The 57,671-nt window shown below is 58.9% G+C and carries 38 protein-coding genes, 1 tRNA gene and 23 pseudogenes (1 of these 62 cut by a window edge); 34 read left to right on the top strand and 28 right to left on the bottom strand.

Annotated elements, in window-relative coordinates; genetic code table 11:
- Positions 1-475: 475 nt before the first annotated feature.
- The 3 pseudogenes from CBM2586_RS31155 to CBM2586_RS31165 form a co-directional block, all read right to left on the bottom strand.
- Positions 476-905: pseudogene (locus CBM2586_RS31155) on the bottom strand (transposase); the annotation flags it as partial.
- A 34-nt stretch (positions 906-939) separates the two neighbouring features.
- Positions 940-1,307 (bottom strand): annotated as a pseudogene (locus tag CBM2586_RS31160) (helix-turn-helix domain-containing protein); the annotation flags it as partial.
- 265 nt (positions 1,308-1,572) lie between these two features.
- Positions 1,573-2,941, bottom strand: a pseudogene (locus CBM2586_RS31165) (ISNCY family transposase).
- Positions 2,942-3,034: 93 nt separating this feature from the next.
- Between CBM2586_RS31165 and CBM2586_RS31170 the strand changes: the two are divergent.
- From CBM2586_RS31170 to CBM2586_RS31205, 8 genes and pseudogenes are all read left to right on the top strand, one after another.
- Positions 3,035-3,802, top strand: a pseudogene (locus CBM2586_RS31170) (IS5 family transposase).
- A gap of 332 nt (positions 3,803-4,134) precedes the next feature.
- Positions 4,135-5,637, top strand: a pseudogene (locus CBM2586_RS31175) (toluene monooxygenase).
- A 24-nt stretch (positions 5,638-5,661) separates the two neighbouring features.
- On the top strand, positions 5,662-5,922 hold the full coding sequence (locus CBM2586_RS31180; protein WP_012354739.1) for a toluene-4-monooxygenase system B family protein: 261 nt from the start codon (positions 5,662-5,664) through the stop codon (positions 5,920-5,922).
- Entirely contained in the window at positions 5,915-6,265 is a 351-nt protein-coding gene (locus tag CBM2586_RS31185) for a Rieske 2Fe-2S domain-containing protein (protein WP_018003718.1), read from the top strand. The genes CBM2586_RS31180 and CBM2586_RS31185 overlap by 8 nt, the downstream gene beginning before the upstream one ends.
- Before the next feature lie 19 nt (positions 6,266-6,284).
- Entirely contained in the window at positions 6,285-6,602 is a 318-nt protein-coding gene (locus tag CBM2586_RS31190; RefSeq protein WP_012354741.1) for an MmoB/DmpM family protein, read from the top strand.
- Positions 6,603-6,614: 12 nt separating this feature from the next.
- Complete coding sequence (locus CBM2586_RS31195; protein WP_115691569.1) at positions 6,615-7,613, top strand: aromatic/alkene monooxygenase hydroxylase subunit beta; 999 nt, start codon at positions 6,615-6,617, stop codon at positions 7,611-7,613.
- Positions 7,614-8,168: 555 nt separating this feature from the next.
- Positions 8,169-9,719 carry an IS4 family transposase gene (locus CBM2586_RS31200; protein WP_240991493.1) on the top strand — a complete coding sequence of 517 codons (1,551 nt, stop codon included), beginning with the start codon at positions 8,169-8,171 and terminating at the stop codon, positions 9,717-9,719.
- 1,124 nt (positions 9,720-10,843) lie between these two features.
- Positions 10,844-11,267, top strand: a pseudogene (locus CBM2586_RS31205) (IS481 family transposase); the annotation flags it as partial.
- Positions 11,268-11,340: 73 nt separating this feature from the next.
- Here CBM2586_RS31205 and CBM2586_RS31210 read toward each other — a convergent pair.
- On the bottom strand, positions 11,341-12,168 hold the full coding sequence (locus tag CBM2586_RS31210; protein WP_012354745.1) for a sterol desaturase family protein: 828 nt from the start codon (positions 12,166-12,168) through the stop codon (positions 11,341-11,343).
- A gap of 887 nt (positions 12,169-13,055) precedes the next feature.
- Between CBM2586_RS31210 and CBM2586_RS31215 the strand changes: the two genes are divergently transcribed.
- On the top strand, positions 13,056-14,156 hold the full coding sequence (locus tag CBM2586_RS31215) for an IS5 family transposase (RefSeq protein WP_012354747.1): 1,101 nt from the start codon (positions 13,056-13,058) through the stop codon (positions 14,154-14,156).
- 370 nt (positions 14,157-14,526) lie between these two features.
- On the opposite strand, the pseudogene CBM2586_RS31220 reads toward CBM2586_RS31215, so the two are convergent.
- A pseudogene (locus CBM2586_RS31220) lies at positions 14,527-15,474 on the bottom strand (IS5 family transposase); the annotation flags it as partial.
- A 251-nt stretch (positions 15,475-15,725) separates the two neighbouring features.
- Between CBM2586_RS31220 and CBM2586_RS31225 the strand changes: the two are divergent.
- A complete protein-coding gene (locus CBM2586_RS31225; protein WP_256461668.1) occupies positions 15,726-16,211 on the top strand; it encodes an adenylyl-sulfate kinase in 486 nt (161 codons plus the stop codon).
- A 253-nt stretch (positions 16,212-16,464) separates the two neighbouring features.
- Here CBM2586_RS31225 and CBM2586_RS31230 read toward each other — a convergent pair whose 3' ends face one another.
- On the bottom strand, positions 16,465-17,418 hold the full coding sequence (locus CBM2586_RS31230; protein WP_240074695.1) for an aminotransferase class III-fold pyridoxal phosphate-dependent enzyme: 954 nt from the start codon (positions 17,416-17,418) through the stop codon (positions 16,465-16,467).
- A 98-nt stretch (positions 17,419-17,516) separates the two neighbouring features.
- Between CBM2586_RS31230 and CBM2586_RS31235 the strand changes: the two genes are divergently transcribed.
- The 8 genes and pseudogenes from CBM2586_RS31235 to CBM2586_RS31270 all read left to right on the top strand — a co-directional run.
- A complete protein-coding gene (locus CBM2586_RS31235) occupies positions 17,517-18,617 on the top strand; it encodes an IS5 family transposase (protein WP_012354651.1) in 1,101 nt (366 codons plus the stop codon).
- 186 nt (positions 18,618-18,803) lie between these two features.
- Positions 18,804-19,766: an IS5 family transposase gene (locus CBM2586_RS31240; RefSeq protein WP_012354594.1), complete on the top strand. Its 963-nt coding sequence runs from the start codon at positions 18,804-18,806 to the stop codon at positions 19,764-19,766.
- A gap of 232 nt (positions 19,767-19,998) precedes the next feature.
- Positions 19,999-20,959, top strand: a pseudogene (locus CBM2586_RS31245) (IS5 family transposase).
- Positions 20,960-21,815: 856 nt separating this feature from the next.
- Positions 21,816-22,574 carry a type II toxin-antitoxin system MqsA family antitoxin gene (locus CBM2586_RS31250; RefSeq protein ID WP_012354751.1) on the top strand — a complete coding sequence of 253 codons (759 nt, stop codon included), beginning with the start codon at positions 21,816-21,818 and terminating at the stop codon, positions 22,572-22,574.
- 48 nt (positions 22,575-22,622) lie between these two features.
- Positions 22,623-23,102 (top strand): protein-export chaperone SecB, encoded by a 480-nt coding sequence (locus CBM2586_RS31255; RefSeq protein ID WP_157625308.1) that lies wholly within the window; start codon positions 22,623-22,625, stop codon positions 23,100-23,102.
- Between the two features lie 219 nt (positions 23,103-23,321).
- Positions 23,322-23,732, top strand: coding sequence for an IS66-like element accessory protein TnpA (gene tnpA, locus CBM2586_RS31260; RefSeq protein WP_081479552.1), 411 nt, complete (start codon positions 23,322-23,324; stop codon positions 23,730-23,732).
- A complete protein-coding gene (tnpB, locus tag CBM2586_RS31265) occupies positions 23,729-24,076 on the top strand; it encodes an IS66 family insertion sequence element accessory protein TnpB (RefSeq protein WP_012354753.1) in 348 nt (115 codons plus the stop codon). Before tnpA (CBM2586_RS31260) ends, tnpB (CBM2586_RS31265) begins: the two co-directional genes overlap by 4 nt.
- A gap of 30 nt (positions 24,077-24,106) precedes the next feature.
- Positions 24,107-24,702: pseudogene (locus CBM2586_RS31270) on the top strand (IS66 family transposase zinc-finger binding domain-containing protein); the annotation flags it as partial.
- A gap of 75 nt (positions 24,703-24,777) precedes the next feature.
- Here CBM2586_RS31270 and istB (CBM2586_RS31275) read toward each other — a convergent pair.
- Both istB (CBM2586_RS31275) and istA (CBM2586_RS31280) read right to left on the bottom strand, forming a co-directional pair.
- On the bottom strand, positions 24,778-25,614 hold the full coding sequence (gene istB, locus CBM2586_RS31275) for an IS21-like element helper ATPase IstB (protein ID WP_012354406.1): 837 nt from the start codon (positions 25,612-25,614) through the stop codon (positions 24,778-24,780).
- Entirely contained in the window at positions 25,611-27,110 is a 1,500-nt protein-coding gene (gene istA / locus CBM2586_RS31280) for an IS21 family transposase (protein ID WP_012354405.1), read from the bottom strand. Before istA (CBM2586_RS31280) ends, istB (CBM2586_RS31275) begins: the two co-directional genes overlap by 4 nt.
- Positions 27,111-27,267: 157 nt before the next feature.
- On the opposite strand from istA (CBM2586_RS31280), the pseudogene CBM2586_RS31285 reads away from it, so the two are divergent.
- Positions 27,268-27,789, top strand: a pseudogene (locus CBM2586_RS31285) (IS66 family transposase); the annotation flags it as partial.
- A gap of 44 nt (positions 27,790-27,833) precedes the next feature.
- A pseudogene (locus tag CBM2586_RS31290) lies at positions 27,834-28,364 on the top strand (transposase); the annotation flags it as partial.
- 324 nt (positions 28,365-28,688) lie between these two features.
- On the opposite strand, the pseudogene CBM2586_RS31295 reads toward CBM2586_RS31290, so the two are convergent.
- The 3 genes and pseudogenes from CBM2586_RS31295 to CBM2586_RS31305 all read right to left on the bottom strand — a co-directional run.
- Positions 28,689-29,084: pseudogene (locus CBM2586_RS31295) on the bottom strand (transposase); the annotation flags it as partial.
- A gap of 604 nt (positions 29,085-29,688) precedes the next feature.
- Positions 29,689-30,957, bottom strand: coding sequence for a right-handed parallel beta-helix repeat-containing protein (locus CBM2586_RS31300; protein ID WP_157625309.1), 1,269 nt, complete (start codon positions 30,955-30,957; stop codon positions 29,689-29,691).
- 84 nt (positions 30,958-31,041) lie between these two features.
- Positions 31,042-31,381: pseudogene (locus CBM2586_RS31305) on the bottom strand (IS3 family transposase); the annotation flags it as partial.
- A gap of 86 nt (positions 31,382-31,467) precedes the next feature.
- On the opposite strand from CBM2586_RS31305, the gene CBM2586_RS31310 reads away from it, so the two are divergent.
- A tRNA-Ile gene (locus CBM2586_RS31310) sits at positions 31,468-31,555 on the top strand.
- A 91-nt stretch (positions 31,556-31,646) separates the two neighbouring features.
- On the opposite strand, the pseudogene CBM2586_RS32350 reads toward CBM2586_RS31310, so the two are convergent.
- The 3 genes and pseudogenes from CBM2586_RS32350 to CBM2586_RS31320 all read right to left on the bottom strand — a co-directional run.
- A pseudogene (locus tag CBM2586_RS32350) lies at positions 31,647-31,888 on the bottom strand (IS5/IS1182 family transposase); the annotation flags it as partial.
- 452 nt (positions 31,889-32,340) lie between these two features.
- Positions 32,341-32,778 carry a hypothetical protein gene (locus CBM2586_RS31315; RefSeq protein ID WP_012354759.1) on the bottom strand — a complete coding sequence of 146 codons (438 nt, stop codon included), beginning with the start codon at positions 32,776-32,778 and terminating at the stop codon, positions 32,341-32,343.
- A gap of 748 nt (positions 32,779-33,526) precedes the next feature.
- Positions 33,527-34,046 (bottom strand): annotated as a pseudogene (locus CBM2586_RS31320) (IS30 family transposase); the annotation flags it as partial.
- A gap of 261 nt (positions 34,047-34,307) precedes the next feature.
- Between CBM2586_RS31320 and CBM2586_RS31325 the strand changes: the two are divergent.
- The 4 genes and pseudogenes from CBM2586_RS31325 to CBM2586_RS31340 all read left to right on the top strand — a co-directional run.
- Complete coding sequence (locus CBM2586_RS31325; protein ID WP_157877314.1) at positions 34,308-34,469, top strand: hypothetical protein; 162 nt, start codon at positions 34,308-34,310, stop codon at positions 34,467-34,469.
- Between the two features lie 57 nt (positions 34,470-34,526).
- On the top strand, positions 34,527-34,985 hold the full coding sequence (gene tnpA / locus CBM2586_RS31330) for an IS66-like element accessory protein TnpA (protein WP_081479541.1): 459 nt from the start codon (positions 34,527-34,529) through the stop codon (positions 34,983-34,985).
- Positions 34,985-35,335: an IS66 family insertion sequence element accessory protein TnpB gene (tnpB, locus tag CBM2586_RS31335; protein ID WP_012354445.1), complete on the top strand. Its 351-nt coding sequence runs from the start codon at positions 34,985-34,987 to the stop codon at positions 35,333-35,335. Before tnpA (CBM2586_RS31330) ends, tnpB (CBM2586_RS31335) begins: the two co-directional genes overlap by 1 nt.
- Positions 35,336-35,366: 31 nt before the next feature.
- Positions 35,367-35,771 (top strand): annotated as a pseudogene (locus tag CBM2586_RS31340) (transposase domain-containing protein); the annotation flags it as partial.
- Here CBM2586_RS31340 and CBM2586_RS31345 read toward each other — a convergent pair.
- Together CBM2586_RS31345 and CBM2586_RS31350 are read right to left on the bottom strand one after the other, a co-directional pair.
- Positions 35,744-36,844, bottom strand: a complete 1,101-nt coding sequence (locus tag CBM2586_RS31345) for an IS5 family transposase (protein WP_012354760.1) — start codon at positions 36,842-36,844, stop codon at positions 35,744-35,746. The pseudogene CBM2586_RS31340 and the gene CBM2586_RS31345 sit on opposite strands and share 28 nt — an antisense overlap.
- A gap of 23 nt (positions 36,845-36,867) precedes the next feature.
- Positions 36,868-37,086, bottom strand: coding sequence for a hypothetical protein (locus tag CBM2586_RS31350; RefSeq protein WP_041232868.1), 219 nt, complete (start codon positions 37,084-37,086; stop codon positions 36,868-36,870).
- A 154-nt stretch (positions 37,087-37,240) separates the two neighbouring features.
- Here CBM2586_RS31350 and CBM2586_RS31355 point away from each other — a divergent pair.
- Positions 37,241-38,305 (top strand): annotated as a pseudogene (locus tag CBM2586_RS31355) (IS256 family transposase); the annotation flags it as partial.
- Between the two features lie 25 nt (positions 38,306-38,330).
- Here CBM2586_RS31355 and CBM2586_RS31360 read toward each other — a convergent pair.
- The gene (locus CBM2586_RS31360; RefSeq protein ID WP_012354672.1) at positions 38,331-39,569 is read right to left on the bottom strand and encodes an IS110 family transposase; all 1,239 of its coding nucleotides are present in this window, start codon (positions 39,567-39,569) and stop codon (positions 38,331-38,333) included.
- A 236-nt stretch (positions 39,570-39,805) separates the two neighbouring features.
- Here CBM2586_RS31360 and CBM2586_RS31365 point away from each other — a divergent pair.
- Positions 39,806-40,027: pseudogene (locus tag CBM2586_RS31365) on the top strand (transposase); the annotation flags it as partial.
- A gap of 37 nt (positions 40,028-40,064) precedes the next feature.
- Here the strand turns inward: CBM2586_RS31365 and tnpB (CBM2586_RS31370) are convergent.
- Positions 40,065-40,364, bottom strand: a complete 300-nt coding sequence (tnpB, locus tag CBM2586_RS31370; RefSeq protein ID WP_050976572.1) for an IS66 family insertion sequence element accessory protein TnpB — start codon at positions 40,362-40,364, stop codon at positions 40,065-40,067.
- The gene (gene tnpA / locus CBM2586_RS31375) at positions 40,364-40,822 is read right to left on the bottom strand and encodes an IS66-like element accessory protein TnpA (RefSeq protein WP_081479555.1); all 459 of its coding nucleotides are present in this window, start codon (positions 40,820-40,822) and stop codon (positions 40,364-40,366) included. The genes tnpB (CBM2586_RS31370) and tnpA (CBM2586_RS31375) overlap by 1 nt, the downstream gene beginning before the upstream one ends.
- Positions 40,823-41,310: 488 nt before the next feature.
- Here tnpA (CBM2586_RS31375) and CBM2586_RS31380 point away from each other — a divergent pair, with 488 nt between their 5' ends.
- Positions 41,311-43,431, top strand: coding sequence for a hypothetical protein (locus CBM2586_RS31380; protein ID WP_145987300.1), 2,121 nt, complete (start codon positions 41,311-41,313; stop codon positions 43,429-43,431).
- A gap of 242 nt (positions 43,432-43,673) precedes the next feature.
- Here the strand turns inward: CBM2586_RS31380 and CBM2586_RS31385 are convergent.
- Positions 43,674-43,790 (bottom strand): annotated as a pseudogene (locus CBM2586_RS31385) (IS5/IS1182 family transposase); the annotation flags it as partial.
- Between CBM2586_RS31385 and CBM2586_RS31390 the strand changes: the two are divergent.
- The 3 genes and pseudogenes from CBM2586_RS31390 to CBM2586_RS31400 form a co-directional block, all read left to right on the top strand.
- Positions 43,788-44,183: pseudogene (locus CBM2586_RS31390) on the top strand (ATP-binding protein); the annotation flags it as partial. The pseudogenes CBM2586_RS31385 and CBM2586_RS31390 overlap by 3 nt on opposite strands.
- Before the next feature lie 594 nt (positions 44,184-44,777).
- The gene (locus tag CBM2586_RS31395) at positions 44,778-46,106 is read left to right on the top strand and encodes an IS4 family transposase (RefSeq protein WP_012354713.1); all 1,329 of its coding nucleotides are present in this window, start codon (positions 44,778-44,780) and stop codon (positions 46,104-46,106) included.
- A 163-nt stretch (positions 46,107-46,269) separates the two neighbouring features.
- Complete coding sequence (locus CBM2586_RS31400; protein WP_012354764.1) at positions 46,270-46,584, top strand: H-NS family nucleoid-associated regulatory protein; 315 nt, start codon at positions 46,270-46,272, stop codon at positions 46,582-46,584.
- A gap of 151 nt (positions 46,585-46,735) precedes the next feature.
- Here CBM2586_RS31400 and istB (CBM2586_RS31405) read toward each other — a convergent pair whose 3' ends face one another.
- The 3 genes from istB (CBM2586_RS31405) to CBM2586_RS31415 form a co-directional block, all read right to left on the bottom strand.
- The gene (gene istB / locus CBM2586_RS31405; RefSeq protein ID WP_012354406.1) at positions 46,736-47,572 is read right to left on the bottom strand and encodes an IS21-like element helper ATPase IstB; all 837 of its coding nucleotides are present in this window, start codon (positions 47,570-47,572) and stop codon (positions 46,736-46,738) included.
- Entirely contained in the window at positions 47,569-49,068 is a 1,500-nt protein-coding gene (istA, locus tag CBM2586_RS31410) for an IS21 family transposase (RefSeq protein WP_012354405.1), read from the bottom strand. The genes istB (CBM2586_RS31405) and istA (CBM2586_RS31410) overlap by 4 nt, the downstream gene beginning before the upstream one ends.
- Positions 49,069-49,364: 296 nt before the next feature.
- Positions 49,365-50,693 (bottom strand): IS4 family transposase, encoded by a 1,329-nt coding sequence (locus CBM2586_RS31415; protein WP_012354713.1) that lies wholly within the window; start codon positions 50,691-50,693, stop codon positions 49,365-49,367.
- A gap of 475 nt (positions 50,694-51,168) precedes the next feature.
- Between CBM2586_RS31415 and CBM2586_RS31420 the strand changes: the two genes are divergently transcribed.
- Positions 51,169-52,581, top strand: coding sequence for an extracellular catalytic domain type 1 short-chain-length polyhydroxyalkanoate depolymerase (locus CBM2586_RS31420; RefSeq protein WP_306414580.1), 1,413 nt, complete (start codon positions 51,169-51,171; stop codon positions 52,579-52,581).
- Positions 52,582-53,313: 732 nt separating this feature from the next.
- A pseudogene (locus CBM2586_RS31425) lies at positions 53,314-53,551 on the top strand (IS110 family transposase); the annotation flags it as partial.
- A 40-nt stretch (positions 53,552-53,591) separates the two neighbouring features.
- Here the strand turns inward: CBM2586_RS31425 and tnpC are convergent.
- From tnpC to tnpA (CBM2586_RS31440), 3 genes are read right to left on the bottom strand one after another with little or no spacing between them, the layout of a single operon-like run.
- Positions 53,592-55,163 carry an IS66 family transposase gene (tnpC, locus tag CBM2586_RS31430; RefSeq protein ID WP_012354710.1) on the bottom strand — a complete coding sequence of 524 codons (1,572 nt, stop codon included), beginning with the start codon at positions 55,161-55,163 and terminating at the stop codon, positions 53,592-53,594.
- 29 nt (positions 55,164-55,192) lie between these two features.
- A complete protein-coding gene (tnpB, locus tag CBM2586_RS31435; protein WP_012354502.1) occupies positions 55,193-55,540 on the bottom strand; it encodes an IS66 family insertion sequence element accessory protein TnpB in 348 nt (115 codons plus the stop codon).
- A complete protein-coding gene (gene tnpA, locus CBM2586_RS31440; RefSeq protein ID WP_012354501.1) occupies positions 55,540-55,902 on the bottom strand; it encodes an IS66-like element accessory protein TnpA in 363 nt (120 codons plus the stop codon). Before tnpA (CBM2586_RS31440) ends, tnpB (CBM2586_RS31435) begins: the two co-directional genes overlap by 1 nt.
- Before the next feature lie 87 nt (positions 55,903-55,989).
- On the opposite strand from tnpA (CBM2586_RS31440), the pseudogene CBM2586_RS32355 reads away from it, so the two are divergent.
- A pseudogene (locus CBM2586_RS32355) lies at positions 55,990-56,409 on the top strand (transposase); the annotation flags it as partial.
- A 97-nt stretch (positions 56,410-56,506) separates the two neighbouring features.
- On the opposite strand, the pseudogene CBM2586_RS31450 reads toward CBM2586_RS32355, so the two are convergent.
- Both CBM2586_RS31450 and CBM2586_RS31455 read right to left on the bottom strand, forming a co-directional pair.
- Positions 56,507-56,776: pseudogene (locus CBM2586_RS31450) on the bottom strand (IS66 family transposase); the annotation flags it as partial.
- A 157-nt stretch (positions 56,777-56,933) separates the two neighbouring features.
- A protein-coding gene (locus tag CBM2586_RS31455; protein ID WP_012354594.1) for an IS5 family transposase crosses the window boundary here: on the bottom strand, positions 56,934-57,671 show its 3' portion. It continues 225 nt past the right edge of the window; only the last 738 of its 963 coding nucleotides appear in the window; its start codon lies off the right edge, out of view — the gene reads right to left on this strand; it ends in the stop codon at positions 56,934-56,936.

Here is a 57,671-nt window from a genome sequence, read left to right on the forward strand (position 1 = left end):
GTGTACGTTGAGGCTCGCCAAGTCTTTGCTTTTCCTTTGCTGTGCCGTCTTCGCTTGCTGCGCCGCCCAGCGACCTCGCCGAATACCTGTCGGGGTTTCGAAGCGCTGTGGCTGATATTGCCGGAACTGTCACGGTCGTCCGGGTCCGCCCAGTCACGATTGCGGAGAGCGGCGGCATGATGTCCGCGAAAGGCCAACACCATTTGTCAAAGCTAAATTGAAATCTATGGTCAGCCCGATCTTTGCAAGGTTGAGGTCGATGATCTGTGGCTTGCCTAAATCTATCCAGAGTCTGCTTGGAGATTGCTCTCCCGCTCCACGATGAAAGTCGCGCCCGGTAGTATTAAAAATGTCCGCACTTTGTGGTAGCTATACAATTTGTCAGGGTGTCCACCGGGCCACTGGGCCGTTGGGTCATCAATGTCAACGTCGCAAAGCCTGAATTAACAAATAATCCTGCGCGGTCAGCCCACCTTCAGCTCGCCGCGGCCACGGGGATTTGGTAATCACTGCGGCGGTACAGCAACGCCCACGCTATGCTTGCAAGCTTATTGGCCAAGGCACACGCGACGACGTTTGGATGGCGCCGTACGAGCATCTTCCGAAGCCAATCCCAAGCCATCCGTTCGTCGATGAAGACGTGTCATTACAGAGCATGCGCATTGAATCAGCAGGCAACGTATGCTTTTGTCGCCTCGCTTACTGATACCGAGCAGAGCCGGGCGACCGCCAGTACTGTATTGCCGCGGCACTAGCCTTATCGATGCGGCAATGTCACGCCCGGAGCGAGAATTCTTTGCATCCCCCAGTTCAGCGGCCAACAAGCTGTCGGTAATGGCTCCAATGCCCGGGATGGCAAGCAGGCGCAGAGCGTTGTCGTCTTCCTTAAGCTGCTGCGACAGTTCCGCTTGACCTGGTCGTCAAGGCACTTGAGCGGGACCAGAAACCAGCGTCGATCATGATCCGGCGCACCGTCTCGGTGGCCAGGTCGATGCCATGGCGCTCGCGCAGCTTCTCGGCGGCGAGCGTCGGGCCGAAGTCGGCGTAGCTGCCGCGAATCAGGCCGCGCACGCGGGACTCCAGCCCCGACGGCAGCTGGCGGTTGCTGTCACGGCCGCGCTTACGCGAGCCCAGGCCACTCGGACCATCCTCGCGGTAGCGCAGCACCAGCCGTTCCACCTGGCGCCGCGACAAGCCGAGCTTCTCGCGGCGCGCCAGACCGCCAGGCCATGGTCGACCACGGCCTGAATCACCTTGAGCCGATCGAGTTCGCGCATCGTCGTCGTGATGGTCTCGGGCTTGCGCATCGCGGCCTCCAGTCTCGGACAGACGGAAAGCCGCCAGCATGCCAGCCTGGGCAAGGGGTACGTCATTTCTATTTGGCTCAAATGCGACATTACTATTTGGGCCAACACGTGCTGTCAAAGCTAAATTGAAATGTCCGGTCTCTGGCTAAGTTGAAATGTCCGGTTGATCGGCTATTGGGTGAGCGTAGGGCGGTAGTGCTGTCCTGACGTGACTGAGTCCAAGCCGTGCTGCCTGAGCCCTGTTGAACTGCCAGCGCAAGCTGAATCAGTTTTCCGTTCCGTTAAGCGGCCACGGCTGCTCCTGCAGCCTTTGCAACGCTTCCAACATATCGTTCTGGCCGAGCGACCGCTGCGATTTCTTGCCGGGCGGCCGTCCACGCTTGCGCGGAACCCCTCCGTGCCAGGCACAGAGAGCGAACGCGTGTTATCGCGCTTCTCCTGCACGTATTGCGCCAACTGCAGCACATGTCCCAGGCGCTTGTTGTCCACGATCGCGCCCTGGTCCACTTCCGACAGCCGGTCATAGGTGGTGTAGGGCAGGGCGGCGCCATTAGCCCGCGGCTCGATCCTGCCATCTGGGTAGTGATAGACGTCGATGTAGCAGCCAGCCAGCTTGCGATGCTCCGGCGGGTCCGCCAGCAGGTAGAGCATCTTGTCGTACTGGATCGTCAGGCTCTTGGACACGCAGCGTGGCTCGCGCCACGCGAAGATCAGATCCCGATTCTCGTCCGGTCGCAGCGGTCGATGGGCGTTGTGGTTGTTGCGCGGCACCTTGGCAAAGCGCGCGTTGTAGTCGGCGATGAACTCCGCCATGAAGCCATTGGCCGCCTCCATGGTGCTGATGCCACGCAGGCGCAGCTCCTTGACCAGCCGGTCCTGCAAGGTCAGGTGTGTCCGTTCCACGCGGCCTTTTGCCTGGCTGCTGTTGGCGCAGATGCCTTCGATGTTCAGTTCGAACAAGGCCCGCGCAAACTGCGTATGGCCGTCGCCGCTAGTTGCTCCTTGCTTGTTGACCCGGAAAACGCTGGCCTTGTCACTGTAAAACGCCACCGGCTTGCCGTGGCGCTCCAGGTAGGCGCGGGTCGCCGCGAAGTACGTGAACGTGGCCTCCGAATGGGTAAAGCGCAGCTCCATGATCCGGCTGGTGGCGTCGTCGACATAAACGAGCAGCGTGCAGGCAGGCGCGCGTTCCTCAAACCAGCGGTGATCGCAGCCATCAATCTGAATCAGTTCGCCATAGCAGGCGCGCCGATTACGAGGCTGATAGACCTTGAGCGGGCGCTGTTTGCGCGGTACCCACAGGCCGGCAACCATCATCAGCCGCCGGACCGTTTCCTTCGCCAGAGTGAGCCCGTGTGCTTCGCGCAGCTTCTCGGCCGCCAGGGTCGGGCCGAAGTCGCATAGTGTTCCCGGATCAGGCCGAGCGCTGCGGCTTCGCGCTCGCCAGACAGACGGTTGTTGCTGGGTCGGCCGCGCTTGCGCGAGACCAGCCCGGCTGGGCCTTCCAGCCGGTAGCGCTCCAGTAACCGCCGCAGCTGCCGGTCAGTGATCTCCAATCGTTCGGCGGCCACGCCAGGCCGCAACTGACCATCCATGACCGCCTGGACGGTCTTGAGCCTGTCAATCTCGCGCATGCTTAGAGACCGTTTCAAAAAGACCCCGAGGGGGCTGTTAACCTTTTCGGCAAGCTGTTAACCTTGGCCATCTGAACGATGGGAACCGAGGGGATGAGCGCGCCGATCATCGATGACGAGCTGTGGGCACTGATCGAACCTTTGCTGCCGCCGCCGAAGCCGCGACGCAAGAAATATCCAGGCCGCCTTCCGGTTTCGGATCGAGCTGCGCTGAACGGCATCTTGTTCGTGTTCAAGACCAGCATACGCTGGTGCGACCTGTCGACCAAGTTGGGATTCGGTTCGGGTCCGACCTGCTGGAGGCGCTTGCGCGACTGGCAGAAGGCTGGCGTGTGGAAGCGATTGCACGAACTATTGCTGGCGAAGCTTCGCGAGGCCACGAACTCGATTTCTCACGAGTAGCCGTCGATTCATCGTCGGTGCGAGCCGTTGGGCGGGCGAAAAACTGGCCCGAACCCCACGGATCGCTCGCGACCAGGTTCCAAGCACCACATCCTCGTCGATGCAAATGGCGTCCCAATCAGCGCAATCCTGACCGGGGCGAATCGCAACGACGTCACCCAATTGCTGCCGCTCGTCGACGCGATCCCGCCCATTCGCGGCGTGCGCGGCCGACCGCTTCAGAAGCCAAAAGTCATCTACGCAGACCGAGGCTATGACTCCGAGCCACATCGTCAGCGGCTTCGCGAGCGCGGCATCAAGCCGGTGCTTGCCAAACGCCGGACTGAGCACGGTAGTGGTCTGGGCAAGTTCCGCTGGGTTGTCGAACGTACCCAAGCGTGGCTTCACAACTTTCGTCGTCTTCGCATTCGCTTCGAACGTCGAGCTGACATTCATGAAGCGCTCCTCAAGTTCGGCTGAATTCGATGCACCTGGTATTTCCAGTAGGCGTCCATGGTTGGGCCGAATGAGTCTTTCCCCTTGTCCCAGTGGTGGATTTTGATGCCTTCGTAGGTGTCGTAGGGAAATCCACAAGGAACTGGCACCTTGTTGCGACGCCCAGATCCGGGCCTCGAAATCCAATGGAGTACCCGCCATTCCTTACGCTCCCACTGCTTTGCAGTGCAGCATGACTATATCGCCATGCCCGCTGGCATTACATTTGCACAAGGGAATGCGCTCCGGATCTGCGGCCTTTCGCAACCGGGACTGCAAAGCAAGAAGGACATGACATCCACCAAGGAGAATATCCCATGGCGCTTTTGGAACGCGCAGCGTGGTACGACATTGCCCGCACAACGAACTGGACGCCGACGTACGTCGCCGAGTCCGACCTTTTCCCGGAGGTCATGGCAGGGGCACAGGGCGTGCCCATGGAAGTCTGGGAAACCTATGACGAGCCCTACAAGACATCGTATCCAGAATATGTCCGCATTCAGCGCGACAAGGACGCTGGCGCCTACTCCGTGAAGGCCGCGCTGGAGCGCAGCCGCATGTTCGAGAACGCCGATCCCGGCTGGCTGTCTATCCTGAAGGCACATTACGGCGCCATCGCGCTCGGCGAATACGCAGCGATGAGCGCCGAGGCACGAATGGCCCGCTTCGGCCGCGCGCCAGGGATGCGCAACATGGCGACGTTTGGCATGCTTGACGAGAACCGTCACGGGCAATTGCAACTCTACTTTCCGCACGACTACTGCCAAAGGATCGTCAGTTTGACTGGGCGCACAAGGCCTATCACACCAACGAATGGGCCGCGATCGCTGCCCGCAGTACCTTCGACGACCTATTCATGTCGCGCAGCGCGATCGAGATCGCCGTGATGCTTACGTTTGCCTTCGAAACCGGTTTCACCAACATGCAGTTCCTCGGGCTGGCGGCCGATGCGGCGGAAGCCGGCGACTTTACGTTCGCCAGCCTCATTTCAAGCATCCAGACGGACGAGTCACGGCACGCGCAGATCGGCGGCCCGGCACTGCAGATCCTGCTGGCCAACGGGCGCAAGGAGCAGGCGCAGCAGCTCGTGGACGTGGCCATTGCACGCGCATGGCGCCTGTTCTCCCTGCTGACCGGCACGTCGATGGACTACGCTACGCCGCTGCAGCATCGCAAGGAGTCATTCAAGGCGTTCGTGACGGAATGGATCGTCGGCCAGTTCGAGCGCACCCTGATAGACCTCGGTCTCGACCTGCCCTGGTACTGGGACCAGATGATCAATGAGTTCGACTACCAGCACCATGCTTACCAGCTGAGCATCTGGTTCTGGAGGCCAACCATCTGGTGGAATCCGGCCGCCGGCATGACGCCGGACTGCCGTGATTGGCTCGAAGAAAAGTATTCCGGCTGGAATGACACGTTTGGCAAGGCCTGGGACGTCATCATCGACAACCTGCTCGCGGGCAGGAAGGAGCTCACCGTCCCGAGACGTTGCCCATTGTGTGCAACATGAGCCAGTTGCCAATCTGCGCGGTGCCGGGCAGTGGCTGGAACGTCAGGGATTATCCGCTCGAGTACAACGGCCGCACGTACCACTTCAATTCCGAGATCGACCGTTGGGTTTTCCAACAGGACCCCGTGCGTTACCGCGACCACCTGACCCTGGTCGACCGTTTCCTCGCCGGGCACATCCAGCCGCCCGACCTGGGGGGGCACTCCTGTACATGAACCTCGCCCCCGGCGAGATTGGCGACGACGCACACCATTGCGCATGGGTGGCGGCATACCGCCGCCAGCGCGAACAGAACAAGACCGCCTGATGCGGCCATCAGATGGATAATGACATGGCACTGTTTCCAGTGATTTCGAATTTTCAATACGACTTCGTGCTGCAGCTCGTCGCCGTCGATACGGAGAACTCGATGGACGAGGTAGCGGCGGCCGCCGCGCACCATTCAGTCGGCCGTCGCGTAGCGCCTCAGCCCGGCAAGGTCTTGCGGGTGCGGCGCCAGGGGAGCGACCATTTCTATCCCCGCGACGCCCGGCTCGGCGACACCGATATCAAGCCGATGGAGTCACTCGAATTCATTTTTTGCGATGCATAAGGACACCAAAAATTTCCAGACAGTCTCCACACTCGACGAGCTGTGGGAAGGCGACATGGCCGAGGTCGTGGTGGACAGCCACGTCATCGTACTTGTCCGCCCACGAAGCGGCACGCCACGCGCATTCCAAGGCATCTGCCCGCACCAGGACATTCCGCTCGTAGAGGGAAATTTCGACGGGCGCGTACTGATGTGCCGGGCCCACCAGTGGACATTCGACGCCAACACAGGCAGGGGCATCAACCCCAGTGGATCCCGTCTCGCAGAGTATGCCATCAGGGTAGATGGTGACGACATACTTATCGCTGTCGAAGGCGTCGAACCACTGTTCGCCAATTGCTGATATTGCAAAGGAATCGATCATGAGCAGGGATCACAACACCGCCGAGGCGTACCGAAATAACCGCGTCGGCCCCGTGCTTCGCGCCAGCAGCATCACGTCCGGCGTCATCGAGGCCGCGCGGGAAGACAATCCGGGTAAGGAGATCCGTGTCGACGACAAGCTCGCATACGTGCGCATCGACACCGACGGCGAACTGATCCTGCGCCGAGCTACGCTGGAGGATACGCTGGGCCGCCCGTTCAGGATGTCCGAGCTGGAGGTCAACCTCAGCTCGTTCGCGGGCCGCATCGAGACCACGGACGACTACGTCCTCTTCTATTACAAAAAGACGCTGTAACCGGAGACGAGCATGACTACTCAACCGGACGTCCTCAAGCCGCTAAAGACCTGGAGCCACCTGGCCGCGCGGCGGCGCAAACCAAGCGAGTACGAGATCGTCTCGACGAATCTGCACTACACGACCGACAACCCCCACGCGCCGTTCGAACTCGATCCGAATTTCGAGATGGCGCAGTGGTTCAAGCGTCACCGCAACGCCTCGCCGCTGAAACACGCTGACTGGAACGCCTTTCGGGACCCCGACGAGCTCGTCTACCGCACCTACAACATTCTGCAGGACGGTCAGGAAACCTATGTGTCCGGTCTGCTGGACCAATTTTCCCAGCGCGGCCACGACTCCATGCTGGAGCACTCCTGGGCCGGCACGCTGGCGCGACTGTACACGCCGGCACGTTATCTGTTCCACACACTGCAAATGGGATCGGCCTACGTGACGCAGATGGCCCCCGCCTCCACGATCTCGAACTGCGCCGCCTACCAGACCGCCGACTCGCTGCGTTGGCTCACCCACACCGCGTATCGAACGCGAGAGCTGTCTCAGATCTTCAGCGACGTGGGCTTTGGCACCGACGAGCGCAGATGCTGGGAGCAAGATCCGGCCTGGCAGGGTTGGCGCAAGCTGGCCGAACACGCGCTCGTTGCATGGGACTGGGCAGAGTCCTTCGTCGCCTGCAGTCTAGTATTGAAGCCGGCGATGGAGGAAGTGGTCTTGCGCGGGCTTGGCGAGGCGGCGCGCCACAACGGCGACACCCTGCTCGGCTTGCTGACTGACGCGCAGCTTGCCGACGCCCAGCGGCACCGGGGCTGGGCCGGCGCGCTCGTCCGCATGGCCCTGGAGACCCCAGGCAATCGTGACGTGCTGGCCGGCTCGATTTCCCGGTGGGCGGGGCTCGCGGACGATGCGATTGCGGCCTACGGCGCGGCGTTGCCCGACGCGCCGAACACGAAGGCACGTGCCTGCGCGGCCGTGCGCGATTTCTGGGACATCATCGGCCTGGCGGGCCTGTAACGCAAGAAGTGTCGGGAGATGCGACTCGACAGCCAGCATTGGAGCCCTATGAAATGCCAGATCGATCCGAAGGCGGCGCGACGTTCACCGTAGACGCGGAAGAAGACACTCTGCTGCGCAGCCCCGCGCGCCGGCATGACCTGCCAGCGGCGGTTCGAGGCGCGTCCACTTCTTCTATGGCGCCCGGCGCTCCTATCGACGTCCTGGAGAAACTCGCCGAAGACGAGCGCCTTGCGCGCTGTCGGTGGTACTGTCCGTACCGCAGAGCGCCTGGAAGAGTCCAACGGGTTTTCGAGCGTACGCTGACAGCTCGGCTCGGCAGTTACGACTTCTATATTTGCAGGCCTCCTTGAGCGAAACCGCGCAGGTGCTCCCGATGCACCAGGTGCGGACCCAATCCACCCAAGTTTAGCCGTCAATAGAATCGCGATTTGCCCCGCGAACGCTTGACATGTGACGAGGTTCGAGCGGCCGCCGCCCTGCTTGCGCTGGCTGTTTAGCGCAAGCAGGGCGGCGGCCAATAGAGGATCGCTTCTCGATCTTCGCTTGGCTCTCATGCCCCTGACCGATTTGTTCGCTTCGCTTACCGAATATCTGCACACCAAGGTCTTTCACGATCTTGCTCGCCATCCCGAACGACCCTCCGCATTCACCCGTCAGCGCAAGCTCACTCTGCCGACACTGATCGCCTTCATGCTTGGCAACTTGCGCATGGGCGTACAAGCCGAACTCGATCAATTCTTCGCCGCGCTCGCGCGCCAGAACATCTTGCGCCGTTGCGTCAGTGAACAAGCCTTCGCCCAGGCTCGCAGCAAACTCAGCGGCGATGTCTTTGCTCACCTCAATGACTGGCTGCTTCGGCAGGTGTCAGACCATTTGCCGCGCTGGCATGGCTTTCGGCTAGTCGCCGCGGACGCCTCACACCTGCGTTTCGCCATCCGCCACAGCCATCTGCCTCGAGCCGCCACTCGCGATCAACTCGCCTTCGGCCTATACCTGCCCGGGGCCGAGATCATGCTCGCCGCCTCACTGCACAGCGTGCACGAGAACGAACGCCAGATCCTGTTCGAGCATCTGGACCGCCTGCAATCCGACGACTTGCTCTTGCTCGATCGCGGCTACCCCGCCCGCTGGCTGGTGGCCGTGCTCAACCAACGAAAAATCCCTTTCTGCATGCGCGCCGACGGTAGCGGCTTTGCTGCCGTGCGGCACTTCGTCCGCTCCGGTCGCGACGAGGCCATCGTCACGCTCCCGGCTCCAGCCCGAAATGACGCGCGCGACTATGAGTGTGCGGCTACTCCGCAGACCGTCCGGCTGATCCGGCAGATCTCGCCAGCCGGCAAGGTGCGCGTGCTCATCACCAATCTGCTCGACATGCACCACTATCCGGCTGCCACCTTCCGCGATCTCTATCACCAGCGCTGGCGCCTCGAGGAGGCGTTCAAACGCCTCAAACACCGCATGGCACTCGAACATCTGTCCGGCCTCTCGCAGTTGGCCGCCAGGCAGGACTTCGGCGCCAAAATCCTATGTGACAACCTGCACGCCCTATGCTGCCTCACCGCCGCGCAGGAACATGACATTGACTCGGACCATCGGATCAACCGTACCTACGCCATTACCGCGCTCAAACCTGTCCTGCCTGCGGTTCTGCTCGGCCTGCGCTGGGCCAGGGCTGCTCTGAATGAGACCTTGGCCTTGATCGCAACACGTATCCATCGCGTGCGACCGGATCGCGCCAAGCCCGTCCGCCTCGCCAGAAGCCTCATCATGCTGCCTATAAGGCTTGTTGATGCTTACAGTAACTTGGGTGGATTGATTTCTCCCCCCGGGATGTCGGATGGGATCGTTGAAGAATTGAGTAATCGCTATATTATTGACGCGCTCCGGCGACATAAGGTCAACGTCAGGGATATTTCGCTCATTATCGATGCAGCACCCGCCTCACACGAAGCATGTCAAGTATTTTCGATTCCCACTGCCTACCCAACATTGCGCCGCCTCTACAGCCTGAAAGCGAATAGTCCTACAACGTCAGTTATTGGCGTGGTCGAATCCCCGTTCGATCGGCTAGCTTGCTCTGCGAGCTTTGAAGCGACCTACTAAATCATGCCGCGTCGACCCTCGTCGTGATCAGCCTATTGACTCCCACACATGCTCGATATTGAAGTTCAGGAAGAGCCGCCTCATCACCGCATTGCCCCAACAATTTCCCTTTCGGCTGATGCTGAAAATCTCCTGATGCTACCTGTGCATGGCTTAATATTCATCGCTCACCTACCGGGCAGCTTAGACCGGTCGTCGCAAGTACAGAAGACTGGGCAGATTGCAGATTTTCATCTACGGCTTTGGCGGGTGTCGCCAACCAAGCGATTTTTCGAGGTCTGCTATTCAGCTCATTGGCAACGGCCTGAATCTCTCGAGTGCTCCAATGGGCCAGGACAACCGCTCGACCCGTTCGTGACAGGAAGGTTACTTTCAAGCGGCGTCCGAGCGGATCTGTACAACCTTGCCCCATGGCGTTAGTTCGGCGACGCGGGTGAAGTGGGAGGCGAGCAAATACGCCGCAGGTAAGCCTCCGAATCGAGATCATTCAGGTTGGCTAGAGCCACCGCCGAATAGACGGCGGCGCCGCGTTCGCTGCTACGTCCGTTGTCGACTGACTTAATGCGCAGCCCATCGGCTTCGTGGTATCGCTTTTGGACGATACCTTGCTCAGCGCCGAGCGTAGCCAGACCTCGAAGGCTTACGCCCGTTCCTGTCGGACACGCTTTCGCTCGTAGGGCGCTTCTCGCGGATGTCAGCGTCGTTCCTGCGTGCCAGGAGAGATAGTGGATCTTTCGTCTAGCATGGGCAAGACATCCAACCCCTGAACATGGCGTCTTTATAAATGGAGTTGTAGCTTGCGACCGTGTCGGTGCAGAATTCTTCTGAAGCCTTTCACCAGGGCCGAGTTCTGCGGGAAGAGCGGATCTGAGTTCCTCCCTGACATACGTTCATCGAGGTGCCAAGCGGAGCCCGGTGCGACGCGTCCGGCGTTCGCCCGACGGGGAAACTGCGCGCCAAACCAGTCACACCAGTTCCGCACCCACTCGGTGTTGAAGCTCACCCCGCACTGGATGTGAAGCTGTAATGCGTTGTATCGTGGCTCATCTGAACTGAGTCTGGAAAACCGGAAGTCGCCAAACACCCAGACTTCCAAGAGCTCAGCCGGATGAAAACCCATAAGAATGCCAACCTTCGCCCGCCGACCCGAGATCCAAGACATCACCGAACATGGTCTGAGTGTCCCGAAGCAACCGCTTAGCCATTGCGTTACAGCACCGACGGCTCAAGTGGCTGGGCCGTTGTCTGGCCGGTAGCGTGCCGACGCTTCGTCCCGGCCGGGCCGCTCGCCGTGGAGGACCCGTCCAAGGCCCTGTTGATCGTGGAGTTGAGCCAACGGCGTATGCTCCAGCGGCAAATCGCCCGCAATGTTGGTGTTTCCGAACCCACTGTAGCCGGTGCTCGCGCGCGCTAGCCTGTCCAGGCTCGCGGGTCTTCAGCCACGCGAGCCCGTCATGCGCTTTGAACAGGCCGCTCCGGGTGACCTGCTGCACATCAATACCAAGCTCGGTCGCATTTGAGCGGCCCAGCCACCGCGTGACCGGCAACTCCGCGATTCAATTGGCAGCAACACAAGTGCGACAAGCCGTCATGAGGTGTGCACCGCACTTAATCGATAACCTTAATTCCGTACGCCACTTCCGACCGTCGCTTTGCGCCAGCGGCTTTGGTCAAAAGGAAACATAAGGTAATCGCGCACCGTGATCGGTTCAGACTGGCTTGCGAGGCCAACTTCCGGCCACTCGTCCTTTGTCGGCCAGTACGCCGTACGGAAAATCGTGTCCCAGAGCGTCGTAAATGTCCCGAAGTTTCGGCCCCTGTGACGCGCTTCTATTGAATGGTGAATACGATGGAACTTGCCATCCCCGACGATGTATCGTAGCAGCCCAAGATGAATTCGCGTGCTCGAGTGAGACAAGTGGACCTGAAAGGCAATCAGCGTCAGGGCAACAGTTGGCACGACGCCAGATTCGAAGCGGATCAGAGCGAGCGGCATTGCGACGAAAAAAGCATAAATAAGCGGCTCAGATAAGTGATGAGCACAATTCCAAGCCGTCAGTTCGCGGATAGAATGATGGGTGGCGTGCATGCGCCACAGGAATGGAATAGCATGCTGTGCACGGTGCATCCAGTAGCGGAAGAAATCAGCGGCAATTGCGACTAGAACGCCTGAAAGAACGCCGAAGCCCGCGCTAATAATTGCGTTGTCAGAGTGAAACAACGTCCCGAAATTCACCGTCAGGAGCGGCTTGACCCCTAACCATTCAAGAGCCACAGCGTAGACGTGCCAGACAACTGCAGCGAACCCAAGGCGAATGATCCAATTTCGTACTCCGCGAACATATGACGCAAAACTGTATCGATAAGCCGGAAACATCAGCTCGAGCGCGACACAGACGGTAGCGAATATCGCTACGAACTTGAACGAGTTTACGAAAAACCCGGCCATCTGATTTACATCAAAAAGGTGCAATTGTCTACTCCGTCAACGAGGCTGTATGCTTTCTGGTGGAGATTTTAGGCCAATGGAAACGCGATATGTCGCTCAAGCCATTTTCGCTCGGATCGCGCGCACAAAAACCAAGCAATCTTGACGTTACATTCCATGGCGTATTCACACAGAGATCTGCCACCGTTGGAATCTATCACGGATAGGTCGACATTTCTCGAAGTTTGGCAATCGATTGTTTGGATGGGACTCATTCGAATCCCAAATGACTCTCACACCTCCGCAGTTCTGGTCTACGCCGGAATCTCAGAAAATCCCGCCATAACGGCAAACGGGTTATGACGCAGGGCCGCTGTTCGATGAGGATTGTCGAAAAGGTGGCGGCGATCCTGACAGTATCGACAGACCCAATGTAGATTGGCTGGACCGGATCCAGATGTCGCTGAAGGCCGCCAGCGCCACATCGTACTAGCCATCGGTGTTGGTCGAGCGCATGGGCGTTCAAGTTTGGAGACGAGCCCGCCCAGGCCGCACACGCCGATGCCGGCCTTGAATACCGTTACGCCACCTGACAGATTGACCGCGAAGAAGAACGCCTTGGTCGGGACCATGTGCGACAGGATCGTTCTCGCGATCGCATTGCTTGCATTGATTCAGCGCGTTGAAGTTCGATATCTTTAAAACTCAAAGCCGAAATGCAAGACCTCGAATTTTCGGCCTCAGTGTGCGAGAACGGGTAGTTGAGGATATCTCCGACCGGACACGGTTCCAGGCCGGCATGGAGCGTTTAGCTTGGGAACTAACAGGCCGCTGAAATACCTCCAGCGGACGTCAGCGCGACGATTGGCTGAAGCGTTGCTTTGAGGATCCCATCCAATCCCACATTCATGCGCGGCGCAGATACCTTCACGGAAAGCTTGTTCACTATGCGGAGGCTGGAGGATTTCGTGCCGCAGTCCCATCCGCTGCGCTCGATCCGGACTATGGCCAACCAGGCGCTGGTGAAGATGGACCGGCTGTTCGCGCAGATGTACGAGGCCGATATCAAGGGTGGCCGCCCCAGTATCGCGCCGGAGAAGTTGCTGCGGGCCATGCTGCTGCAGGTGCTCTACAGCATTCGCTCTGAGCGCCAGCTCATGGAGCAGACGCAATACAGCCTGCTGTTTCGCTGGTTCATCGGGCTGTCGATGGACGACTCAGTTTGGGTGCCCACGGTCTTCACCAAGAACCGCGAGCGACTGATCAAGCATGATGCGGTGATCCAGTTTTTCAACGAGGTGCTGGCCATCGCGCAGAAGAAGAACTGGCTGTCGGGTGAGCACTTCAGCGTGGACGGCACGCTGATACAGGCGTGGGCAGGCCACAAGAGCTTCGTGCGCAAGGATGGCGACGACCAAGACGATGACGCCGGCGGCAACTTCAAAGGTCGCAAGCGCAGCAACGAGACACACGAATCCAAGACCGATCCCGATGCCAAGCTCTACCGCAAGGGCAAGACATCCAGTGAGCTGCGCTACATGGGTCATACCCTGAGCGACAACCGCCATGGCCTGGTGGTTAGCGCCATGGTGACCAAGGCGGACGGACACGCCGAGCGGGAGGCCGCAAAGGTCATGCTTAACGATGCCAGGCAGGTGATTGAAGACCTGAATGTGGAAGTCACCGTGGGCGCGGACAAGGGCTATGACGCGCACGAGTTCATTGAGGCCTGCCTGGAAATGAAGGTGACGCCCCACGTGGCGCAGAACACATCGGGTCGTCGCTCGGCCGTTGCTGATGCCATTGCTTCCAGCGCCGGTTATGCCGTCTCGCAACAAAAGCGCAAGCTGATCGAACAGGGCTTCGGGTGGGTCAAGACCGTGGGGCGCATGCGTCAGGTGATGGTGCGCGGTCTGAAGAAAGTCGATCAGATGTTTGTGCTGAGCATGGCCGCCTACCACCTCGTGCGCATGCGCTCGCTGGGACAAATCCGTCCGCAGTTGCAGTAATCGCGCTAATGAGGCCGGAATGGGCGCCAAAACGCGGAAAAAGCCGAGGCAGTGACGTCCGGCTTCCGGATTGTGAAAAACAGCGCTCCCCGCCTTGCGGGGAAAAACTCATCGCTAGCGCGATGAGTACTTCAGCAGCCTGCTAGGGAGGTGACTTGGCGGGCTTCGTGTCGATGGGCTTTGTTACTTTACCTAGGGATACTCTGCACAAACGCGAATCGAGTGTGCTTGGCCGTTTAACAGGAAGCTGAATGCGCCACGACGCCAACCTATCAGCTCGGAGCGAAGCTATCTCGCACGCGCGAAGCAGCATTCGCGGGCTGCGCGCGAGGCATCGGCGTGAGCCAGAAACGCGCTCATGCCCGGCAGCCAGCAGTTTGCCGCGCGCCATCCACAAGTTGGACAGTGCGAACAAGGTCATGAGTTGCGCGGTGTTCTTCCTCAGCCCTCGATAGCGGACCTTGGTGTAGCCGAACTGCCGCTTGATGACCCGGAACGGATGCTCGACCTTGGCCCGGATGCCCGCCTTGATTCGCTCGACCTGATCGACGAGCGCGCCAAGTGGTTTGCTTTGGTCCAGGACGCGACGTTTGCCTGGCTTCATCGCTACGTGCCAGTTCACGCCCGCCCGCGCGTCCGGACGCTTCTCCACGCCCTGATAGCCCGCATCGCCGAACGCGTCGGTTTCCTCGCCATGCAGCAGGCTGTTGCCCTCAACCACGTCGTTGACCTTGCCCGCCGTGCCCCGCACCGTGTGCACCAGCCCGCTTTCGGCGTCCACGCCAATGTGCGCTTTCATGCCGAAATACCACTGGTTTCCTTTCTTGCTCTGGTGCATCTCTGGGTCGCGTTCGCCCGACCCATTCTTGGTCGAACTCGGTGCGCTGATCAGTGTCGCGTCCACCACCGTGCCCGCGCGCAGCATCAATCCCTTGTCGCGAAGGATGTCGTTGACCAGCGCGAGGATCTGAGCGGCCAGCTTGTGCTTCTCCAGCAGGTGACGGAACCGCAGGATGGTGCTCTCGTCGGGCAGCCTCACCGTCCAGTTGTCCAGCCCGGCGAACTCCCGATACAGCGGCACGTCGTGCAGCGCTTCTTCCATCGCCGGGTCCGACAGGCCGAACCATTGCTGAAGGAAGTGGATGCGCAGCATTGCCTCGACCGCGAACGGGGGACGGCCGCGCTTGCCTTCCGGGGCGTACGGAGCGATCAGCATCACCAGATCGGCCCATGGCACCACACGGTTCATCTCGTCCAGGAATTCGCGCTTGCGGGTGCGCTTGGTCGACAAGTTCAGTCCAAGGTCAGTTTGTTTCATGCGCCACATGCTCGCTGGCTCGACGATTCATTGCAAGCACATCCGCCGGCTAATTGTGCAGAGCATCCCTAGCAAAGTTTCGGTAAACTGTGTTGAGGCCCGAATGCGAAGTTGGCAAAATGGGAACGTAGATCGATCCAACCGTGGTTTAAGAATTCATTGAAAAACGCTTGAATTTATTGCTGCATTCGTTGACACGGCCATCAATCATGAGCAAGTGGAATATGAAACAAAGAGGGCGTGCTATCGTCATGATTCAAGGCCTTCCGGGATCTGGCAAGACTACACTTGCTAGAATGCTTTTGGATTTAATTCCGACAGCCAGCTGGGTTAATGCGGATTTTGTTCGGGATAATATAAATCGTGACTTGACGTTTAGTTTTGTGCACCGAATCGAGCACGCTCGTCGTATGGCGGAAATCGCCAATCTGACGCTAAACTACGGTGCGAACGACCATTGCATTGTGGATTTTGTTTGTCCCACAACGGAAACGCGGAGAGCCTTTCTGGGGGCGGCAAAGTACCCAGTCTACACCGTGTTCATGAACACGATAACTGCTGACGAGTCTAGATTTGCAGATACGCGCAAAATGTATGAGGTTCCCACAGATTACGCGTTTCGGGTGAGCGGATATAAGACGGCGCAGGAATTGAGGGACGTTGCACGTACAATTCACTTGGTACTCCTAAGCAGATCCCCAAGTTTGTCGTTGACTAAACTCAGGCGGAGTCTTTGAATTTAATGGCAAATGAGTCTTGCGCGGAATAATATTAGTGCTGGTGCGACTCGGACCGAACCGGTCAGCAAATAGGCCTTCAATTTAGCCTATCACGTAATATCGGTGAAAGCCGCAGCCATGCTGCTACGGCAATTTGCGAAAGTAATAGGACATCTCTGCAACTGTAGCGATGCGAGTTATTCGGCGATTGTGCGTTTGGGGGCGGGTTCGAGCGGTAATCCTTGGCTGTGGGCATCTCGGTACCGGCCTTTCATAATTGTGCCCAATAAGTCTTGTTGGAGAGGCAAGTGTTCGCTGTCGCGCGAAACGCTCGCCAACAGTATTCGATCATGGATCTATCTGTAACCCGCGCGGTCATATCTTCGTCTTTGCAGTAGTCCGCGAGCGCACCCTTCAGCGCCTCTTGTAAAGTGCTGAAGAATGTGTTGCCCATGGAAATATTGCTCATGTAAGTTGCCGGGTAGCCTGTGTATATACCGTATTGAAGGCACCGTCGGACAAATGCACTTCCATGTCTTTGCGAAGGCATGACAATATCGAACATGGCGTCGCTTCCTAAGACACGCGCGGGTATTCCGAAGCTAGCGAACGACTCGTGGAACAACCTCTTGAGCACTGCGCCGCTATCCGCCAAGCGAGCTACAATGCCATCTTCTTCGAAAATTTGCTGCGTTAGATTAGCAGCTACGAAGGCTCGATTTTCACGTAAGTAGGTGTTGCCAAGATAAACACCATCCGCCCCGGACATGGCATCGGCCGTACCAATAACCGCAGAAAGGCCAATTCCCTGTGCGAGTCCTTCGGACAAGGTAATCAGGTCGGCCGGGACCCGGTGTGCTTGGCAGTAACCACCGTCGGCGTAACGAAGTCCGCAAAGCACCTCGTCAACGATCAAAAGCGCTCCATGCAGCATAGCCATTCTAGCGCTTTGGTGGAGTAACTCCGGAGGAAAGACCGATGGCTCTGGCGTGACTACAATTCCGGCGACTTTGCCTCTGTTCCAACTCAACATCTGCTGCAAGATATCTAAGTCATACTGAAAGTCCTGGATGTAATGGTCTTTGGCTGTAGAATCGTCAGACCACGGGTACCGTTGGAAGATGTCATGCCAACCGTGAAAACCGGCTGTTAGGATAATTGGTTGACCGGTTCGACGTCGTGCGATGCGGACAGCTGCCTCCGTTGCACAAGATCCGGTCCTCAAGAAGAAGGCCCTAGCAGGCCGCTGAAATACCTCCAGCGGACGTCAGCGCGACGACTGGCTGAAGCGTTGCTTTGAGGATCCCATCCAATCCCACATTCATGCGCGGCGCAGATACCTTCACGGGAAGCTTGTTCACTATGCGGAGGCTGGAGGATTTCGTGCCGCAGTCCCATCCGCTGCGCTCGATCCGGACTATGGCCAACCAGGCGCTGGTGAAGATGGACCGGCTGTTCGCGCAGATGTACGAGGCCGATATCAAGGGTGGCCGCCCCAGTATCGCGCCGGAGAAGTTGCTGCGGGCCATGCTGCTGCAGGTGCTCTACAGCATTCGCTCTGAGCGCCAGCTCATGGAGCAGACGCAATACAACCTGCTGTTTCGCTGGTTCATCGGGCTGTCGATGGACGACTCAGTTTGGGTGCCCACGGTCTTCACCAAGAACCGCGAGCGACTGATCAAGCATGATGCGGTGATCCAGTTTTTCAACGAGGTGCTGGCCATCGCGCAGAAGAAGAACTGGCTGTCGGGTGAGCACTTCAGCGTGGACGGCACGCTGATACAGGCGTGGGCAGGCCACAAGAGCTTCGTGCGCAAGGATGGCGACGACCAAGACGATGACGCCGGCGGCAGCTTCAAAGGTCGCAAGCGCAGCAACGAGACACACGAATCCAAGACCGATCCCGATGCCAAGCTCTACCGCAAGGGCAAGACATCCAGTGAGCTGCGCTACATGGGTCATACCCTGAGCGACAACCGCCATGGCCTGGTGGTTAGCGCCATGGTGACCAAGGCGGACGGACACGCCGAGCGGGAGGCCGCAAAGGTCATGCTTAACGATGCCAGGCAGGTGATTGAAGACCTGAATGTGGAAGTCACCGTGGGCGCGGACAAGGGCTATGACGCGCACGAGTTCATTGAGGCCTGCCTGGAAATGAAGGTGACGCCCCACGTGGCGCAGAACACATCGGGTCGTCGCTCGGCCGTTCCTGATGCCATTGCTTCCAGCGCCGGTTATGCCGTCTCGCAACAAAAGCGCAAGCTGATCGAACAGGGCTTCGGGTGGGTCAAGACCGTGGGGCGCATGCGTCAGGTGATGGTGCGCGGTCTGAAGAAAGTCGATCAGATGTTTGTGCTGAGCATGGCCGCCTACCACCTCGTGCGCATGCGCTCGCTGGGACAAATCCGTCCGCAGTTGCAGTAATCGCGCTAATGAGGCCGGAATGGGCGCCAAAACGCGGAAAAAGCCGAGGCAGTGACGTCCGGCTTCCGGATTGTGAAAAACAGCGCTCCCAGCCTTGCGGGGAAAAACTCATCGCTAGGGATGCTCTGCACAATTAGCCGGCGGATGTGCTTGCAATGAATCGTCGAGCCAGCGAGCATGTGGCGCATGAAACAAACTGACCTTGGACTGAACTTGTCGACCAAGCGCACCCGCAAGCGCGAATTCCTGGACGAGATGAACCGTGTGGTGCCATGGGCCGATCTGGTGATGCTGATCGCTCCGTACGCCCCGGAAGGCAAGCGCGGCCGTCCCCCGTTCGCGGTCGAGGCAATGCTGCGCATCCACTTCCTTCAGCAATGGTTCGGCCTGTCGGACCCGGCGATGGAAGAAGCGCTGCACGACGTGCCGCTGTATCGGGAGTTCGCCGGGCTGGACAACTGGACGGTGAGGCTGCCCGACGAGAGCACCATCCTGCGGTTCCGTCACCTGCTGGAGAAGCACAAGCTGGCCGCTCAGATCCTCGCGCTGGTCAACGACATCCTTCGCGACAAGGGATTGATGCTGCGCGCGGGCACGGTGGTGGACGCGACACTGATCAGCGCACCGAGTTCGACCAAGAATGGGTCGGGCGAACGCGACCCAGAGATGCACCAGAGCAAGAAAGGAAACCAGTGGTATTTCGGCATGAAAGCGCACATTGGCGTGGACGCCGAAAGCGGGCTGGTGCACACGGTGCGGGGCACGGCGGGCAAGGTCAACGACGTGGTTGAGGGCAACAGCCTGCTGCATGGAGAGGAAACCGACGCGTTCGGCGATGCGGGCTATCAGGGCGTGGAGAAGCGTCCGGACGCGCGGGCGGGCGTGAACTGGCACGTAGCGATGAAGCCAGGCAAACGTCGCGTCCTGGACCAAAGCAAACCACTTGGCGCGCTCGTCGATCAGGTCGAGCGAATCAAGGCGGGCATCCGGGCCAAGGTCGAGCATCCGTTCCGGGTCATCAAGCGGCAGTTCGGCTACACCAAGGTCCGCTATCGAGGGCTGAGGAAGAACACCGCGCAACTCATGACCTTGTTCGCACTGTCCAACTTGTGGATGGCGCGCGGCAAACTGCTGGCTGCCGGGGCATGAGCGCGTTTCTGGCTCACGCCGATGCCTCGCGCGCAGCCCGCGAATGCTGCTTCGCGCGTGCGAGATAGCTTCGCTCCGAGCTGATAGGTTGGCGTCGTGGCGCATTCAGCTTCCTGTTAAACGGCCAAGCACACTCGATTCGCGTTTGTGCAGAGTATCCCTAGGGATTCTCTGCACAATTAGCCAGCGGATGTGCTTGCAATGAATCGTCGAGCCAGCGAGCATGTGGCGCATGAAACAAACTGACCTTGCTGAACTTGTCGACCAAGCGCAACCGCAAGCGCGAATTCCTGGACGAGATGAACCGGGTGGTGCCGTGGGCTGATCTGGTGATGCTGATCGCTCCGTACGCCCGAGAAGGCAAGCGCGGCCGTCCCCCGTTCGCGGTCGAGGCGATGCTGCGCATCCACTTCCTTCAGCAATGGTTCGGCCTGTCGGACCCGGCGATGGAAGAAGCGCTGCACGACGTTCCGCTGTATCGGGAGTTCGCCGGGTTGGATAACTGGACGGTGAGGCTGCCCCGATGAGAGCACCATCCTGGGGTTCCGTCATCTGCGAGAGAAGCACCCGCTCAGATTCTTGCGCTGGTCAACGACATCCTTCGCGACAAGGGATTGATGCTGCGCGCGGGCACGGTGGTAGACGCGACACTGATCAGCGCACCGGGCTCGACCAAGAATGCGTCGGTGTCGGGCGAACGCGACCCGGAGATGCACCAGAGCAAGAAAGGAAACCAGTGGTATTTCAGCATGGAAGGGCACATTGGCGTGGACGCCGAAAGCGGGCTGGCGCACACGGTGCGGGGCACGGCGGGCAACGTCAACGACGTGGTTGAGGCCAACAGTCTGCTGCATGGCGAGGAAACTGACGCGTTTGGCGATGCGGGCTATCAGGGCGTGGAGAAGCGTCCGGACGCGCGAGCAGGCGTGAACTGGCACGTGGCGAAGAAGCCAGGCAAACGTCGCGTTCTGGACCAAAGCAAACCGCTTGGCGCGCTCGTCGATCAGGTCGAGCGAATCAAGGCGGGCATCCGGGCAAAGGTCGAGCATCCGTTCCGGGTCACCAAGCGGCAGTTCGGCTACACCAAGGTCCGCTATCGAGGGCTGAGGAAGAACACCGCGCAACCCATAACCTTGTTCGTGCTGTCAAACCTGTGGATGGCGCACGGCAAACTGCTGGCTGCTTGGGCATGAGCGCGTTTCTGACTCACGCCGATGCCTCGCGCACAGCCCGCGAATGCTGCTGCGCGCGTGCCAGAAACCTTCGCTCCGGGCTGATAGGTTGGAGTCGTGGCGCATTCAGCTTCCTGTTAAACGGCCAAGCACACTCGATTCCCGTTTGTGCAGAGCATTCCTAGGAGACTCTGCGGCTTCTTCAAAGTGTTTCCGATTTACAACGCTCGGCGCGCTCTCGTTGCAGCTGCCGTGCCGCACTTGCGGGGTAACGACTCTGGGGAGAGGCTTTGGTAACATCGGCGCTCAATCGGCCAAAAGCGTAGTATTAGTGGCTTATGCGGCGCTTTTTCTGTGACTAACCCAACGAACAGTAGCCATGGATGGCTAGAAATCTCTTGCGGAACTTACCACGGTGGTAAATAATCGAAAGAACGTAAGCCAATACGCCGGAGCGAGTCCCTCAGATGTAGGTGGAGGCAGTCGTAAAATTCAGGGGAAGGCAGATGGGCCTCTTTACGATCCTGCGGCACTCATCGCGCTGCTCGAGGTTGGGGCGGATGGCGAGAACTATGCGCCAGTCATTCCATTCACCGAAAAGTGCGCTAGGGACGTCCAGAAGTATGAGCTGGACGCAAGAGAGCTAGCCACTCTGGTGAAGGACGCTGTTCGGTCGGGCACTTTCAAGGGCTCTGAATGGTGCGAGAAGCAGCCGGGCGGCCCTTGGGCGGCATGTGATGTCTATGTACTGATTCGCCAGGAATGGAATGAGTACGCCTACAAAGACATCACTCAGGAGTACTACGTCAAGCTAGCCAACAATCGTACTGGCAAGCTGATCCTACTCGTATCAATGCATCAGTAACGGGAGATCCAAATGACTACGCATGTTCTCTGCGATGTGTGCGGGGAAGGCCATGTCGCGTCCGTGTATGGACAAAATGAGATCGAGCACAAGGGCGCAACGTTCTCTGTGCCATTTGTCATGTCGCACTGTGAGGAGTGTGGCAGTGACTACGCGTCAGCGTCTGACATGCGTCAGAACAAGCGCGCGGTAGTGGAGCTTCGTAAAAAGCTAGAGTGTCTTCTGACCGGGCAAGAGGTTCATGCCATCCGTGTCGGCGCAGGCCTGAAGAAGGTACAGGCAGTAAAAATATTCGGTGGTGGGCCGGTCGCCTTTTCGAAGTACGAAGCGGATGATGTGACCCAATCCGCATCAATGGACAAACTCATCCGCGTAGCTGCACAGGTCCCGACTGCATTGGCATGGCTTGCTCATGCGGCAGGTGAGGAAGAGGTTGCGACGGCGATCTGTTCCAAGGAAGTGTCCCGAATCTCTACCATCCTGGAAGCGGATGGAGTGTTAAAGGACGCACGATGTGTGGTTCACGCGGTCCTCAAACATACGCTGTTAGATTCTCCCATTTCCTGTTACTCGAAGGTCTTTGTATCCGAGAGCAGCGAAGAGGATGAACTTGCAGTTGATGTGCAGACAGGCGGGACAGTGCATAGTATGGCCCGCTTTGTTCAGCGCAAGAATGCAGCCTACGAAATGTCGCTCGATTATGACGCTCCAGCTTCGAACTTGCCTGCGGCACTGAAGAGCATGCAGAGCTATAAGTTAGAAGCAGCCTAAGGTATGAGACCGAGTCCATTAAAGCTCAATTCGCTTAGATTCTTGCACGTGAGCGTCTATCCCAGAAATGAGCCTGAGACGCTGGATCCAGTAGAGAACCCCGCGCCAATTGATACCTGGGGAGCAAATATTCATTGTTCCCTTACCCATGCCGAAGCTGATAAGCTAGAAGGCGGGGAGGTCCGCGACTATATGGTTGCGTTAGGGATTCAAGTCAGTGACGGCCCGGAGAAAGAAGTTCCTTACAAGATTGATGTCGAATGTGTGGGATATTTTTCGATACCAAATGGGTTCCCTGACGCGGCGGAACGTCTCGAAATCGCTGTTGTGAATGGTGCGTCTTTGCTCTATGGTGCGATCAGAGAGCAAATCGCAACCGTTACAAGTCGGTGTTGGTACGGTGAGCTACGATTGCCATCGCTGAATTTTCGAGAGGATGGCCCAGCGGCTCGCGCTGCGGCAGAGGCGAAGCGGCGCGCTGCAGAAGAAAAGAGCGGTGCAACTCAACCATCTGCCGATCCAGAGTGATGTAACTTTGCATCATGTCTTGACAAAGCGGCCCGCAATTATGCGGGCCGTTTGCATTTCTGGTGCTAATGCCCGATGGTCTGAGTTGATCCGCGGTTCTCCATGCGCAAGTCTTTCCTCGGTAAATTGCGAGACCACTCAGCTTATGAGTAAGCGAGTCGCAAGCACCGTCTGTACCGTTCAGTAGAGTGGCGCCAAAGTAGTTCCCACCAAATAGTGATGGGAACTACTTTGTCACAGTTACAGGAAGTACCAGTTGCCGGCGGTCGCAAAGGCCGGCCGAACTACAACGAGGAATTCAAGCGGCGATTGGCAGCCGCTGCGTGTGAGCCGGGTGTCTCGGTATCGAAATTGGCGCGCGAGCATGGCATCAACGCGAACATGCTGTTCACTTGGCGCCGACGCTATCGAACGGAGCAGTGCCAGGAAGCTGCGGTGTTGTTGCCGGTGACGGTTGAACGCCCAAGCTCGCCACCCGGTCCGATGCCAATGAGTCCGGGCGCTGCGGTTTGCGAGCCGACGCCGCCGCACGGCGCCATCGAGATCCGCCTGGGCCGAGCGGTGATTCGCATCGAAGGGGCAGTCGACGCGAGCACGTTGCGTACGGTACTGGACCGTTTGACGCCATGATCGGGTTGCCGGCGGGAACACGCATCTGGATCGCTGCAGGCGTGACCGACATGCGCTGTGGATTCAACGGGCTCGCCGCGAAGGTGGAGGCGACTCTGCAAGAGAGCCCATTCTCCGGCCATGTCTTCGTCTTCCGCGGCAGGCGCGGCAACGTCATCAAGGTGTTGTGGTCAACGGGCGATGGACTTTGCTTGCTCTCGAAGCGCCTGGAGCGTGGACGTTTCGTCTGGCCGAAGGCCGACAGCGGCAAGATCCACCTGACGCAAGCGCAGTTGTCGATGCTGCTGGAGGGGATTAACTGGAAGCAGCCCGAGCGCACCTGGCCGCCACAGTCGGTGTTGTAAACCTTGCGGCATGTGCGTAAACTGCCGCGCATGCCAATCGACCCCAGCGATCTCCCCGACGACATTGAGGCCCTGAAGGCCTTGGTGTTGGCACAGCGGGAATCGATCGTACTCATGGAACGGGCCTTGGCGGTCCGCTCCATGGAGATCGAGCAGCTAAATCTGCAGATCTCAAAGCTGAGGCGGATGCAGTTTGGCCAGAAGTCCGAGAAGCTGGATCGACAGATTGAACAGCTTGAGACCCGACTGGAAGATCTGCTGGCCGAGGAAGGTGCGGCTGAAACCGAAGTCGATCCGCAGGCAACCCCTTCTGTCCGGAAGAAAGCGGTACGCAAGCCGTTGCCGGAGCACCTGGAGCGGGAGGAGCGCATTCTCGAGCCCGAGACCGAAGCCTGTCCAGAGTGCGGCGGTAAGCTCAAGCCGCTGGGCGAGGACATCTCGGAGCAACTCGATATCATCAGCAATTCATTCAGGGTGATTCGGCAGGTGCGGCGCAAGAAGGCCTGCGCCTGTTGTGATTGCATCGTCCAGGCTGCGGCGCCAAGCCGGCCGATGAGCGCGGCATTGCCACGGCGGGACTGCACGCTCACATACTGGTTGCCAAATACGCTGATCATCAACCGCTTAGATAGCGTCAAGCAGGACGGCCGGTCCAGCGACAATCATTTTGGCCGGTTGGCCGGGATGATTGTCGGTGAGTGTTAGGTCATGGTTGTCGCTCCGTTATCGATGTCGCGGTGATTGTCGTTGTCGCTGGATGATTGTCGTCGGCGAGCAGACTGCTTGTCGCTTGCGGTGCGCCGACGGTAGCTTTCGACGTTCATTTCAAAGATCGTCGAATGGTGGACGAGTCGGTCAATCGCGGCGATGGTCATGCCGGGGTCAGGGAACACGTTGTCCCAGCCTGAGAACGGCTGGTTGGCCGTGATCAGCAGACTGCGCCGCTCATAGCGCTCGGCGATCAGTTCGAATAGGACACTGGTTTCGGCCTGGTCCTTGCGGGCGTACGACAGGTCGTCCAGGATGATCAGGTCAAAGCGGTCGAGCTTGGCCAGGGCTGCAGGTAACTGCAGGCTCTGCCTGGCTGCCTGCAGCTTCTGGACGATCTCGCTGGTACGCGTGAACAGTACCCTGTACCCAGCGTCGATCAGGGCATGCCCGATGGCCGATCCGAGGTGGCTCTTCCCACCGCCCGGCGGGCCGAAGATCAACACATTGGCACCTTTCTCCAGCCAGGAATCACCGCTCGCCAGTGCCATCACGTGCGCCTTGGAGACCATGGGCACAGCACTGAAGTCGAAGGCAGCCAGCGTCTTGGTTGGATCCAGGCGGGATTCGGTTCGGTGTCGTTCGATACGCCGCTTGGCCCGTTCGGCCAGTTCGTGTTCGAGCAAGGCGCCAAGCAGCCGGGTTGCCTGCCAGCTTTCCTTGTCGGCGCGCTGTGCGAACTCTGGCCAGAGCCGGCCAATGGTGGGCAGGCGCAGTTCGTTGAGCATCAACGTCAGGCGGGCGGCATCAATTGGGAGCGGCGCGTTCATGCTGCGACCCCCTGGCCCAGCAGGGCGTCGTAGCAACTGGTCGCCGGCATCTGGACATGGATGACGGGGTGATCGGCTTGCCGCGGCGAGAACTCCTCGCGCAGCGCTTCCAGATCCGGCAGATCACCATCGCCCAACATGGCTTCCAGGCGCACGGCCAGCACGGCTTCGATACCGTCCATGGCCGCCAGCTCAAGCAGGCCAACCATCGTCTTGCACGCGTCGCGTTGCGACAGCCGGGCATCAAGCTGCTCCCAGGTTCGCCGATAGGCCTCCCGAGGGAACAGATCGTCCCGGAACGCCAGGCCCTTGAAGGCCTGCGGCTTACGTTTGAGCCCCTCAATGAAGTGCCGATAGTCGATAGCGCGGCGGGTGCTGTGCGCGGCGTGGGAGCCCCGAGGAGTGCTGAACACCATGGCTCCGGACAGGTAGCAGTCCAGTCGGTCGCCGTACACACGCACCTTCAGACGGTGACCAATCAGGCGGGACGGCGCGCTGTAGAGGATGCCGCGCACGGTGAATGTGCTGCAACGGGTGACACGCGCTTCCTCTTCGGCAAAGTCCGTCGTGCGCCGGGGAGGCAGGTCCGTCAACTGCTCGCGCTCGAGACGGAACGCCGCTGCATGACGCCGGTTACGACGCATCACGACCTCGCGCAGGAGCGCCTCATAGGCGGCTCGATCCTCGAAGTCCCGGTGGCCGCGCAGCATCAGTGCCTGGTCGACAGCCTCCTTCAGATAGCGGTGGGATGATTCCACACTGCCGTTCTCGTGGCCCAGGCCGCGGTTGTTACGGGTGCCGGTCATCCCATAGTGGTCCAGCAGGGCTTCGTAGCGCGTTGTGAAGTCCTCCTGCTCCTTCAGGTTCTTGAACGCCGCCGAGAGGCTGTCGGTGCGATGTTCTCGCGGGCAGCCGCCGGCCTGCCAGAGCGCGTTCTGCAAGCCCGAGGACAGCGCCTCGAAGCTCTCTCCGCCTTCAACCACTTGGGCGTACTCCCAGCGCGAGAACGCGAACACGAAGTGATACAGGCGGTGAGGGAATGGAACGCCGGAGATGGTGATGCCCAGCGCCTGCATATCGGTGAAGTCCGACAGTGCCCGGATCCCCGGCGCGTGTTCCTGTGGGAAGAAGACTTCTTTGGCCGGTCCAGACACAGCCCGCCACTTGCTGATGCGCCGTTCGAGCGTGCGGCGCATGCTGTCAGGGTATTGGTCGGGATGGTCGTCCTGGAGCTTGCGCAGAATGGTGATGGCTTGCAGGCGCGGCTCGCTAGCAAGCATCGGCACGACCTCGGTGTCCCAGACCTCGACGAATGGATCGGGCCGCGAGCGCCAGTAACGGCGGGGCTTCTGCGAAGGCAGTTGGCTATCACGTTCGATACGCCGGGCACTGCGCACACTGATGCCGGCCTTGGCAGCGGCAATCTCCTGGGTATGCTGTTTGCGTTTGGACATGTAGAGGCTAACCTGTTGGTCGGTAATACGGGTTCCAGACATGGACTGACCGCTTATTGATGCGATCAGCCATCGTAGAACCCGGCCAACTCGGCGCCGCCGGTGGCGGAAACTCTCCGGCGGCTACGCCGCCTCCGAGTTCCCGCCACCGGCCAAGATGTTTGTCGCTACGCCGGACAAAATGATTGTCGCCGCCCAACCGCTGTACCGCCAAGCCGCTATCTATGCTCGCCAGGGCGTGGAGCTGGACCGCACGACCATGGCGCGCGGGGTCGGCGCTTGCGGTGCGCTGGTACGCCCCCTCGTCGAGGCTTTGCACCGATACGTGATGATGCCCGGCAAGGTGCACGCGGACGACACGCCGCTGCCGGTACTTGCGCCAGGTAAGGGGCAGACCAAGACCGGAAGGCTATGGGCTTACGTGCGAGACGATCGCGCATCGGGTTCGGATGCTGCGCCTGCGGTCTGGTTCGCCTACACACCAAACCACCAGGGCCAACATCCCCAAGCGCATCTGGCCGGCTTCCGCGGCATCCTGCAGGCAGACGCGTATGCGGGCTTCAACGCTGTTTTTACCGATGGCAGTGTGCGCGAAGCAGCTTGTATGGCTCACGCGCGCCGTAAGGTGCACGATCTGCATGTCCGCAAGGCAACGCCGACCACAACGGAGGCGTTACGCCGGATCGGCGAGCTCTATGCCATCGAAGCGGAGATCCGGGGTAAGCTGCTGGCGCCTTTATGCCGAAGAGCTACCTGCCGTGCGTCAAGACCGATCCCGATGCCAAGCTCTACCGCAAGGGCAAGACATCCAGTGAGCTGCGCTACATGGGTCATACCCTGAGCGACAACCGCCATGGCCTGGTGGTTAGCGCCATGGTGACCAAGGCGGACGGACACGCCGAGCGGGAGGCCGCAAAGGTCATGCTTAACGATGCCAGGCAGGTGATTGAAGACCTGAATGTGGAAGTCACCGTGGGCGCGGACAAGGGCTATGACGCGCACGAGTTCATTGAGGCCTGCCTGGAAATGAAGGTGACGCCCCACGTGGCGCAGAACACATCGGGTCGTCGCTCGGCCGTTGCTGATGCCATTGCTTCCAGCGCCGGTTATGCCGTCTCGCAACAAAAGCGCAAGCTGATCGAACAGGGCTTCGGGTGGGTCAAGACCGTGGGGCGCATGCGTCAGGTGATGGTGCGCGGTCTGAAGAAAGTCGATCAGATGTTTGTGCTGAGCATGGCCGCCTACCACCTCGTGCGCATGCGCTCGCTGGGACAAATCCGTCCGCAGTTGCAGTAATCGCGCTAATGAGGCCGGAATGGGCGCCAAAACGCGGAAAAAGCCGAGGCAGTGACGTCCGGCTTCCGGATTGTGAAAAACAGCGCTCCCCGCCTTGCGGGGAAAAACTCATCGCTAGCGCGATGAGTACTTCAGCAGCCTGATAGGGGATACGTGATTTGAAAGCAGCCCAGCCCCATGAACTATGTCAAAGAAAATGTTCGCCACCATACAACGACTCGTGCAGGGCTGGACATTCGGTTAAGAAATTTGCTGAGCCACCCAATGGCTCGGCGTAAGGCTATTCAGCTTTCATGGCGAATATGCAGACGCTATTCATCACAGTCGCCCCAAGGCGGAATGGTGAAGTGCGCAATCACTACTTGAAGACGGAGTGTACTCAGTCGCTTCCTTCAATATCTCTGCTTCCTGTGTCTTTTTTCCCAAGAGCCTTTGCAACTCTCGAATCTCGTTCATCGCGGCGGCTAATTGAGATGCGGGAACCAAAGCCTCGCCGATATTGTGAGGGGCCAGAGTACCATCTTGGTACTGCTTCCGCCATGCGGACACTTGATTGGGATTGACTTCATGGCGCCTGGCCACCTCTAAGACGGTTACACCTGGTTCCAGGGTTTCCTGCACAATAGCAAGCTTTTCATGCACGGACCGCCGCCGCCGCCGCTCTGGCTCGCTCAAGGCCTCGTTTCCTCCTTCAGAAGGGTTGGACTTCAAACTGGTCACAAAATATCTCCTCTAATTTAAAAACGTCCCTAGGTATCATACGAGGCAGGCATGTCTTGGTGAACACGCTGACATTAGCTAGCTCACCGTTCCATTAACTCATCAGGCAGCACTACCGCGGACTCTTTAGTTTCCAGCCAATTGCGTAAAGCATGAAAACGAAATATTAAAACCCATGCGTTACATGGCCCAAGAGACTGAAACTGAAACAAGGAACGCCGCACGTTTTTGATTTGCCTTAGCATGCTTCAGCATCTGATACATGACAGGTGACTAGAATGAGGCGTCTTGTGGCTTGCAAAAACCTGACGCAGCCTGGAGTCGATGACTTCGAAGAAGTACCATCACTACCTTGCAAATAACGCCTCAGCAATTCTTCGAGCGAGCTTCGCACCAATGTTGGTGGAACCCGGAGTTGTAAGTCATTTGAATGAAAAATCATCAGCCGCCTCCAGGAAGTCGGGATTGTAGAGGGCGTACCTCCGGACGTAAAATGAACTGTATTCAAATCGTTATGAAGCTCGCTCATGAGGGTATGTGAAGACCGCTGCTGCAATAGAAAATGAGTACGGTACAGCACATCCATGACGCGCCCCTTCATGTATCAGAGATGCCCTGTGCCGGCATATGCCTTGACTATAGCGGGCACTTTGCTTGCCTCATAAGGCGTTATCATGCAGGACGAGGCCTTGGACTTTGATGAGTGAATTATATTTTTTCTCAGCGCTTCAAATGCTTCCATTACGGCAGAGTATTGCGTAAAATCGTTGTTCGAGGGTTCAGGGATAGCGACATTGCCGAGGCAAGGGCGACCGGCTTTTTCTTTGCACTCCCGCTGGGCTACAGCGCCGAGACTACCGAGCGCTCCAAAGATATAGCCATCGTCAGGCAAAATTGGAAAGATCACATTATCAAAGTAGTTCGCCTCGACAAAAAGATGTGCTTTTTCACTCGAGTCGATCGCATGCCAAGAACCATTCTGGAAATAGTTATTAACCACATGCACAATGGCATCGCTGCCAGAAACTTTCGGTGCTCGCCCGGAAAAATCATGAATCCAATTATTGGATAAAGTAATATTTTGCTTTTTTGCAGTTAGCAAGATATTCCAATAATGTTTCCCGTTGCACTCAGGTGAGTAAGCGCTTGTGCCGTCGAAATTATTCCACGAAATAGTGACGTTGATTGCAGGCCTGAAGTGATCGACAATCATTTGTCGGCCAATATTGTGGAAGGTATTATGATCTATCCAAACTCGGTCCACCCCTTCCAGCGATATTGCGTCGCCACCAAAAACGATGCCGTTATTAATGTCACTTATCGTAAGATTTCTTATTTCGACGTTGCGGGAGTTCACCAGACGCAGTCCCTTTCCCTTTAGCGCTGCGGACGAGCTGGCGCCAATTAAGGTCTTATTTGAACCGACCGATAGCGGATTTTTCCCGGCCGCATCGTAAGTAATCCCTGTGACTTCTTTTCCACTGCAATGCCTATCGTTCGCATCGACAAGGATCAATGCTTCCGGCTCGTACGGCGTCGGACATTCACCTTTTATTTTGCCGGGATAACAGCCACGCTCCGAGGAGGTTTTTTCTGTCCCTGTGTAGTCAATCGTTGTTGCGATTCTTATGATGCGTGGAGTTGCATCAGAGCATACTCCTTCCGCATTAAATGAATTACACAGGGCATTCTTCAGTTGCTCCCGGCCATCAATTGGATCTGTGATATTCACGACTTCCCCGCCCATCCCGCCGATCGTTGCTGCGCCGAACCCTTTCGGCCGACTAAAATCAAATTCCGTTGCGCACGATCCGGATAAATTAAACAGGAAGGCCGCCGAGCCCAGCACCAGAGTCGCTCGCTTGAATGCCATATGAAATAACATATAATTCCTTGTCAATATTTAGACATTGCCAATAATTGAGGTTTCCTATTTTCGGCTTCCATAGGTCCGGGGTTATGCAGCCCAATCTGTCGCCTGCTGAACAGTGAGCCAGTCCTGCAGGAACTGAGTCGGCGATTACGAAGGTGAGGGACGAATGACGACCACTGCGGTTATAGAACACTTCGATGTATTCGAACAGGTCCGCAGCGGCCTCACGTTGCGTCCGGTACCGCGTGGAAGGAGTTCGTTCGTTCTCCAAACTGTTGAAGAGCTCTTCGTCGGCGCGTCCCAACAATTTCCCCATGCCGGGCCTGCGGCGGAACCACGCCAACACATCCGCCACAAGGTCCGCCGTCATGCGCGCCTTGATGGACCAGCCCACGACTTCCCGATTCAACAGATCCAGCACCAATTCAGTGCCGGCTAAATCAACCCGTCGCGAGATGCGATGGTGGCAAATTCTGGGAACTTCAGGGTAGAATCTCGCGCGTCGCTACAGGGCCGGACGCTGTGTTGGTTGCAGGCAGCGGACTCATAATCCGCCGGGGATATCCCACCGTGGGTTCGAATCCCACCCGGCCCACCAAGCGCGATATCTTTCATAGCTCTTCGACTCTTCGCCAGGAACGGCGATATCCAACCAATCTGTAGCTTCACGTTCTCGAAGCTATAAAGGCGCACGACGGCCGCTGGACAGACAAACCAGGCACTGCGGGTATTGCATCGACCAAGTCTTCGAGGACAACCGAGTCGTGCCGATTGAAACCGATGACAGTCAGTGCCCGAGGAACGCCTTGCCGGTCTACGATGAGATGGCGTTTGCTGCCTAATCTGCCGCGATCTGTGTGGTTGGGCCCGGTATGCTCGGTGCTCGGGGCTGGCGCATTGCTGCGCTGGCAAGCTTCGCCCGACTCCACTCATCCCAGGTTCGGCGCGCTCGCGAGCAACACGGACGGTCTCTGTGCGCTTCACCTGGGAAAGCGTCGGCAACAGACAGACGCGCGCCACCCGCAGCAGGGTGCGGCTATAGCAGCGCGTGTCGCAAAAGTCGACTGTGGTCAACCACATCAAGTCACACCGGGGCAATATGTCCCTGTTCAGGGAGCGTTTGAACTGGCTGGCAATGACGAAGCCCGATCATAGCAGGAAGACCGCGCGCTTCGACGTCGGCTTGGGTCGACCCCGGAGCAGCTGCAGTAGCGGGCCGGCAGCAGCACTAGGAGTCGATATGTGTCAACAGGCAAGCACCTGCAATGTGCGTTGGTGCCCGTTACGCCGGGGTACGGGGTGACAATTTGCATACTGGGCGGTAATCGCGCCTGAACTGCGATTTTCTCCGACGCAATTGAGGCGGCGCGGGCGCCAATCCCATCATGACTTCGAACTGTAAATCTTATCTATTAAATTCGCATAAGTGTCAGGGCTCACTCCAGATTTGCTTAGCCTTGCGCGCAAAGTCCTACCTTTGATTTTATTAATGCTATTCTTGAGGTCCATTAAGCCTTGTAATTTCGGGGACTCCTTTACGTCCTTTGGCTGTTGCTCGACGAGAACGGCGACGGCATCAATTACTCTGCCTATTTGGCTTCCATAGCTGTGATCACGCGTGATTTCACGCTCCATATCCGGATCCGAGCTATTCTCCTTGTTGATGGTGATTGAATTGTTGGTAGTGCTATTGGTTGCGAACCAGCCCGGCAAAATCGGCTGGCAGAAAGTTGCAAATATCTGCGAAAACGCCTTCATGGTTTCCGCCATTGAGTCGATAAATTTGTCAGTATCATTGGCATTTTTATCATGTGCACACATATTTGCATACCTCATTTTCTATATAGCGGCTTGGACAATGTCTAGTGACTAATAAAGCAGGGATTGAGGTGGATAATCCTCGGCTAAAACCGTGACCACCAACCCTGCAATGAAAGGATCGGCGTACCTCATCTGCTTTGCCCCAGTCCGCTCACGCAAACCTTATGCCAAATAGCGCAGCGTTCCGAGAGACGCTCGTAGGCGGACCCAAAACAAGGGGGGCCGCTGAAGATAGTGACGGTTCAGCGTCGATTTGACTCGCCCACAGACGGCTCAGCGAAGCAGGTGCCGATCTAGGCGCAGATAGGATTGAGAATGAAGGGAACGGAAATAGTGCGGCTGAGACTACGGAGTCTGCGGCCACAGGTCCCTTATTCTCACATCTGCGGCAAGAATCGGCACAGTCATTCGAGCGATGCTATGTGCTGAAAGAATGCCCACATAATTCGTTGGCTTTGTCGAATTTCCGACGTCACGATTGCATATTTGGGCACCTCGGTGCCGGCGCGCTTTTTGTTTCTAAGCCGCAGTGCATCGAAATCTTTGATGACAGGTCACCGACTCATCTGCTCATGTCAGGGCTATGAAGTCGCACAGTAAGCTATATAGGAGGGCAAACTCGTAGAGCGAGCCGACAAGGTTTGTGATTAGCCAGCGCCCAGATGGGGGCAGTGATGATTCTACCTCCGGCTTTGGCAGATTCAGAAAGTGGCGGCGCGATTTTGGCAATGCACCGTTGTCTGATCAGTCAGTCCCGATTCGGCATCTCGCCGTCATACTCGAGCAATTGGCCGGTCAGCGCAACAGCTTGATGGAATCGTTCAGCCGGTGTATCGAAGTTTAGTGCCTTGCGCGGGCGTTCGTGGAGCCGCCTGGCAATGGCATTGAGCTTGGCTTGCGAATAGATCGAGAGATCGGTTCCTTTCGGAAGGTACTGTCTCAAGAGCTCGTTGGTGTTTTCGTTCGTGCCGCGCTGCCAGGGATTTTGAGGTTCGCAGAAATAGACCCTGATATCGGTCGCGACAGTGAAGCTCTTGTGGCCAGCCATCTCTGTGCCGCGATCCCACGTCAGCGATTTTGTAACAATTCCTGCTGTAGTTTGCCAGCGTGCTTGATCAGGGCGTTGACTACAGCCTCAGAGTCCTTGCTGGCAATCTTCACGAGCATCACGAACTTTGTCTGGCGTTCGACGAGTGTTGCAATCTGGCTGTTGGCGCTGCCGACAGCAGATCGCCTTCCCAGTGTCCAGGCATCGCGCGATCCTCTGCCGTATGGAAGGCCTGATTCAGGGTCGCATGTCATGACAACGCCACTTACCGCGATATCTTTGGCCATCGGTTGGACGAACACCTCGTCGGATGGCAATAGGGTGCCGTACGAAGAGAACACATCATCTATTGCTTGAATCAGTTGCTCATCGGTACGGACATTTAATACAGCGGTCTGCCATGCTGACGGGTGACCCGATCGATGACCGAAAAGCTGAGCCCGGGTGTGGCAAAAGTACTCAAACGGTTGGCGGAGGAAAGATGCTGCGCGACAAGGATTATCGGCCCACCTTCGATCGTCTTTTCGTAACCCTTCCCGGCCAGTCGGCTCGGCCAGTTCGAATGGCTGCAATGGCCGATCTTCTTCAGGTTGCGGTCATCAAAGGCGGCGTAATGGTAAGCGACCGAGAAACGGCGTCCTAGTTTTGTAGGGTGAGTCTTGGCAGGCTTGCGTCCGCAAACACTTTGCGGACGCAAACCATGATCACTGACGATATTGATGTTGACTGCTTTCCACTGCGAGTAGTGCGTGTCCGGCGCAATGGGAAACGCGATTACGAGCCGGTGGCCAAGCGGCGTTTGATTGAGCTGTGTCTTCGGCCTGGCGCATCGGTGGCAGGCATGGCGCTCAAGGCTCAAGTCAATGCCAATCAACTGCGCAAATGGATTCGGCTGCATCGGGAATCGAGGGCAGTGGAACACGGTTCGCTGGCGGCGTTCGTGCCGGTTGTTCAGGGAATCCGATCCCCTGAAGTCGAAGCTGTGGTCACTGCGCCGCGTCGCACGACGGCCGTGGCAGTTGAACCGCAACCTCAGCCGTCGCGATCAGTCGCGCTGCTGAGTGCGAAGTTGCCAAACGGCGTAGCGATTGAGCTCGCATGCGGTGAGCGTGACGGTGAACTCGTAAAGGCGATGATCGAAGCGTTGGGGGCGAGCTGATGTTCCGCTTCGACGAAGGGCTGAAGGTCTACCTGCACCGGGAAGCTGTGGATTTCCGCAAGAGTATCAATGGTCTGTCGGCGCTGGTCGAGCAGTCGCTGGGGCTCGATCCGTTCGCACAAGCGGTCTACGTGTTTCGCAATCGACGAGCCGATAGGATCAAGCTGCTTGGCTGGGACCGGAACGGATATTGGCTCTTTTTGAAACGACTTGAGGCAGACCGTTTTGCTTGGCCGCGTGGGGCGGCAGTGGCGACGCTCTCGGTCGAGCAACTTCACTGGCTGCTGGACGGCATCGACATCAGTGCCGTCCAGCGGCACCCGCCGCGACATTACCAACGGGCCGTGTGAACGCTGCATGACATCGACGGTCAAATCCGCCATGTCGTCAACGCCTGTCACGATTACCGCCGCGGAACTCCAGCTCTTGCGCAATGCCGCCAAGGAGCGCGATGCGCTCAAAGGCAAACTGCGCGTGGTGACGGTCGAGCGTGACCTGCTGCTCGAGAGGCTCAAGGCCTTCCAGCGCAAGCTGTTCGGCGCCACGAGCGAGGTTCGGGGATCGCAGCAGAAGGACCTGTTCCTCAATGAAGCCGAGACGCTGGCGCCAACGGCGGCGACACTTCCGGCACAGGAAGAAGAAGGTACGCCAGAGATTGAGGTGGCCGGTCACAAGCGCAAGAAGCGCGGCCGCAAGCCGTTGGACCCGGCGCTTCCCCGCGTGCCAATGCGCCACGAACTGCCGGAGTCAGAGCGGGATTACTGCAACTGCGGACGGATTTGTCCCAGCGAGCGCATGCGCACGATGTGGTAGGCGGCCATGCTCAGCACAAACATCTGATCGACTTTCTTCAGACCGCGCACCATCACCTGACGCATGCGCCCCACGGTCTTGACCCACCCGAAGCCCTGTTCGATCAGCTTGCGCTTTTGTTGCGAGACGGCATAACCGGCGCTGGAAGCAATGGCATCAGGAACGGCCGAGCGACGACCCGATGTGTTCTGCGCCACGTGGGGCGTCACCTTCATTTCCAGGCAGGCCTCAATGAACTCGTGCGCGTCATAGCCCTTGTCCGCGCCCACGGTGACTTCCACATTCAGGTCTTCAATCACCTGCCTGGCATCGTTAAGCATGACCTTTGCGGCCTCCCGCTCGGCGTGTCCGTCCGCCTTGGTCACCATGGCGCTAACCACCAGGCCATGGCGGTTGTCGCTCAGGGTATGACCCATGTAGCGCAGCTCACTGGATGTCTTGCCCTTGCGGTAGAGCTTGGCATCGGGATCGGTCTTGGATTCGTGTGTCTCGTTGCTGCGCTTGCGACCTTTGAAGTTGCCGCCGGCGTCATCGTCTTGGTCGTCGCCATCCTTGCGCACGAAGCTCTTGTGGCCTGCCCACGCCTGTATCAGCGTGCCGTCCACGCTGAAGTGCTCACCCGACAGCCAGTTCTTCTTCTGCGCGATGGCCAGCACCTCGTTGAAAAACTGGATCACCGCATCATGCTTGATCAGTCGCTCGCGGTTCTTGGTGAAGACCGTGGGCACCCAAACTGAGTCGTCCATCGACAGCCCGATGAACCAGCGAAACAGCAGGTTGTATTGCGTCTGCTCCATGAGCTGGCGCTCAGAGCGAATGCTGTAGAGCACCTGCAGCAGCATGGCCCGCAGCAACTTCTCCGGCGCGATACTGGGGCGGCCACCCTTGATATCGGCCTCGTACATCTGCGCGAACAGCCGGTCCATCTTCACCAGCGCCTGGTTGGCCATAGTCCGGATCGAGCGCAGCGGATGGGACTGCGGCACGAAATCCTCCAGCCTCCGCATAGTGAACAAGCTTTCCGTGAAGGTATCTGCGCCGCGCATGAATGTGGGATTGGATGGGATCCTCAAAGCAACGCTTCAGCCAGTCGTCGCGCTGACGTCCGCTGGAGGTATTTCAGCGGCCTGTTAAGCCTCTCGAGCAGCAGGTCACGCTCGACCGTCACCACGCGCAACTCGCCTTTGAGCGCATCGCGCTCCTTGGCGGCATTGCGCAAGAGCTGGAGTTCCGCAGCGGTAATCGTGACAGGCGTTGACGACATGACGGATTTGACCGTCGCTGTCATGCAGCGTTCACACGGCCCGTTGGTAATGTCGCGGTGGATGCCGCTGGATGGCACTGATGTCAATGCCGTCCAGCAGCCAGTGAAGTTGCTCGACCGAGAGAGGACCTGTCAGAAATTTTGTGTTTAGGGCATAACATGTCGCCAAGGAGCATGTATGCCACGCAAAACCAAGACCAGCCAGGCCGCCGACCGTGAGCTGCCGAGCATTCCCGAGGACCTGATCGCTCATTTCGTAAAAGGCCCGATGACCGCCGAGGCGGTGCAGGACGCCTCGATGGCGTTCAAGAAGGCCCTGATCGAGCGCGCCCTGGGGGCCGAGCTCGGCCATCATCTGGGCTACCCGGCTGGCGCCGAGCGCCCGGCCGGCACGGCCAACCAGCGCAATGGCAAGAGCGCCAAGACGGTTCTGACCGACGACGGGCCGCTGCGGTTAGACATCCCTCGCGATCGCGACGGCAGCTTTGATCCGATCCTGATTCCCAAGCACGAGCGGCGCTTCACCGGGTTCGACGACAAGATCATCGCCATGTATGCGCGCGGCATGACCTTGCGCGAGATCCAGTCGTTTCTGGCCGAACAGTACAGCACCGAGGTCTCGCCCGAGTTCATCAGTTCGGTGACCGATGCGGTCATGGACGAGGTGACCGCCTGGCAGGCCCGTCCGCTGGAGGTGATGTACCCGGTGGTGTTCTTCGACGCGCTGCGGGTCAAGATGCGCGAGGACGGCGTGGTGCGCAACAAGGCCGTCTACCTGGCCTTGGGCGTGCTGCCCGACGGCACGCGCGACATCCTGGGCCTGTGGATCGAGACTACCGAAGGCGCCAAGTTCTGGATGAAGGTGTTCAACGACCTGAAGACCCGGGGTACCCAAGACATCCTGATCGCGGTGACCGATGGCCTTAAGGGCATGGAACAGGCCCTGGCCGCGGTGTTCCCGAACACCACCCTGCAGACCTGCATCGTGCATCTGATCCGCAACAGCCTGGAGTACGCCAACTGGAAGGAGCGCCGCGCCGTGGCGGCGGCGCTCAAGCCCGTGTACACGGCCCCCACCGTCGAGGCCGCGCTGGCCGAGTTGGCGGCCTTCGAGAACGGGGAATGGGGTCGGCGGTATGCACCGATCGGCGCATCCTGGCGTCGCGCCTGGGATCAGGTGATCCCGTTCTTTACGTTCCCGCCGGCGATCCGCAAGATCATTTACACGACGGATGAAGTTGACAAGCGCGTGGTGTGCTTTCGCTCGTTTATGGCGTCCGTATTGGTGGCCACGGAGCGCGTACCGCACTTGCCTGCGGTCGCGCTTGCTTCCAGCGCGAGAACAGCCGTTGGTAAGCGTGCTCAGCTTGTTCGCCTGCCGCACGCTCCAGATCCCGGACGGACTTCAGATTGTAGGCGGCGGCAGACCCCTTGCGGCTACCGCGACGCGCAGGCATGCCTGCCTGCAGTTCCAGCTCACGGGTCTTGCGCGCAGTCAGCGCCGGGCGATCCCAGGCGAAGGCTTCGTTACGCGTGAGGACGTGCCACACGATGATCGCCACCTTGCGTGCCGTGGCAACAGCCGCGATCTGCTGACCGCGACGATCCCGGATACGAAGGAAGAAGGCTCGGACGGGGCCGGCCGTTTGGGCTGCGGCCCAGGCAGCGTCGACCAGCATGGCACGCGCATAGGAACGTCCGCGCTTGCTGATGTGTCCGTGCTTTGCTGGCTGCAAGCCGGATTGGTAGACCGAAGGATTGAGGCCAAAGTAGCTGACCAGTTTCTGCGGCGAACGAAAGCGAGCGATATCGCCAATGGCCGAGATCAACCCGATCGCAACGGTGGTGTTGATGCCGGTGATGGTCAGCAGCTTGCGCAGCCTGTCGTCCTGAATAGCGGATTGGGCCAGGACGCGCTCAACCTGCTGCAGATTCTCTGCCAGCCTGTCGAGCTCATGCAACCGCTGGTCAATCCCGATGCGCTCGTCCATGGGTAGCGGCTGAAGGCTCAGCCAGGCCCGCCCTTTCTTGCCAAACAGGTCTGTCGCAGGACACCGTGCGATGAGATGTGCGGCAAGGACAGCGTGAATCTCATTCTTGAGCCGCGTCCGCTGCCGCACGATCTGGGCGCGGCGCGACACCTGCCGTCGCATCGCTTGCGTGGCCTCGTCTGGAATCCACACCTCGGGCAGGAAGCCACTCGCATAGAGTTGCGCAAGGATCGCGGCATCGATCTTATCCGTCTTGACGCGCGCTTCTGCGATCAGGCGGACTTGCAACGGGTTGGCGACAATCACTTTGCCGACATGACCTGTCAGCACGTTCGCGATGGCGATCGTGTTGCCGGTCGCCTCGAGTACCACGTGGTCGTCGGGCTTTAGCTTGGCAGCAAAGTGTTCCAGCTCGTCGCGTCGCAGTCCGACGCGCCCGCCGGCGCGTAGCCGGCCATTCTCCAAATAGGCGATCTCGGCCACCGATCGCGATACATCCAGTCCTATCACTCGCATTGGCGTCTCCCATGGGAAACATCGCAAATGGGAGCCGGTGGGACAGCACGACAACTACGGATTCGCGCTCGCAGCGCAACCGGGCGGGTCGCAGGGGCGGCCAACTACTAACACGAGCTCGCAGCTCAACGTATATGAACGGCCTGCCCACCCGAAGTGCTCCCCGGTGCCCCTGTCCCGGATGGTCGAACCATACACCAAGTTACACGGTGAGGAGAGGAAGGGCACCGGTTCCTATCATGCCGGTTACCAACGCGATCGAGAGCATCAACGCGCAGCTGCGCAAGATCATCAAGACGCGCGGTCACTTCCCCAGCGACGAGGCGGCGACCAAGCTGCTGTGGCTGGCGCTGCGAAACATCACGGTGAAGTGGGGCAGTTCAACCCATGACTGGAAGGCTGCCATGAACCAGTTTGCGATCCTCTACGAGGAACGCTTCACCCACCCTTATCGTTAAGATATTGCTGGCTCACCGTTCCATCGACGGTGAGCCTTTACCTGCCCTGCACACAAAAAAACTGACAGGCCCCCGAGAGAGTCGCCACTGCCGCCCCACGCGGCCAGGCAAAACGGTCTGCCTCAAGTCGTTTCAAAAAAAGCCAATATCCGTTCCGGCCCCAGCCAAGCAGCTTGATCCGATCGGCTCGCCGATTGCGAAACACGTAGACCGCTTGTGCGAACGAATCGAGCCCCAGCGACTGCTCGACCAGCGCCGACAGACCATTGATACTCTTGCGGAAATCCACGGCTTCCCGGTGCAGGTAGACCTTCAGCCCTTCGTCGAAGCGGAACATCAGCTCGCCCCCAACGCTTCGATCATCGCCTTTACGAGTTCACCGTCACGCCCACCGCATGCGAGCTCAATCGCCACGCCGTTTGGCAACTTCGCACTCAGCAGCGCGACTGATCGCGACGGCTGAGGTTGCGGTTCAACTGCCACGGCCGTCGTGCGACTCGGCGCAGTGACCACAGCTTCGACTTCAGGGGATCGGATTCCCTGAACAACCGGCACGAACGCCGCCAGCGAACCGCGTTCCACTGCCTTCGATTCCCGATGCAGCCGAATCCATTTGCGCAGTTGATTGGCATTGACTTGAGCCTTGAGCGCCATGCCTGCCACCGATGCGCCAGGCCGAAGACACAGCTCAATCAAACGCCGTTTGGCCACCGGCTCGTAATCGCGTTTGCCATTGCGCCGGACACGCACTACTCGCAGTGGAAAGCAGTCAACATCAATATCGTCAGTGTTCATGGTTTGCGTTCGCAAAGTGTTTGCGGACGCAAGCCTGCCAAGACTCACCCTATAAAACTAGGACGCCGTTTCTCGGTCGCTTACATTCCATGGCACGGACGTTGCACATAGTCGATCCTGCGATGTACCTGCTCCCTTGCGAGCGTGAAGCATCCGCCAACGCCTAGGCGGTGTTGTCCGGAAACATACAGCGAATGTCGCGACGAGTAACCATAACTGCGGGCACCTCCGCTTCTGCCGCAATGCCTTGTGCGGCGAGGGAAAAATAAATGATTGCACGACTACATCACTGGATGATCGCTTTTAGTCTGCTAGCCGGTCTCGGCGGCTGTGGAGGGGGCGCTTCCGGCACAAATCATGAAACAGGCACTGCCCCAACCGTATCCGGAACCGTAGGAGGAGCTATTACTCCCATTCCACCGGCTACCCCACCGGCTACCCCACCGGCCGCACAACCGGGGACAGGAGGGAGGCCACCAGGAAAGGCGGTGCTGACGCCAGCAGTGCTCGTACCAACTGTCCGGTTTATAGAGCAGATGCCCGCTGAGCAGTTTGTCGGTCCGACCTACTCACCCGAAGGCGGGGAATATGACCTCGGCTCCGTCGTCGTGAGTACCGCTGACGTTTCACCGGCTGTTTTTCTCACTCGTATTCATGGCTGGATTCGCTATCCGGGTGCACCAGTGAACCCGTCCGGTACCGCGCCGACCTCCTATCCCGTGGTCATATTCCTCCATGGCATGCATAATCGGTCTGAGCCCAGCTTCGAAGGGTACGACTATCTGGCAAATGACCTTGTTGTGCATGGTTATGTCACGCTGTCAATAGATGCGAACGACATTAATGCGTTTTGCCCATCGACGGCGATTGGGTGTATTCACGGGGGAGCGGGCGATTATTCATCGCAGTCGCGAGGCCAACTGGTCCTTGCAACACTCGACCGTCTCAAGAAATTGAGTGATGGGGGTCAAACCACGACCGGTATACAGATCCCGAAGCAGTTGATTGGCAAGATTGATTTTAGCCGGATTGGCATCATGGGGCACTCCCGAGGTGGCCAGGGTATCAACGACGCCATCCAGCTTAATGATCGGCGCATTGGTGTCAGTCTGCAACAGCTACGCTCGGCCACCGCCGAACTGCAAAATGAAAAAGACAATTGGGCAGGTAATACCTGGTTTGCTGCGCCCGGCGCAGCCGTGACCACCGGCACAAAGGCGGCGTTCCTCACGACGCTCAACACCCTGATAGCCGAGCTAAGCGTGAACGGTCTATCTGATCAGGATCTGTCAACATTCCTCGACATGAATAACGTCATGCTTTCTCCTGAAGCGGGCGACTGGTCGAACACTCCACCGAAATATGTTTTCAAGGCCGCGCTCTCACTTGCGCCAACAGACAGCCAGTCCTACCGGAAGATCGCCAGCGTGCCCTTTGCCGCGATGGTGGGAACATGTGATGGAGACGTGAACAATTTGTCCGGAACACACGTGCTCGACAACAACCGCTTCAGCAGGGATCCTGCCGACTCGGCTCCGCGGTTCCAGATTGTGGTACGCGGGGCTAATCACAATTACTTCAATAGCCAATGGACAAAGGACGATTACAGCGGATTACAGGGAGATTACTGCTATGCAGACGCCACGCACGCGACCAGACTGGCTACAGCCGATCAGCAATCCATCGGGCTATTCGTGATCAACAGTTTCATGCGCAATTTCGTTGGGGGAGAAGCGGTGTTTGCTCCCTACTGGAATGGCACAGCCAGACTGCCAGCGGCGGCCTGTCCGGGGAGTCAGGCACCTTGTGATAACCGGGTGGTGCTGACGATTCAGATCAATGGAGTCAACGGACATAAAATGATTGCTCCATTCGACGAATATGGCCTGAACCAGCCCTACGACAGCACAATCTCGACCTTGCAGACGGGCGGTCCGCTGGACCTGATCGACGCATCCGCCTTTCGAGGTAACGTATACACTTGCGCGACGGATCTCACCCTGGGGGATGGAGCCATACCGACCTGTACACAGCCCTCGCCGACGGGGATATTCTTCAGGACAGGTCCTGAAGGCCCGCTTAGTACCTACGTAGGCGGGTTGCTGTCGATCGCCAATCAGGTTCAGTTCACACTGACCGGACCAAACATGACGCTGCCGGTTACGCTTAAGGAACCCGCGTACGGGCCAAGCGGCCAGCCGGTAACGGCAAACGCCCTGTCGACGGTTGGGTTTGACACATTAAGCTTCCGCATCGCAATGGTCCGACCCCAGCCCTCCGTTGAGGGAATGCTCGCGGCGCAGCAGGTGAGTGTCACACTCACCGATAGCAAGGGGCGCGACTCACCGGCGATACTGGTCAGTGACTTCTCCGACGCGCTGGACAGCAGCATGGGACTGTCGATTCCCCCCCAAAGCTCAATGCCCGAGTTGCTGAACATGGTGGCAATCCCACTCGACGCATTCGGGCCTGATCCCGCATCAAAAAGCACGTTCGATATCACTCAACTCAGCAAGCTGACCCTGAAGTTCGCCAATGCGCCCAATGATGGCACCGCGGTCTCCTTGACCGACCTCGAACTGCAGAATTTCGGACGCAACGTTCACTGAGTGTGTGCCGGCCTGAGCGCCTGCTCACGACTTTAGTTTCCGTTCGTCCAATTTTCCCAAGGTGGATTTTTATGCACCTCTGTCGCTAAGTGCACAAACGCGAATCGAGGGTGCTTGGCCGTTTAACAGGAAGCTGAATGCGCCACGACGCCAACCTATCAGCCCGGAGCGAAGGTTTCTGGCACGCGCGCAGCAGCATTCGCGGGCTGTGCGCGAGGCATCGGCGTGAGTCAGAAACGCGCTCATGCCCAAGCAGCCAGCAGTTTGCCGTGCGCCATCCACAGGTTTGACAGCGCGAACAAGGTTATGGGTTGCGCGGTGTTCTTCCTCAGCCCTCGATAGCGGACCTTGGTGTAGCCGAGCAGGCCTGTCGACAGGGATTCTCTGCTCTCTATCTGCGGGTGCCTCGACTGTTCGAGGAACTGCAGATCGCCCACGGCGACGGGAGCTTTACGCGCCGCCTGGCGCAACTCGCACGCATCGATGTTCTGGTGCTGGACGACTGGGGCCTACAGGAGCCTTCTGAAAGCGCTCGCGGCGATCTGCTGGAAGTTCTGGACGACCGCGTCGGTACCCGCTCGACCATCGTGACAAGCCAGCTCCCGATCGAGCATTGGCACCAGTGGTTGAATGATCCGACGCTGGCTGACGCCATCCTGGACCGGCTGGTCCACCAGGCGCACAAAGTGGCGCTCAAAGGCGAATCCATGCGCAAGCGCACGGCAACCGACGCCAAGAAACGGGTATCGTGATCACCTACGCTACAATCTCCTGACCGCGCAGTACCACCTTCCTTCCCTGATCACGTTCGCCGAAACCGCTGATCACCTTCACCGAAATCCGCAGTCCGAGCGGCGCGGATGCTCGGAAATGAGAGTGAACCGATACTGCCGAGCATTGGCTACGAAAAGAAGCAAGGAGACTGGATCCAGCGAATTTGTATTTACATTGCTGGAAGCGCTGTTCACCCATATCCGACAATGATGAGAATACTCGGATCGAACGCAGACCGGCGCTTCTCCGCTCAATCTGATTCTCCTACTCGGTCGGTGCGAGATGGAATCGCTTTAGGTGCGCAATAGTTGCTTGTGGAGCCGGGCTCCGTCCCTTTTGATTGGCTAACGCGGGAGCCCATTTCAGCGGATCAGGTAAGCACATGCGCGCGGAAGGAGTACCGTTGACTCCGAGAAGGATGAGAGTCTCCATCGCACCCATACGGCATCCCCTTATACGGAAGTAGGACCGTCTCCGCGGCGAGGCTTGGAGCTTGAAGTCCCGGGAATTTCGAGGTAAGGGGGTTGTTAACTTCGCCAGACTCGCGTTTACTCTCGGATTTTCGCGCAGCAATGAGCAACGAGTCGGGGGCATGGGTGGACGAGGAATTCGAGAGTCTGGATCTTGGTGATCCGGGGCGGGATCGGCGCGCCAAGGAGCTGCTCAAGCGGTTTGCGGCTCTGCCGACGGCGAGCATCCCCGGCGCATGCGATGACTGGTCGCAAACCATCGCGGCATATCGGTTTCTCGGCAATGAGCAGATCGATTGGCGGGACGTAATGCAGCCGCATTGGGAGCGCACTGCAGCGAGGGCCGCGCAGTTTCCGGTGGTGCTGTGCATCGCTGATACAACCGAATTGAACTTTAATGGCCAGGAGATCGACGGGCTGGGTCCGTTGACCTATGAAGCCCAGCGGGGCATGTTTTTGCATCCGACCTACGCGGTGACGCCTGACCGCGAGCCGCTGGGGGTGATCGATGCCTGGATGTGGGCTCGGGAGCCCAAGGACGCCGATGGCAACCGGGGCGGGATCAAGGAAAGCGTACGCTGGATTGAAGGATATGAACGGGTTGCGGAGCAAGCCGCGCTATTGCCGCAGACACGGCTGGTGTATGTGACAGACCGCGAGGGTGATATTGCCGAGTTGATGGCGCGCGCCCAGGAACTTGGCCAACCGGCCGACTGGTTGATCCGCAGCCAACACAACCGCAACCTGGCCGAGGGCGGCAAGTTGTGGGATAGCGTCGACGCCAGCCCGGTACTCGGGGAAATCACCTTTATCTTGCCAGGGCGAGCAGGCCAGAAGGCGCGCGAGGTCAAACAGGAACTACGCGCCCAGCGTATGAAGCTGCCGGGTCTGGTCGGAGCGGAGTTCACCTGTGTGGCGGCAAGGGAGATCGAAGCGCCCGCAGGCGTCAAGCCAGTGGTTTGGCGATTGGTGACGAACCGAGAAGCGCAGGACGCTGATGCGGTCAACGAACTTGTTGAATGGTATCGGGCAAGGTGGGAGATCGAGATGTTCTTCCATGTCCTGAAGACCGGCTGCAAGGTCGAGGCGCTACAGCTATCGCACATGGATCGTGTGGAGCGGGCCTTGGCGTTGTATATGGTGGTGGCATGGCGCATTGCCCGCCTGATGCGGTTGGGCAGAACCTGTCCGGATCTGGATGCGTCGCTGTTCTTCGATGCCGACGAGATTCGGGGGGCATACGTGCTCTCCAAGAAAGCTCGCCCGAAGACACCGGTCACACTCAATCAGATGATTCGGTTGGTTGCTTCCCTGGGCGGGTTCCTTGGGCGGAAGAACGATGGCGAGCCCGGCGCCAAGACGATCTGGATCGGCATGCAGCGAACCATGGACGCCGCGCTCACTATTCAAACACTGAGGGAAGAGTCATGACTTCCGTATAAGGAAATGCCCATACGGTTCAAGTGCCAACGGCACGGCCGCAGCCCCGAGTTTGAGCGCTTTGCGACATTTTGTAGGGTAAGGAACAAAAAGACCTTGCGGACTGACTTTAAAGTGCGTATAAGTCAAATGTCAGCAATAAGCGGGGGCTCAAATGGCAACATATAAAGAACTGATAGCGCAAAAGCAAGCGATCGAGGCTCAGCTTGAAGAGGCACGGGCGAGCGAGGTTGCCAGCGTCATCGAACAAATTCGTGATTTGATGGCGCAATACGACCTGTTGCCCGAAGATGTTGCGCCGCGGCGTCGTAGGGGACGGCCAGTCGGTGCTGCTTCAGCGCAGCGCGAAAAGGCGCCGCTGCCACCCAAGTATATGGACCCCAAGACCGCGAAGACTTGGTCCGGCAGAGGTCGAGCACCGGCATGGTTGGGCAAACGGCCTGAACGTTTTCTAATTCCGCAGGAGTGACGACACGCACGGGCGCTCAAATGCCCGGTGAAGCTAACGCTAGAAAGAGGGCATTTCGTAAAACCACTAGCAGGCTAGATAGCGTCAAGCAGGACGGCCGGTCCAGCGACAATCATTTTGGCCGGTTGGCCGGGATGATTGTCGGTGAGTGTTAGGTCATGGTTGTCGCTCCGTTATCGATGTCGCGGTGATTGTCGTTGTCGCTGGATGATTGTCGTCGGCGAGCAGACTGCTTGTCGCTTGCGGTGCGCCGACGGTAGCTTTCGACGTTCATTTCAAAGATCGTCGAATGGTGGACGAGTCGGTCAATCGCGGCGATGGTCATGCCGGGGTCAGGGAACACGTTGTCCCAGCCTGAGAACGGCTGGTTGGCCGTGATCAGCAGACTGCGCCGCTCATAGCGCTCGGCGATCAGTTCGAATAGGACACTGGTTTCGGCCTGGTCCTTGCGGGCGTACGACAGGTCGTCCAGGATGATCAGGTCAAAGCGGTCGAGCTTGGCCAGGGCTGCAGGTAACTGCAGGCTCTGCCTGGCTGCCTGCAGCTTCTGGACGATCTCGCTGGTACGCGTGAACAGTACCCTGTACCCAGCGTCGATCAGGGCATGCCCGATGGCCGATCCGAGGTGGCTCTTCCCACCGCCCGGCGGGCCGAAGATCAACACATTGGCACCTTTCTCCAGCCAGGAATCACCGCTCGCCAGTGCCATCACGTGCGCCTTGGAGACCATGGGCACAGCACTGAAGTCGAAGGCAGCCAGCGTCTTGGTTGGATCCAGGCGGGATTCGGTTCGGTGTCGTTCGATACGCCGCTTGGCCCGTTCGGCCAGTTCGTGTTCGAGCAAGGCGCCAAGCAGCCGGGTTGCCTGCCAGCTTTCCTTGTCGGCGCGCTGTGCGAACTCTGGCCAGAGCCGGCCAATGGTGGGCAGGCGCAGTTCGTTGAGCATCAACGTCAGGCGGGCGGCATCAATTGGGAGCGGCGCGTTCATGCTGCGACCCCCTGGCCCAGCAGGGCGTCGTAGCAACTGGTCGCCGGCATCTGGACATGGATGACGGGGTGATCGGCTTGCCGCGGCGAGAACTCCTCGCGCAGCGCTTCCAGATCCGGCAGATCACCATCGCCCAACATGGCTTCCAGGCGCACGGCCAGCACGGCTTCGATACCGTCCATGGCCGCCAGCTCAAGCAGGCCAACCATCGTCTTGCACGCGTCGCGTTGCGACAGCCGGGCATCAAGCTGCTCCCAGGTTCGCCGATAGGCCTCCCGAGGGAACAGATCGTCCCGGAACGCCAGGCCCTTGAAGGCCTGCGGCTTACGTTTGAGCCCCTCAATGAAGTGCCGATAGTCGATAGCGCGGCGGGTGCTGTGCGCGGCGTGGGAGCCCCGAGGAGTGCTGAACACCATGGCTCCGGACAGGTAGCAGTCCAGTCGGTCGCCGTACACACGCACCTTCAGACGGTGACCAATCAGGCGGGACGGCGCGCTGTAGAGGATGCCGCGCACGGTGAATGTGCTGCAACGGGTGACACGCGCTTCCTCTTCGGCAAAGTCCGTCGTGCGCCGGGGAGGCAGGTCCGTCAACTGCTCGCGCTCGAGACGGAACGCCGCTGCATGACGCCGGTTACGACGCATCACGACCTCGCGCAGGAGCGCCTCATAGGCGGCTCGATCCTCGAAGTCCCGGTGGCCGCGCAGCATCAGTGCCTGGTCGACAGCCTCCTTCAGATAGCGGTGGGATGATTCCACACTGCCGTTCTCGTGGCCCAGGCCGCGGTTGTTACGGGTGCCGGTCATCCCATAGTGGTCCAGCAGGGCTTCGTAGCGCGTTGTGAAGTCCTCCTGCTCCTTCAGGTTCTTGAACGCCGCCGAGAGGCTGTCGGTGCGATGTTCTCGCGGGCAGCCGCCGGCCTGCCAGAGCGCGTTCTGCAAGCCCGAGGACAGCGCCTCGAAGCTCTCTCCGCCTTCAACCACTTGGGCGTACTCCCAGCGCGAGAACGCGAACACGAAGTGATACAGGCGGTGAGGGAATGGAACGCCGGAGATGGTGATGCCCAGCGCCTGCATATCGGTGAAGTCCGACAGTGCCCGGATCCCCGGCGCGTGTTCCTGTGGGAAGAAGACTTCTTTGGCCGGTCCAGACACAGCCCGCCACTTGCTGATGCGCCGTTCGAGCGTGCGGCGCATGCTGTCAGGGTATTGGTCGGGATGGTCGTCCTGGAGCTTGCGCAGAATGGTGATGGCTTGCAGGCGCGGCTCGCTAGCAAGCATCGGCACGACCTCGGTGTCCCAGACCTCGACGAATGGATCGGGCCGCGAGCGCCAGTAACGGCGGGGCTTCTGCGAAGGCAGTTGGCTATCACGTTCGATACGCCGGGCACTGCGCACACTGATGCCGGCCTTGGCAGCGGCAATCTCCTGGGTATGCTGTTTGCGTTTGGACATGTAGAGGCTAACCTGTTGGTCGGTAATACGGGTTCCAGACATGGACTGACCGCTTATTGATGCGATCAGCCATCGTAGAACCCGGCCAACTCGGCGCCGCCGGTGGCGGAAACTCTCCGGCGGCTACGCCGCCTCCGAGTTCCCGCCACCGGCCAAGATGTTTGTCGCTACGCCGGACAAAATGATTGTCGCCGCCCAAGCAGGCTGCTGAAGTACTCATCGCTAGCGCGATGAGTACTTCAGCAGCCTGCTAGATGCTTTTCACTTCCGGAAGTCTCCCCCAAAGTTTATCTTCGCATACGAAAATGGATCCTTTGACGCATTTCCTTATACGGAAGTCATGACTCTTCCCTCAGTGTTTGAATAGTGAGCGCGGCGTCCATGGTTCGCTGCATGCCGATCCAGATCGTCTTGGCGCCGGGCTCGCCATCGTTCTTCCGCCCAAGGAACCCGCCCAGGGAAGCAACCAACCGAATCATCTGATTGAGTGTGACCGGTGTCTTCGGGCGAGCTTTCTTGGAGAGCACGTATGCCCCCCGAATCTCGTCGGCATCGAAGAACAGCGACGCATCCAGATCCGGACAGGTTCTGCCCAACCGCATCAGGCGGGCAATGCGCCATGCCACCACCATATACAACGCCAAGGCCCGCTCCACACGATCCATGTGCGATAGCTGTAGCGCCTCGACCTTGCAGCCGGTCTTCAGGACATGGAAGAACATCTCGATCTCCCACCTTGCCCGATACCATTCAACAAGTTCGTTGACCGCATCAGCGTCCTGCGCTTCTCGGTTCGTCACCAATCGCCAAACCACTGGCTTGACGCCTGCGGGCGCTTCGATCTCCCTTGCCGCCACACAGGTGAACTCCGCTCCGACCAGACCCGGCAGCTTCATACGCTGGGCGCGTAGTTCCTGTTTGACCTCGCGCGCCTTCTGGCCTGCTCGCCCTGGCAAGATAAAGGTGATTTCCCCGAGTACCGGGCTGGCGTCGACGCTATCCCACAACTTGCCGCCCTCGGCCAGGTTGCGGTTGTGTTGGCTGCGGATCAACCAGTCGGCCGGTTGGCCAAGTTCCTGGGCGCGCGCCATCAACTCGGCAATATCACCCTCGCGGTCTGTCACATACACCAGCCGTGTCTGCGGCAATAGCGCGGCTTGCTCCGCAACCCGTTCATATCCTTCAATCCAGCGTACGCTTTCCTTGATCCCGCCCCGGTTGCCATCGGCGTCCTTGGGCTCCCGAGCCCACATCCAGGCATCGATCACCCCCAGCGGCTCGCGGTCAGGCGTCACCGCGTAGGTCGGATGCAAAAACATGCCCCGCTGGGCTTCATAGGTCAACGGACCCAGCCCGTCGATCTCCTGGCCATTAAAGTTCAATTCGGTTGTATCAGCGATGCACAGCACCACCGGAAACTGCGCGGCCCTCGCTGCAGTGCGCTCCCAATGCGGCTGCATTACGTCCCGCCAATCGATCTGCTCATTGCCGAGAAACCGATATGCCGCGATGGTTTGCGACCAGTCATCGCATGCGCCGGGGATGCTCGCCGTCGGCAGAGCCGCAAACCGCTTGAGCAGCTCCTTGGCGCGCCGATCCCGCCCCGGATCACCAAGATCCAGACTCTCGAATTCCTCGTCCACCCATGCCCCCGACTCGTTGCTCATTGCTGCGCGAAAATCCGAGAGTAAACGCGAGTCTGGCGAAGTTAACAACCCCCTTACCTCGAAATTCCCGGGACTTCAAGCTCCAAGCCTCGCCGCGGAGACGGTCCTACTTCCGTATAAGGGGATGCCCCTAGCCTGCTTACTCCGCCATGGATATCGTCTGATTCAATGGTGGGTGCGATTCACGCGCTGGTGTCCATGGTCTGTCGGGGCTGCGAACCATTGAACTAAGTGTAAACGAGTGGTTGACTTTGCCTCGATGCCCTTCCTAGTATGAAACATGAATCATGTATCATGTTAAAGGCGGAGCGAAAGCCTGTCATAAATTAAGCAGTTGTCCTTAAAGTGCGAACCGGCTTGTTGCAGACCCCTTGGGTCAGGGCATTGCTGTGACTCGAAGAAATCAAAAAAGGGAGACACTATGCTGAGAAAGCGTTGGCGATACTTCGCGACCGGGTTAGTCACTCTTGCGACGATGCTGGGAGCGTTTTCGCTGCATGCAGCGACGGCGGGTCCCGGAGCGTGGAGTAGCGAGCAGACGTGGGCATCGGATGCCGTCAATGGTGGAAACCTGACCGGCTATTTCTATTGGCCGGCGAGCCAGCCTTCCACGCCCAATGGCAAGCGAGCTCTAGTTCTAGTGCTACACGGATGCTTGCAGACTGCCTCCGGCGACGTGATCAATAATGCCAGTGGGACCGGGTTCAACTGGAAATCGATTGGCGATCAATACGGTGCTGTCATTCTTGCGCCTAACGCAAGCGGCAACGTGTACTTCAAGCATTGCTGGGACTATGCGAATGCGTCGCCAAGCCGAACCGCTGGACACGTGGGCGTACTGCTGGATCTAGTCAACCGCTTTGTTGCCAATGCCCAGTATGCGATCGATCCCAATCAGGTATACGTGGCGGGCCTATCCTCTGGAGGCGGCATGAGCATGGTCCTGGGCTGCATCGCCCCGGACATTTTTGCCGGCGTTGGCATCAATGCCGGTCCGACGCCGGGAACCACGACGGCCCAGATCGGCTTCGTACCTAGTGGCTATACCGCGACGACGGCAGGCAATAAATGTAAGCAATGGGCCGGATCCAACGTGGGTAAGTTCACCAGCCAGATTGCCGGCGCCGTATGGGGAACCTCGGACTACACGGTGGCGCCGGCATATGGCCCGATAGCAGCCTCGGCCTTCCGCCAGCTCTACGGCGGCAGCTTCACCCAGGGATCTAAGGTATCGATAGCAGGGGGCGGCACAAACACCCCTTATATCGATAGCAATGGCAAAGTGCGCACCCACGAAATATCGGTCGCGGGCATGGCACACGCATGGCCCGCTGGAACTGGCGGCAACAACACCAACTATGTCGATGCCACGCATATCAACTACCCTGACTTCGTGATGGACTTCTGGGTTAAGAACAATTTGCGTGCTGGAAGCGGGTCTGGACAGGCGGGTTCGTCGCCGACTGGGCTGGCGGTCGCCGGGACGACCCTCAACACAATATCGCTGTCGTGGAATGCCGTAACAAACGCCAACAGCTACAACCTTTACCGCAATGGCACGAAGGTGGGCTCGAGCACGTCGACGAGCTACACCGATTTGGACTTGATAGCGGGTACTACGTACAGCTACACTGTGACGGCGATCGACGGCACAGCAGGGGAAAGCCAGCAATCTGCTGCTATCTCGGCAACAACAAAGACGAGTTTTTCTTGTACGGCGACCACCGGCACAAACTATGCGCACGTGCAAGCCGGTCGGGCACACGATGTCGGGGGGGGGGCTTACGCGAATGGCTCGAACCAAAGCATGGGATTAAATAATCTTTTCTATATCAACACTCTGGCTGAGACAGCCGCCGGATACTATGTGATTGGCAATTGCCCATAAGCAGCGGCACGATTGGAGTTGGGGGAGGCAATCTGTCAAAACAAACTTCTGAGAGAACTCATTGAAGCTATGTACGCGCCGTTCGGGAGGCGACCCCAGCTGCATTGGAAGCTTCCCCGATTCGCTACGTCCAATCCGCGCTCTGCACACGCTTCTGCAGGTCGGCCTGAAGCTTTCGATCAGCTTTGGCGAGGATCCCTTCGGCTCAGCCCAGGGAAATCAGTTTGGTTATAGCGTAGTCCTTCTGTCCAGCTTCGCTAAACGTTGGCACGTCGGGAGTGTCAGCGTGTATGCCGTATCGGTGACGGCCAGTGCCAGCCTCTGGCTGTGGGACTGCGGCCGGCGTTGGCCCTGCAGTCAATAAGGGAATGCTTGAGGCGGCTCCACGAATGGAGCGACCCCCTGAAAAGCCGGACACAGTCCCCACTTACAATAGCTGGTTGGGTGCGCTTGCGAAGCATGAGGCTCGGTATATCGGGCGCAATGCATTCGTTTCATCATTGTCCAACCACGAGTCTTGATTCCACGGTAGCGGACCCGCCGTGCGACCGGCGGTAGGCTGGGAGCGCGCGTGTTGCTGGCAACGGCGGCGTGCGAAGGTGCTCTGACAATGTAGTCCGACAGTGGGCAATATCGCGAGGTGTTGCGTAGAGGCTCCGAGCAGCGATGTGGCTCAGACGCTAGGCTGGCTGGTAGGAGCAACACATGTGAATCGCAGATAAACGATGCCCCGAGGCGATCTGCGAGGAGGCGTCACAACCCTCTATGCGGTTTGTCACACAGCGAACGGAGTCGCAACAAGTTCTATTGGCATTGCACCGTGTTAGGGATTCGATTATTCGCGACAGGCTGGGCACTACTAGAACGTGCATTTCTTATAGAGTTCGACATAAGCCTGCCGCTGGGCGGCACCGTGATGAAGCGCCTGCCAGCCGTCATTGCAGAACATTTGCTTCCGCCGCAGCTAGTAGGTAAGCGAGTAGCCAGTACCGTCTTGACGGCCGCAGCAGTTACGCTGGCGTAACCAGTTGCTCAGTGACGACCCACGGCATGAGTTCGTCGACGCGGTTGATCGGGTGATCCGCGATGCGTGCGAGCACGAAGCGTAGGTAAGCCTCGGGATCGACGCCGTTGAGTTTTGCCGTGCCGATCAGGCTGTAAATTGCAGCGGCGCGTTCCCCACCTGAGTCAGCACCCGCGAACAGGTAATTACGTCTTCCGATGGCCACCCCGCGCAGCGCACGTTCGACCGGCAGGTTGTCGATCTCCAGTCGTCCGTCGTCGCAATAGCGCGTGAGCGCCTCCCACCGGTTCAGTGCGTACAGGATCGCTCGACTCGTGTCAGATTTGCGCGAGAGCGTCTCCAACGTGGCTCTCAGCCACGCGTGGAGTTGATCGAGTAGTGGACGCGCTTGCGCCTGTCGATACGCCTGGCGCACATCGGGTGGTTTGCCCCGGATCTGCTCTTCGATCTTGTAGAGCGCGCCGATGCGTTCCAGGGCCTCGGTATTCAAGGAATTGGGGCGAGCTGCATACAATTCGTAGAACTGCCGCCGGGCATGGGCCCAGCACGCTGCTTCGGCAACCCGTCCCGTTTCGTAGATCGCCTGGTAGCCGCCGTAGGCATCGGCCTGCAACGTCCCGTTGAACGATTCAAGATGCTGCTGCGGGTGGATGCCCTTGCGGTCCGGCGTATAGGCAAACCAGACGGCCGGCGGAGTAGCATCGCCCGACGTCCGGTCGTCACGCACATACACCCACAAGCGTCCAGTTTTAGTCTTGCCATTGCCTGGCGCGAGCACCGGCACTGGCGTATCGTCGGCATGGAGCTTCGTCGCCGCCATGACGTGTCGACGCAGTGTGTCGACGAGTGGTTGCAGCAGCGCCGCACTGTGACCAACCCACTTCGCCAGCAACGAGCGATCCAGCTCGACGCCTTCACGCGCATAGATCACCGACTGTCGGTAGAGCGGCAGGTGATCCGCGAACTTCGCGACCAGCACGTGGGCCAGCAGTCCCGGGCCAGCCATGCCTCGCTCGATGGGGCGGCTCGGCGCAGCAGCCTGGGCGATGTGATCGCAGCATGAACACGCCAGCTTGGGTCGCACATGCCGGATGACCCGGAAGCTCGCTGGCACATATTCGAGCTGTTCGGAGACATCCTCGCCAAGCTGCTTCATCGGCGCACCGCATGCCGTGCAGGTATCACGTGATTCGGGCCAATGAGTCTGGAACTCGCGCGGCAGGTGTTCTGGCAACGGCTTACGTTGTACCTGTTCCGGTGCCGTACGCGGCGTCCTGTGGATCTCGATGGGTGCGGCACCTTCGTCGGCCTCGAGTTCTTCTAGGCGAAGTTCGAGCTGTTCGATCTGGCGGTCCAGCTTCTCCGAGCGACGGCCGAACTGCATGCGGCGCAGCTTTGCAATCAGCAACTTGAGATGCTCGATCTCCGCCTTGTCCGTTGCCGTCGCTGCCTTCTGCGATTCGACCACGTCTTGCAGATGCCCGATGCGGGCATCGCGCTCCAGCAAGAGGGCTTTGAGCGCTTCGATGTCGTCCGGGTACGCGTTCGCCGTCGTCATGCCAGCAGTCTACGCGCCGGCACTCAGGTTTACAACGCCGAGATCGGCTCCGCCGTGCGCACCGGCTGTCGCCAGTCGATGCCTTCCAGCAGCATTGAGAGCTGCGCCTGGCTCAGGCTGACGACACCTCCATCCGCACGAGGCCAGACGAAGCGGCCGCGTTCAAGCCGTTTCATCAGCAGACACATGCCATCACCGCTCCACCAAAGCACCTTGACCAGATCGCCTCGTCGGCCACGGAACACAAACACGTGGCCGCTGAACGGGTCCCGCTCTAGCACGGTCTGCACCTTCGCGGCCAGGCTGTTGAAGCCAGAGCGCATATCGGTCACACCAGCAGCCAGCCACACCCGCGTTCCAGCGGGAAGGCCCGGCATCACGAACCCACTCCCAGCAAGCTCGCCAGCACGAGCTGCAGGACATCAGGCTCGGGCTTGCCTTCGAAACTCACACGCATGCCACGACATTCGATGACGAGCCCGGTCGATCCAATCGGCTCCGGCCTCGGCGGCGATGCTATCTGAACGGGCAGGAATAATTCCGAAGGCTCGGATGCTGACGTCGCAGCTCGCTCATAATCCCGCCGCCACTTCGACACGAGATTCGCGTTCAGGCCATGCGAGCGCGCAACTTCTGCCAGTGAGCTTGCCGGGTCCAGCGTTTCCGCCACGACCTGCGTGCGGAATTCCTTCGAGTAGTTCTTGGAGCCTCGCCGGCGACCCCGCGCCTTGATTTCCATTTCTTCTGGTTCCCACCAAATTCTGGTGGGAACCAGATTGCCGCCTATGGCTCTTCATGAACAGACGGTGCTGGGGCCACGCTTACGCTAGTAGAGAGCCTCGAGCGCCTCCACACCCACTACAAGTATATCGATGCACAGATTGCGGAGATCGACAAAAAACTCGTACGTTAGCTTGCCGCCGACGATTTTGGGCAGCGTCTAATGAGGATCCTGGCATTGGGGTTCATTACTGCGAGCGTGCTATCAGCAGGAGCGGGTGACGGAAAGCAGTACCGCAACAGCCGAGATTTTGCGGCATCGATTGGCGTTGTGCCACGTCAGTACGTGCAGGCGGGAGAGCCAATCCGCTGGGGATCAGCAAGCGAAGAGAAAAGAACACCCGACGGCTGCTCTTACAATGTGCGCGGTCGGCGCGTAGACACTAGAGCGTGGTGGCTTGCGCCTTGACCAACAAGCTAGCTCGAGGCATGGGCTATCGCTGCGAAGCACACTCCATTCGATGCTTTTAATCGCCGGCCAGCCGCTGCCTGCATGAAACAAGAGAAGTCAAGGTCCGGTCGTAACCGTCCGACGGTCAGCGTTCTTGACGAGAGGGTTACCTTTAGGTGGCGGTTGAGCGGATCTGCTCTGCGACGCGATTGACGGGGTGGTCGGCGATGCGCGCAATAACGTGGCTCAGGTAGGCCTCGGGGTCGAGACCGTTCAGCTTGGCTGAGGCCACCAGCGAATAGATAGCGGCGCCGCGTTCGCCGCCACTGTCGGAGCCGAAGTGCAAGTAGTTCTTTCGACCGAGAGCAACAGCCCGCAACGCCCGCTCCGCGGCGTTATTGTCGATCTCAACGCGACCATCGCTGGCATACAGCGTTAGGGATACTCTGCACAAACGCGAATCGAGTGTGCTTGGCCGTTTAACAGGAAGCTGAATGCGCCACGACGCCAACCTATCAGCTCGGAGCGAAGCTATCTCGCACGCGCGAAGCAGCATTCGCGGGCTGCGCGCGAGGCATCGGCGTGAGCCAGAAACGCGCTCATGCCCCGGCAGCCAGCAGTTTGCCGCGCGCCATCCACAAGTTGGACAGTGCGAACAAGGTCATGAGTTGCGCGGTGTTCTTCCTCAGCCCTCGATAGCGGACCTTGGTGTAGCCGAACTGCCGCTTGATGACCCGGAACGGATGCTCGACCTTGGCCCGGATGCCCGCCTTGATTCGCTCGACCTGATCGACGAGCGCGCCAAGTGGTTTGCTTTGGTCCAGGACGCGACGTTTGCCTGGCTTCATCGCTACGTGCCAGTTCACGCCCGCCCGCGCGTCCGGACGCTTCTCCACGCCCTGATAGCCCGCATCGCCGAACGCGTCGGTTTCCTCGCCATGCAGCAGGCTGTTGCCCTCAACCACGTCGTTGACCTTGCCCGCCGTGCCCCGCACCGTGTGCACCAGCCCGCTTTCGGCGTCCACGCCAATGTGCGCTTTCATGCCGAAATACCACTGGTTTCCTTTCTTGCTCTGGTGCATCTCTGGGTCGCGTTCGCCCGACCCATTCTTGGTCGAACTCGGTGCGCTGATCAGTGTCGCGTCCACCACCGTGCCCGCGCGCAGCATCAATCCCTTGTCGCGAAGGATGTCGTTGACCAGCGCGAGGATCTGAGCGGCCAGCTTGTGCTTCTCCAGCAGGTGACGGAACCGCAGGATGGTGCTCTCGTCGGGCAGCCTCACCGTCCAGTTGTCCAGCCCGGCGAACTCCCGATACAGCGGCACGTCGTGCAGCGC

This window comes from Cupriavidus taiwanensis, from assembly GCF_900250115.1.
In the GTDB taxonomy this organism is placed as follows: domain Bacteria; phylum Pseudomonadota; class Gammaproteobacteria; order Burkholderiales; family Burkholderiaceae; genus Cupriavidus; species Cupriavidus taiwanensis_B.

Coding starts and splice junctions, on each gene's coding strand:
- istB (WP_012354406.1), bottom strand. CDS start 47,572: ATGAACGCGCCGCTCCCAATTGATGCCGCCCGCCTGACGTTGATGCTC.
- tnpA (WP_081479541.1), top strand. CDS start 34,527: ATGATCACTGACGATATTGATGTTGACTGCTTTCCACTGCGAGTAGTG.
- CBM2586_RS31420 (WP_306414580.1), top strand. CDS start 51,169: ATGCTGGGAGCGTTTTCGCTGCATGCAGCGACGGCGGGTCCCGGAGCG.
- CBM2586_RS31315 (WP_012354759.1), bottom strand. CDS start 32,778: ATGTGTGCACATGATAAAAATGCCAATGATACTGACAAATTTATCGAC.
- CBM2586_RS31215 (WP_012354747.1), top strand. CDS start 13,056: ATGCGCGGCGCAGATACCTTCACGGAAAGCTTGTTCACTATGCGGAGG.
- CBM2586_RS31185 (WP_018003718.1), top strand. CDS start 5,915: ATGCATAAGGACACCAAAAATTTCCAGACAGTCTCCACACTCGACGAG.
- CBM2586_RS31360 (WP_012354672.1), bottom strand. CDS start 39,569: ATGCGAGTGATAGGACTGGATGTATCGCGATCGGTGGCCGAGATCGCC.
- tnpC (WP_012354710.1), bottom strand. CDS start 55,163: ATGACGACGGCGAACGCGTACCCGGACGACATCGAAGCGCTCAAAGCC.
- tnpB (WP_012354502.1), bottom strand. CDS start 55,540: ATGCCGGGCCTTCCCGCTGGAACGCGGGTGTGGCTGGCTGCTGGTGTG.
- CBM2586_RS31240 (WP_012354594.1), top strand. CDS start 18,804: ATGAAACAAACTGACCTTGGACTGAACTTGTCGACCAAGCGCACCCGC.
- tnpA (WP_081479555.1), bottom strand. CDS start 40,822: ATGAACACTGACGATATTGATGTTGACTGCTTTCCACTGCGAGTAGTG.
- CBM2586_RS31225 (WP_256461668.1), top strand. CDS start 15,726: ATGATTCAAGGCCTTCCGGGATCTGGCAAGACTACACTTGCTAGAATG.
- tnpA (WP_012354501.1), bottom strand. CDS start 55,902: ATGGAAATCAAGGCGCGGGGTCGCCGGCGAGGCTCCAAGAACTACTCG.
- CBM2586_RS31400 (WP_012354764.1), top strand. CDS start 46,270: ATGGCAACATATAAAGAACTGATAGCGCAAAAGCAAGCGATCGAGGCT.
- CBM2586_RS31235 (WP_012354651.1), top strand. CDS start 17,517: ATGCGCGGCGCAGATACCTTCACGGGAAGCTTGTTCACTATGCGGAGG.
- tnpB (WP_050976572.1), bottom strand. CDS start 40,364: ATGTTCCGCTTCGACGAAGGGCTGAAGGTCTACCTGCACCGGGAAGCC.
- CBM2586_RS31350 (WP_041232868.1), bottom strand. CDS start 37,086: ATGACAGCGACGGTCAAATCCGTCATGTCGTCAACGCCTGTCACGATT.
- tnpB (WP_012354753.1), top strand. CDS start 23,729: ATGATCGGGTTGCCGGCGGGAACACGCATCTGGATCGCTGCAGGCGTG.
- istB (WP_012354406.1), bottom strand. CDS start 25,614: ATGAACGCGCCGCTCCCAATTGATGCCGCCCGCCTGACGTTGATGCTC.
- CBM2586_RS31300 (WP_157625309.1), bottom strand. CDS start 30,957: ATGGCATTCAAGCGAGCGACTCTGGTGCTGGGCTCGGCGGCCTTCCTG.
- CBM2586_RS31200 (WP_240991493.1), top strand. CDS start 8,169: ATGCCCCTGACCGATTTGTTCGCTTCGCTTACCGAATATCTGCACACC.
- CBM2586_RS31325 (WP_157877314.1), top strand. CDS start 34,308: ATGCTGCGCGACAAGGATTATCGGCCCACCTTCGATCGTCTTTTCGTA.
- CBM2586_RS31415 (WP_012354713.1), bottom strand. CDS start 50,693: ATGAGCAACGAGTCGGGGGCATGGGTGGACGAGGAATTCGAGAGTCTG.
- istA (WP_012354405.1), bottom strand. CDS start 27,110: ATGTCTGGAACCCGTATTACCGACCAACAGGTTAGCCTCTACATGTCC.
- CBM2586_RS31195 (WP_115691569.1), top strand. CDS start 6,615: ATGACTACTCAACCGGACGTCCTCAAGCCGCTAAAGACCTGGAGCCAC.
- istA (WP_012354405.1), bottom strand. CDS start 49,068: ATGTCTGGAACCCGTATTACCGACCAACAGGTTAGCCTCTACATGTCC.
- CBM2586_RS31345 (WP_012354760.1), bottom strand. CDS start 36,844: ATGCGCGGCGCAGATACCTTCACGGAAAGCTTGTTCACTATGCGGAGG.
- CBM2586_RS31210 (WP_012354745.1), bottom strand. CDS start 12,168: ATGGCCGGGTTTTTCGTAAACTCGTTCAAGTTCGTAGCGATATTCGCT.
- tnpA (WP_081479552.1), top strand. CDS start 23,322: ATGGGAACTACTTTGTCACAGTTACAGGAAGTACCAGTTGCCGGCGGT.
- CBM2586_RS31190 (WP_012354741.1), top strand. CDS start 6,285: ATGAGCAGGGATCACAACACCGCCGAGGCGTACCGAAATAACCGCGTC.
- tnpB (WP_012354445.1), top strand. CDS start 34,985: ATGTTCCGCTTCGACGAAGGGCTGAAGGTCTACCTGCACCGGGAAGCT.
- CBM2586_RS31250 (WP_012354751.1), top strand. CDS start 21,816: ATGACTACGCATGTTCTCTGCGATGTGTGCGGGGAAGGCCATGTCGCG.
- CBM2586_RS31395 (WP_012354713.1), top strand. CDS start 44,778: ATGAGCAACGAGTCGGGGGCATGGGTGGACGAGGAATTCGAGAGTCTG.
- CBM2586_RS31180 (WP_012354739.1), top strand. CDS start 5,662: ATGGCACTGTTTCCAGTGATTTCGAATTTTCAATACGACTTCGTGCTG.